Raw genomic sequence first — 57,671 nt, forward strand, 5'->3', positions numbered from 1 at the left:
TAGAAAACGACCCCCGGTTTTTTAGGGTGACGGTTTTTAATTTCGGTTATGTATCCCTTTCGTTTGCCCAAACACAAGATGCTCCCGTCGGCCAAGGACTCGTAAACGGCAGGGTTTCTGCCACTACTCTCACCATTCCATGCTTGGTATTTAACATAAGCATCAATCCCCAGTTTTTTACAGTATTCGTAGTTATCTAGATTGCCATAGCCTGAGTCTGCCCCCACTTCCTTTGGATAGTATCCGTACATCCTTTTGAAGGTATTGAGTATCGGTTGAAAAGATTTCAAATCACTTCGTTCTTGCGAGACTAAATACGAAACGATGAATCCGGTACTGACAAGAGCCTGTACAGAGTAAGCCGCATGCATGTTACTTCCCAAGCCACTGTAGTAATCCTGTTTTAGGCACATTGCCGTGGCATCATGGTCTGTTTTGTAGTATGAATTTCTGTTTGGACCACAAATCGCTTCTTTCTCTTCATACTCAACCGTTTTCAAAAGGTACGAGGCCAGATTGTTTCGCATGGCATTTAACGCTTTAAGACCTCCGGGCACATTCTCTGGAGGTATCTGCTTGGCCTCGTCAAGCTTGTCCATAATGATTTTCGAAGAAAGAATTCTCTCGGCTGGGACGTTAGCACTTAAGGCAAGTGTATTAAGAAGAGCTCGAACTTTATCGCTGAGTTTTTGATGGTAATGGATCGGTTTCCAGACGAATTTGTACTTGTTAGCATTAGCTTCTTGTTTGGTTCCGTCGAGAAAAACAGTCTGCATATTGAGCTGCGTTTCACTAAAGATTCGCTTGACAATGCAAGCAAAAATTTGCTCGATATTCGGTGTGATGACGTTTTGAATAAAGCGAGAAATCGTTACATAACTGGGATAAGAGCCTCCTGTTATGTAAATAAAACGCAGATCGTTTCTACAGGACGATTCGATTTCTCTTAGTGACGCTTTTCCGAGAGCAAAGCCCAAAAGTATCACGGCAAAAAGACGGTATTGATCATAGGCCGGTCGCCCAGTTTCATCTTTGGAATTAAGGTATTTCCATACCTGGGAAGACTCTAAAACTTGAAGAAAAGCATCCAATTTTTCACGCTCCTCCACCTGGATAGGGAAGGAGTTGAACAATTGGGGCCCAATTGCTCTAAAATGGTCCATGGTAAAAGTTCCTTGCAAGAACACTTTTACCATAGCACGTAGTGAGTTCGAGTCTCAATGCGTGCTTTTTCTTATGTTTTTCAATAAGTACAACAAATTAAATGAATAAAATGAGGGGGCGTACTTCTGTCCTCTTTCTACTAGACTTTTGTAACACCCCCTTTTTTGTTGTGAGAAGCAATTTTCTGTCTCTTTTTGTACTGTTGGCGTTATATTTAGACTGGTACGCATTGAAAAACGAATGCGTACACAATAACGAACAATGAGGTGCGAAATGGATCATCAGCAAAAAGCTCAAGCATTGGTTGAACGTTTTCTCAGTTATCTCGCCATCAGCAGTCAAAGTGATCCTAAAGTAAAAGAAGTACCCAGTACGCCGGGTCAATGGACGATGGCCCGTGTTTTGGAAGCCGGTTTAAAGGAATTAGGACTTCAAGAGGTACACGTTGACGAGCATGGGAATGTTACGGCGCTTCTGCCCGGTACTGTTAAAGGTGTGCCAACGATCGGTTTTGTAGCACACGTTGATACGGTTGACGTCGGTTTATCTCCGGATATTCACCCGCAGGTTATTCACTATCAAGGCGGTGATGTGTGCTTGAACGCTCAAAAAGACATCTGGATACGTCTGAAAGAACATCCGGAATTAAAGTCACATATCGGTCAAGACATTCTTTTTACCGACGGCACCAGTGTGTTGGGGGCCGATAATAAAGCCGGTGTAACCAACATTATGACGGCCTTGGAAATTTTGGTGACTGAGCAGGTTCCTCACGGTGATATCCGTGTCGCTTTTGTACCCGATGAGGAAACAGGCTTGCGCGGCTCCAAGTGCTTGGATCTGGAACGCTTTAAGGTTGATTTTGCCTACACGGTCGATGGCGGTGAAAAAGGTCAGATTGTTTACGAAACCTATAATGCGGCTGAAGTGCATGTAGAGATTGAAGGGGTCACGACGCATCCCTCGTCGGCCAAGGGTGTCTTAGTCAATCCGAATCTGATTGCTGTGGACTTAATCGGCAACTTCAGTCGTTTGGAAACGCCTGAAAATACTGATGTCCGAGAGGGCTACTATTGGATTAAGAATATGTCGGGCAATCCTGCTCGCGCACACGTACAAATCAATATTCGTGATTTTGACGATGCGACTTTTGAAGCTCGCAAACAGTACGTTCGAGAAGTGGTCGCTCTGATTGCCAAACGCTATCCCAGAGCCAAGATTGAGGCTGATATTGAGGATATTTATCGTAATATCTCAGGCGGTTTGGGTGAAGACCGTTATCCGATTGATATCATGTATGAAGCGTTGAAGAGTCTCGGGATTGAAGCCAAGACCGTCGCTATGCGAGGCGGTACGGATGGCTCGGCTTTGACAGCCAGAGGCTTGGTGACACCCAACTATTTCACCGGTTCCTACAACCACCACGGGTACGCAGAATTTATGCCGATCGATGATTTTGTGAGTTCATTGGATATGACACTCAAAGTCATTGAATTGATCGCTCGCGGTCGTCAATAACTGAGAGTGTGAAAAACCGCCGAAAATTTTAGGGATTTTCGGCGGCCTTTTCTTCAGCTCTTGGATTCAAGCGAATCTATTTTTCTTCCTTTATCTTATCTTTAGCAAAGTTAGGATTGACGTTGGCACGCGACAAAATAAGGGGATCGACGGTGCCGATTGCTTCCGGGTCCTTTTGATCGTAATCGATAATGGATAAAACATAGCGCATGGCATTAAGCCGCGCACGTTTTTTATCATCGCTTTTGATGACTATCCAAGGGCAGGAGGCCGTGTTGGTCGCAAAGAACATGGCCTGTTCGGCCCGGCTGTAATCATCCCACTTGGATAACGAGGCAATATCGATCGGAGAAAGCTTCCAGCGCTTGAGCGGATCAATCTCACGGGATTTAAAGCGTCTTTTTTGTTCTTCCTGTGTGACGGAGAGCCAGAACTTAATGAGGATCGTGTCAGAATTGACAAGATTTTCTTCAAATTGCGGACACTGACGCATGAATTCAGCATATTCCTGATCGGTACAAAAACCCATGACTCGGTCAACGCCCGCCCGGTTGTACCATGAGCGGTCAAAAAGAACCATCTCACCACGCGTGGGAAGATGCGCCACATAGCGTTGGAAAAACCATTGGCCTTTCTCTGCCTCAGTGGGTTTAGCCAAAGCCACCACACGAGCGCCGCGGGGATTGAGGTGTTCCATGAATGTACGGATGGTGCCACCCTTACCGGCTGCATCACGTCCTTCAAAAATGATGACAATTTTTTTGCCCGTTTCCTTTACCCATTTCTGAAGTTTGAGCAGCTCCACCTGAAGGGGCAGCTTTTCTTTCTCGTAGCGTTTGTTACCCATGCGGTGTTTATAGGGAAATTCCGCTTTTTCCCAATTTTTGACCAGTTCGTCTTCGTAGTTAGTCGCCTGGCTTGACGCACGAATTTTTGCTTTGGCATTTTTGACCAGAATTTTCAAAATTCTGATTTGTTCGTCAACAGGTTCCTGATCAAAGGCCTTTTTTAAAGCTTTGGTATAGGCGACAATTTTGCGTTGGGTGAGCGGATCGGAGTCTTTAATGAGTATTTCCTGATCGTTGTCTTTTTTCTTAGTCATACGAGACCTCTCAAGTACTTTGCCTGATCGTTTCAGGTTAGCACTTTCAGCGATCAATGACTGAAAAAATACGACCAATTTGTTTCAAAGTCTGTCGTTTGACAATACAAAAACACCGGTTGAGCGAACCGGTGCCTTTGGGAAGATTGGGTTTTAGTTGATCAATGAGTCGCTCGGAAAAACCAAACTGAAGGTTGATCCCTTACCGGGCTCGGATTCGATTCTTAGCTGGCAGTGGTTGCGAATTGCAACGTGTTTGACAATAGCCAGCCCCAAACCGGTACCGCCTTTTTCCCTTGAACGACTTTTATCGACTCGGTAGAAACGCTCCGTTAAGCGGGGAATGTCTTCGGCATCAATACCTATGCCATTGTCTTTAACGGCAAAGGTTGCCGTCTGATCATCGGGGTTAAAGTGCCAGCTGATCTGAATTTTTCCGCCGTCGGGCGTGTAGCGCACGGCGTTAGTGACCAGATTAAGGCACGCACTGCGAATTTCATCGACTTGTCCTAAAACGGCTTGGTTCGCAGTAATGTCAGTGTCAATCGTGTGTCTGCCTCTGGAAAGTGCCACACCGTCTTCAGCGAGGCCAGCCACCAATTTGGGCATGTTGACGACTTCCGGAGGATCCGACTGTTGTTCATCCTTACTTTCGAGGCGCGACAGCGACAGCAGGTCGTTGACGAGGTTTTGCATACGAACGGACTCTTGTTGCATCAGCAGGAGGTGTTCGTGCAACATTTTCTCATCGAGCTCTTTACCTCTGAGGATCATATCGAGAAAGCCTGTAATCACGGTCAGAGGCGTGCGCAATTCGTGGCTGACGTTGGCTACGAAATCTTTGCGCATAGAGTCGATGCGGCGTTGCTCGGTGATATCACGCGAGACAACAATAAAGTGAGTTTTATCGGCAACTACCGCTGATAGCAACAAAATGCGACCGATTTCGTGGGATTTCACTTCAATGGGCTTTGAGAAATCGCCGTTTTCAAGGTATTCGATGATTTTGGGATTGTCAAAAACCAAGTTGAATGCCATCCCCATGTGCTTGGTCAGTTTGAGCCCTAAATGTTTTTCAGCGGCCGGATTGCACCATTCAACCGTGTGCCCCTGCCGGAACAACACAACCCCTTCGGGTAAAGCTGAAAGTGAAAGACGGTAACGATCGATACGAGCGGTAAAGCGGGACTGGTCGCTTTTGATTTGTTCAGCTTCAACGGAATTCATCCAGCCGTCGCTCATTTTGAAAATGATGTAACCGATTAAAGCCAGTAAAGCGACGCATGCACCGATTAATGTATTTTGAAAATCGGTTGTCAAAAACAACAGGCCGACTATGACAAAAACACAGACCAGACCTAAGACGCAAAACATTCTGGGTGAAAGATTTTTTGCTGACATGAAACTCCCCTGAGGTGTAGCAATCCTTTCAATGCGTTTCTATTCAGTGACATGAGCTCGGTAACCCAAACCTCTGACCGTTTGAAGGAGGTTTTCAGCGCGTGTTCCCTGCAGCTGCTTGCGAAGTCTCAACATGTGTACGTCAACTGTACGTTCGTCCACATAGGCGTTGTCCCAAACAAGACTTAAAAGCATTTCACGGCTGTAGACTCGTTCCGGGTTTTTAGCAAAAACCAATAACAATTTAAATTCCTTGGCCGAAAGCGTGAGCGGCTGACCGTCAACTTTCGCCTCGAAACTGGCTTCGTTCATGGTGAGTGGACCGCAAACAACCTCGGTGTTTTTACTGTCTTCGCCTGTTTGTTTCTGGAATTGATAGCGACGCAACACCGCCTGAATACGAGCAATGAGTTCGCGAGGCATAAAAGGTTTGACGATATAGTCATCAGCGCCTGCGTTTAACCCTCGTACACGATCGGATTCGCTGCCGCGGGCGGTGAGCATAATGACGGGCAAATGTTTTGTTTTAGGATCGGCGTGAAGTTTTTCGAGCCAATCGACACCGGATAACTCCGGCAACATGTAATCCAAAAGAATCAGATCGGGAGGATTGGTATCAACAATGGTCTGTGCTTCAATAGCATTTTCGGCGCACACGACTTCATAGCCTGCCGCCGCACAAGCAAAAGAGATCAAGGTTCTGATTGCCGCTTCATCTTCAACAATCAGAATATTGGCGGAGTTGGTATTGATACTGGAACTGTCAGTCATAATGCCCCTTTTTAATTTTTTTCAGGTGACGCATTCTCATCCGATAATGATAGGCGAAATTAATGACCGAAAAAACAAACCTTCGTCTGTTTTTGACGAAGGTTAAGTCGGTTGATTAAGAAAGTTTTGCCAAACTTTCCGGTAAAGCATCCAACCGTAAATGTCGGATATCTTCGCCATCGAGGATGAAAATCACATGTTCAGCGATGTTGGTGGCGTGGTCACCCATGCGTTCATAAGCTTTCAGTAAGTCTAAACAAGACAGCACAGACTCAACCTGATCAGGGTGATTTTGCAAGAAAGCGGTAACCACTTTGATACCGGCCTTAAAGGCGTTGTCCACATCGCTGTCTGAGCGAAGGGTGTTTACAGCTGCCGTTTCAGACAAGTTTTTCAACGCGAGCATTGCTAAATTAACCGTTTTCATCGTGGATTCCACAATGCCTGTTTTGGCTAATTCTTCGGACAATTCCTCAGGAAAATCTGAACGGCTGGCTCGTGCAATATTGCGGGCCTGATCACCCATGCGTTCAAAGTCGGTGGCCATTTTGGCAATACCGAAAACCAAACGCAGGTCTTTAGCGGCCGGTTGGTGTTTGGCAATCAAAAGCGTAGCGCAACGGTCGGTAGAGACTTCAAGCGCATTGATGGCTGCATCGCGGTCTTTAACCGACTGGGCTAAATCAATGTCACCGGTTCTGAAGGCCTTGGTGGCATTGTTGATCTGTTCGGTGACGAGGTCACCCATGCTATAGACCAAATGTTTGAGTTCGTCTAAATCTTCATCAAATTGATGCACAAGGTGCGTTTGTGCGGACATAATCATTCGGATGTCTCCCTATTTTTTTAATCAGATTAACCGAAGCGACCCGTGATGTAGTCTTCCGTGGCTTTCTTGGTCGGATGCGTGAACATCATTTCTGTGGGACCGAATTCAATGAGTTCACCGAGATACATGTAAGCGGTGAAGTCCGAAATACGGGCTGCCTGCTGCATACTGTGGGTCACAATAACTACGGTGTAGTCCTTTTTGAGCTCATCAATCAAGTTTTCAATCTTGGCTGTTGAAATCGGGTCCAAAGCTGAACACGGTTCGTCGAGCAAAAGCACTTCGGGCTTAACGGCGATGGCACGTGCAATACAGAGGCGCTGTTGCTGACCGCCCGAGAGCGCAAAACCCGAAGCCTGCAGTTTATCTTTGACATCGCTCCAGAGAGCAGCTTGTTTCAAAGCCCACTCCACTCGTTCATCTAATTCGGCTTTGGAGAGATTTTCAAATAGACGCACACCGTAGGCGATGTTGTCATAAATTGACATCGGGAAGGGGGTCGGACGTTGAAACACCATACCGACTTTGGAGCGTAAACGATCGACTCCTTCCGTCTTGGTTACGATATTCTCACCGTCGAGCCAAATTTCACCCTCAGCACGTTGTTCGCCGTAGAGTTCATACATACGGTTGAACGTTCTCAACAGCGTAGATTTGCCGCAACCGGACGGGCCGATAAAGGCAGTCACTTTATTTTCAGCAATGGAAAGATTAATATTTTTGAGCGCATGGAAAGCGCCGTAGTAGAAATTAAAATTTTTGACCTCGATTTTAGGGGCCATGGTCGTGTCGGACATCCCGAAGACTCCTTAGTGAATTTACTTTTGGTATACGCGCGAAGTCTACGAGTCGGGTATGACCCTAAGATGACACTAATATGACATCTATATGACGAGTTCGCTTGAAAGAGCCTGTTTGCAATTTTTTTATGAAAAGGATGAGAAATGATTCGTTTGGCTTGTGATTACCAGGAAGGATGCCACCCGAAAATTCTCCAACGCTTAGTCCAAACTAATTTGGAGAGCACGCCCGGATACGGTACCGATCAATATTGCCAAAGTGCAAAACAAAAAATTAAAAAAGCCTGCGAGGCTCCTGATGCAGAGGTTTTTCTTTTAATAGGTGGCACGCAGACGAACTCCACGGTTATCCGTTCGATTCTGCGCCCGTGTGAAGGTGTCATCGCGGTTTCAAGCGGACATATCAACGGTCATGAAGGCGGTGCCATTGAAATGGGCGGACACAAAGTGCTCACCATTGAACCGCATGACGGAAAAATGCTTGCCGCGGATCTCGATCGCTATATAGTAGATACATTGACCGCACCTTCTTGGGATCATGGCGTAATTCCCGCTATGGTGTATATCTCGCAGGCCACTGAGACAGGCTCTGTCTACACGTTGGCTGAAATGCAGGCGATCAGCGACGTCTGTCATCGACACAATATGCCGCTTTTTGTTGACGGCGCCCGTTTGGGATACGCCTTAACAAGCGAAGGCTCGGATATGACTCTGGCTGATTTGGCACGTCTGGCCGATGTCTTTTATATCGGCGGCACCAAGGTCGGGGCACTTTTGGGTGAAGCGGTGGTCTTTACCAATACCAAACTTTGCAAAAATTTCTTTACCATCATGAAGCAAGGCGGTGCGGTCTTGGCAAAAGGGCGTTTGCTGGGGCTGCAGTTTGATACGCTTTTTACCGATGATCTTTACTTTGAAATCAGCCGTCACGCCATCGCCATGGCGATGAAATTGAAAGCGGCGCTCAAAGAAAAGGGTTATCGCTTCTATGCAGAAAGCCCCTCTAACCAACAGTTTGTGATCTTGGAAAACACCCAATTGGCAGAACTTGAAAAAGAAGTTCAGGTTTCTCATTGGTGCAAGGTCGATGAGCATCACACTGCCGTGCGTTTCTGTACGAGTTGGGCCACGACCGAAGAAAATATTGACAGAGTCATTTCTCTTCTTTAGTTAAAGCACGAGGCCGGTTTGAAACCGGCCTCTGTATTTCCTTAGTCTTGAATTTCAACGATTGCTGTGAGTTCGGTTGCAGCCCCTTCAGGTAGCTCATAAGCCCCTAGGGCAATTCGAGTGCCGACTCCTGCTGTGCCATAAAGCTCTCTGAAAAGTTCTGATGCGCCGTTAATCACCTGGGGATGATCTTCAAATCCCTTCGCACAACGCACAAATCCGGTCAGATGGACAAATTGCTTGATGCGGTCCAAGTCTCCGAGTTCACGTTTGAGAACAGACAAAATGTTCAAAGCGCTCAGTTTGGCGGCTTCTTTGCCTTCCTCAATTGTCAGATCCTCGCCGACAACGCCTTTAATTTGCAAAACACTGTTAATGTCAGGCGTTTGTCCTGAGACATAGACAAGGTTGCCGACGCGGCGGGTGTAAACGTAGAGCCCGGCGGGATCGGCAACCGGCGGTAATTCAAGACCTAACTCTTTGAGCTTTGATTCAATAATCATTAACAAACCCTTGTTTTGAGAAAGTGATTTAAAAATCGGTTGACCGACTGGTCAACCGATTCACAAATTAAGCGATATTTCTTAAAAGTTCTCGGGCCAGACGCTCCGCTTCGAACATATTTTCGACCATGTTTCGTCCTAACGTTTGGGCGATACCGGTTCGTTCAAGCTGGTGCAAGGTGTGGCCGCTTGCCCCGCAGATGATGAGTTCAAAGTTGCGGCGCTTTAGAGCACGCAGGTAGGTGGCAAGAATATCCATGGCCGAATTGTCGATATTCATCAAAGCCGTGCAATTGAGGATGACCACCTTATTGGCATCTCTGGCGGTGATGCGCTTGGGATCTGTCATGTGAGAAAGCTTAGAGACAGAACCGAAGAAAAGAGAACCTTGTAAACGCCAAGCTTCAATGCCTTCAGGGGTATCGGCAGGCAAAGTCATCTGCGTAACTTTTGTGAGCGTATTCATGCGGTAGATGAAGAACAGGCACGAGATCACCAGACCCACTTCCACCGCGACCGTAAGGTCAAAAATAACAGTGAGCAGGAAGGTTGCAATGAGGGTTGTCTTATAAGACATCGTCATGCGACGCAAGCGTTTAAATTCCGCCCAATTGCCCATATTCAAAGCGACATTGAGCAAAATAGCAGAAAGCGCTGCAAGAGGAATATTGGAAGCTAAAGGAGCTGCTGCCAAAATCACCACTAACAAAGTAATCGCATGTACGACACCGGAGACGGGGGAGACCGCACCGCTTTTAATGTTGGTGACCGTACGGGCAATGGTACCGGTTGCAGGGATCCCGCCGAAGAAGGGGACAACGAGATTAGCAATGCCTTGTCCCATCAGTTCCTGATTGGGATTGTGTCGATCATCGGTTAAGGTGTCGGCCACACGTGCACAAAGCAACGATTCAATGGAACCCAAAAGGGCAATGGTGACCATCGGTCCCACTAAATGGCGGATATTGTCCCAATCGAAAGTAGGAATTTGAAGAGAGGGAAGCGTTTGAGGAATGCCACCGAATTTACTGCCGATTGTTTCAACCGGAAGGTTAAAGCTCGTGACCGCAAGAGTCGAGACGATCAACACAATAACGGTGCCCGGGATTTTGGCAATCCATCGTTTCCATTGGGCTACGCGACTTGAGGTGTCATTGGGCCAGAAGCGCACGATGAGAAAGGACACGAGAGCAATCCCCAAGGCGTAAAAATTGACAGTGTTAATGTGTGCTGAAATCGCACTCATCTGACCGAAGAAATCCGCGGGCATCTTATCGATGCTGAGGCCAAAGAAATCTTTAATCTGAGACAGACCGATCAATACGGCGATGCCGTTTGTGAAGCCGATCACAATGGAAATCGGTATGAAACGGATAAAGCTGCCTATTTTGAATAGCCCCATCAGTATCAGCAATATGCCGCTGCCGATCGTGGCGATCATCAGGTTGGCCAAGCCGTAGTTGGCGATGATGCCGTAAATGATCACGATGAAGGCACCGGCCGGTCCTCCGATCTGAACCCGACAGCCGCCCAGAATGGCGATTAAGAAGCCTGCAATGATAGAGGTGTAGATACCTGCTTCCGGTGTCACACCGGAGGCAATAGCAAAGGCCATAGCCAGAGGGAGAGCAACCATGCCCACGGTCAAACCCGAGCTGATATCACGGGTGAGACTTCTGGCATTGTAGTGCCCGATCAGGTCAAAGCTCGCCGGATGAAACGGCTCTAAAGGAATATGTTCCTTAAAGTTCTTAAAAGCTTGAGCAAAGCTCATTTTATTTTAGAAAAGAGAGTAAGTTAGGTTGTTAAAACCGATTGGCAAAACAGTTGGCATTAGCCAACTGTTTTGATCGGGGTTATTGGTAAATCAAAAATCAGCGCAAACGCATACCGGGCTTGGCACCTTCTTGAGGTTCAAGGATAAAGAGTCCGTCTTTATCGTCAGCGCCGCTTGCCGACAAGAGCATCCCTTCGCTGACGCCAAAGCGCATCTTGCGCGGTGCAAGGTTGGCAATCACGACAGTGAGTTTGCCTTCCAAGTCTTCGGGCTTGTACCAGGCTTGGATACCGGAGAAAATATTGCGGGTCTTGCCTTCACCGATATCAACCGTTAAGCGCAACAGTTTGGAAGAGCCTTCAACTTTTTCGCACTTGACGATCTTAGCTACACGCATATCAAGCTTGGCAAAGTCATTAATGGTGACTTCAGGTGCAATTTCCTCACCGCAGGGAGCAACAGGTTTGACTTCTTCAACCACCGGCGGAATCAAAGCGTCAAGCTGCTTGATGTCGCAGCGCTGCATCAGGTGAGAGAAGGGCTTGATTTGATTGTCCGAAGTAAGCGGACGAAGAGCGCTTTCCCAATTGAGTTCGCCACAGTTTAAGAATTCTTCCACCTTGGCTGCCGTTGCAGGAAGCACAGGTTTGAGCATCAAAGTCATCAGGCGGAAAGCTTCCAAAGCCACCGAGCAGACTTCGTGCAATTTGTCACGGTTTTCTTCCGATTTGGCCAATTCCCACGGTTTTTCACGGTCGATGTATTCGTTGACGCTATCGGCCATAGACATGATGGAGCGCAGGGCACGGGAGTACTCTCTTAAGTTATAGAGGGCCGCAATGCCTTCAACGGCGTTGCGCATCACCTTAATAAGAGTATGGTCGGCCACATTGTCGCTGACACGTGCGTTAAAGCGCTTGACGATAAATCCTGCAGCACGGCTGGCAATATTAACGTACTTACCGATCAAGTCGGAGTTCACTCGAGCCATGAAGTCGCTCTTACTGAAGTCGACGTCATCGTTGGTCGGGCCCATCTTGGCAGCGAGATAGTAACGCAGCCATTCGGCGTTCATGCCGAGTTCCAAATACTTCAAGGGGCTGATGCCGGTGCCGCGGCTCTTACTCATTTTGCGGCCGTCAACCGTCATGAAACCGTGTACGAACACATTGTCGGGCGTACGGTAGGGTTGGCCGGAGAATTTAAGCATGGCAGGCCAAAAGAGCGTATGGAAGTACACGATGTCCTTACCGATGAAGTGGATTTGCTCGGTCTTTTCATCATCGAGGAACTTCCAGAAATCAAATCCTTGCTTTTTGGCGTAATTCATGAGGCTGGCGTAATAGCCGACCGGAGCATCCAACCAGACATAGAAATACTTACCCGGAGCGTCGGGGATCGGGATGCCGAAATAGGGTTCATCGCGCGAAATATCCCAGTCACCGAGTTTGCCTTCGGCTAGCCACTCTTCATCCTTGGCACGGATTTCGGGTTGAACACGGTCCACACCGCTTTTACCTTTACCGTTGACCCAGTCGCGAAGGAAAGCAACACAGGCAGGATCGGACAGACGGAAGAAATAGTGCGTGGATTTACGCAATTCGGGTTTGGCGCCTGACAAAGCCGAGAAGGGATTGATCAATTCTGTCGGAGAGTAAACGGCGCCGCACTTTTCACAGTTGTCACCGTATTGGTCTTCAGCTCCGCAGCGCGGGCAAGTGCCCTTGATGAAGCGGTCGGCAAGGAACATGCCCTTGACCGGGTCATAGAATTGTTCGATATCTTTCGTGTAGATCAAGCCGGCAGCTTTCAAGCGTTTGTAAATGTCTTGCGAGAGCATGACATTTTCTTCGCTGTCGGTGGAGTACCAATGGTCGAATTTGATATGGAAGCCATCGAGGTACTGTTTGCGGCCCGCAGCGATGCGTGCTACGAATTCCTGCGGCGTGATGCCCTCTTTTTGGGCAGCGATCATCATCGGGGCACCATGAGTGTCGTCCGCTCCGACGAAGTGAACGGTATGACCGTACATTCGCTGCGTCCGAACCCAGATGTCGGCCTGAATATATTCCATGATGTGGCCGATATGGAAATGCCCATTGGCATACGGCAGGGCGGTCGTAACGAATATTTGACGTTTTTGCATAATGAAATGTCCCGTAAAATGACCGGATAAAAAGACAAAGAGGTCAATATTTTAGCAAAGCGCCCTAAAATTCTCTCGCCTTAACGGCTTGAGTCGGGATGTAGAGTATTACTGTTAAAAGAGCTCAGGTTTAGGATTGAACCGACCGTATACCTCTTGAGGTTGAAACGAAAAAATCGGAAAATACGCAGTGTTGATTGAAAGGAGTCCGATTGTGAATAAAAAAGAAGCGATTCTGAAAGTGTTGGGAGAGGTCGTTGATCCCTGGATGAAAACCGATTACCTGACTGCCCGCATGGCTAAAGTCAGTGAAGATGGTGAATCCGTAACGATTGAATTGGGATACCCGGCCAAAAGTGTTAAAGAGGATATCCAGAATCAGGTTGTAAAGGCTCTTGAAGCAGCCGGTCTTCAAGCTAAGGTTGAAGTTGAGCAAAAAATCATTGCTCACGCCGTTCAGCGCACACTTAAAGTACTGCCTAATGTTAAAAATATCATTGCCGTCTCCAGCGGTAAGGGAGGTGTCGGTAAGAGTACGGTTGCAGCCAACGTTGCGTTGGCCTTAGCGGCCGAAGGAGCCAAAGTGGGGGTTCTTGATGCCGATATCTATGGTCCGAGTCAGCCCATGATGTTGGGAGCGTTGGGTCGACCCATGACCAATGACGGTCAAAATATGAATCCGATTGAGTCTCTTGGGCTTGAAATTAACTCCATCGGTTTTTTAATTGATCCTGACGAACCCATGATTTGGCGCGGTCCTTTGGTTGCACAGGCCCTGACTCAATTATTGACTCTGACCAACTGGCATGATCTTGACTATTTGGTCATTGATATGCCCCCGGGAACAGGTGATATCCAATTGACTCTGTCGCAAACTGTGCCCGTCACCGGCGCTATCGTTGTCACAACTCCGCAGGATATTGCGCTACTTGATGCCAAAAAAGGACTCAGGATGTTCCAAAAGGTTAATGTGCCGATTTTAGGACTGGTTGAGAACATGTCTGTTTTTGTCTGTCCTCAGTGCGGTCATGTGGAGCATATCTTCGGTGAGGGCGGTGCCAAACGCATGAGTGAAACCTATCATGTAGACGTACTCGGTCAATTGCCGCTTGATGCCGGTATCCGCAAGGAAGCCGATTCAGGAGCCCCGACGGTTGTTTCTTCGCCGGATTCCTTGGCCGGAAAAATTTATCGGGAAATTGCTCTTAAAGCAGCGGCAGCCATTGCGAAAACGGCAAAAGATATGTCTTTGAAGATGCCGAGCGTGCGGGTGGAGAATAACTGATGCCTTTGGTTACCCCTGATTACAGGGCGCCGAGATGGCTTGCGGGCGCTCAGATTCAAACGATTTTTGCAGCCAAAGTGTGTAAAAAGCCTGAGGTTGTCTATCGACGCGAGCGATGGGATACGCCCGACGGCGATTTCACCGATATTGATTGGGCGACTCCTGAACCGGCAGATCCGAAAACGCCTATCGTTGTGCATTTCCATGGCCTGGAGGGTAGCTCCAGAAGCCACTACGCTCTTGCTCTCATGCATGAAACAGTCAATCGCGGTTGGCGAGGTTGTGTATCACTTTTCAGAAGTTGCTCCGGTGAACTCAATCGCAGCATTAAAACGTATCACGCGGGCGACATTGATCAGGTGCAATGGGTGCTTGAAACGGTCCATTCGCGCTACCCCCAAGCTCCCATTTATGCCGTAGGCGTGTCGCTCGGGGGCAATCAATTGGCTCTTTTTTGTGGAAAGAGAGCAAAAACTGCCAAAAAACTTCTGACCGCAGCTGTTTCGGTTGCTGCTCCGGTTGATCTGGTAGCCGGCAGTAATCTGTTGCGTTTCGGTTTCAATCGCCTGTACTCCAAAATGTTTTTGGATACGCTCATTCCGAAAGTATTGAAAAAATGCGAACTGATGCCGCAAATGCGGGAATTGGTTGATGAGGAAGCAATCAGGAAGTGCAAAAACTTTTATGACTTTGATTCTCTCTATACCGCTCCGGTTCACGGTTTCAAAAGTGCAATGGACTACTGGACAAAAGCTTCAGCTAAACCGTGGCTGAAGTTTGTGGAAGTACCGCTTTTGCTTTTGAATGCTAAAAACGATCCCTTTATGCCTGAATGGGCTCTGCCGACATTAGAAGACGTCTCCGAAATGGTTTGGCTGGATCAACCGGCAGAAGGTGGTCACGTGGGATTTCCGACAGGTAATCCTCCCGGAAAAATCGATTATTTGCCTAAGCGCATTTATCGCTTCTTTCTTGAGCGCCAATAACAAAAGAGACTGATAGATTCGAAAATGAGTTGTCAGTCTCTTCTCTTTCAGAAGTAGTCTTTTTGCATCGCGACAACTTCGTCAAAACGCTTCTGAGTGGGTGTGCCACTTATTTTTTCTTTCGTCGGAAATTGCCGGTCAAACAAAGAGGCTTCCTGAGAGTCAAACTCATAGATCTCATTTTCAAAATATCGGCCGGCTAATTCTTTATCGTTAGGATTCCTCAACCACAATATCTGCAAGGCTGCTGCAAATTTGTTGTCTTTTGTACGGATGGAGTATTTTTCAGCTGGCTCAAAGCCGTTTTTGCTGTAGTAGGCCGGGTCGCCGCAAAGCAAAATAGCTTTGTAGCCCATCCGGACAGCCTGTTGACGCATCAGTTCAATAAGTCTGCGGCCCACACCCGTGCGCTGAAAGGCCGGTAAAACACCGATCGGACCGAGACTTAAAACGGTATGCTTTTGCCCGTCATCGCCTTCAATATAAGATTGAACACTGATGACATTACCGATAATGCGTCCGTCTTTGACTGCAACAAAATCCAACGATTCGATAAAAGCGCTGCTTTGCCGTATTTGATGCAGCATAAAATGTTCAAAGCATCCGGGACAGTACACGTTCCAGAATGCCTCTCGAATCATGTTTTCCGTTTCTCGATAATCATCAGGTGTTTCAAGTCTGTATTCAATAGTCATTTTTCTTTAAAAAAAGGAGCGCATTTTTGTCGAAAAATTGTAGCAAGTGTTCTGAAAATCTATACAATTTCGACTTCAATGATTTAATCGAAAACGTTGCCGCGTCGGTTTGTGCTACCGGGTCTGCGGTTCCGTAATTTAACGGAGGCTCTTATGTCGCATAAGTGGCTCAACAAGGAAACGCTTTGCGGCCTTGTTGCATTAACGCTTTTTATTCTGACGATTCCTTTAAGCAATTGGGTCGTTGTCAATGTCGGTTTGGTTTGTGAACCGAACGGCCCGTGTCTTATTCCGGTTTGGCCCGGATTGATGGCTCCCTCGGCGGTCATGATTGCCGGTGCGGCTTTGGTTTTAAGAAACGCCGTACAGGCTTTCTTGGGTGCGTATTTCTCTTTGGTCGCTATCGCTGTCGGTACCGCACTGTCGGCGCTTTTCGCTTCACCGTCTTTGGTTTTGGCTTCTGCTGCGGCGTTCTGTTTTTCTGAATTGGCAGACTTCGCAGTTTATACGCCGATGAGAAAACGCTTCCCTGCTTTTTCAGTTGTGATGGCGGGCTTAGCCGGTTCTGTGATTGACAGCGCTATCTTCCTGACACTGGCTTTCGGTAGCATCGAATTTATCTTCGGCCAGGTGTTGGGAAAATTTTGGATGTCTCTTTTAGCGGGCATCGTGATTCGTTATTTCAGATCTCGCCTGGCTACTACGCCCAAATTCTAAAATCTCGCCGAAAGCGACAGACCAAAAAATTCTGTCGCTTTTGACTTTCCGGCTGAACTTTTCAGTGCTCATTCTTCTTTGCTAAAAATTCTTCAAATCCTTTTTGGCGCAGAAGACAGGCTGGGCACTTGCCGCAGCCGTAGCCCCATTCATGGAAATGTTCGTGATCACCCTCGTAACAGGTGTGGGTATTTTTAACGAGAAAGTCAACGAGTTTTTCTCCGCCGATTTCCTGAGCTAATTCCCATGTTTGAGCCTTCGTTTTAAACATTAATGGCGTCAAAATTTCGATGTCCCAATCCATTCCGAGACTGAGAGCCTTTTGCATGGCGTCCATTGTGTCGCGGCGGCAATCCGGATAGCCTGAATAATCGGCTTGGCCGACTCCGGTAATAATGGTGTGAATTTGACTCAGATAAGCTCTTGCAGCGACATAAGTCATGAACATTAAATTGCGTGCCGGTACAAAAGAAGTCGGTAAACCTCGATCACCTTGGGCTGTAATTTCTTTTTGATCGGATGTTAAAGCACTTAAGGCCACTTGACCGAATGTATGCGCATCGATAACGAGATCGCTTGCCAAGTGCTTCGCCAAATGAGGAAACTCAATAGGAATTTTTTCCAGAATTTCACGACGGCATTGCAGTTCGATGCGATTGCGCTGCCCGTAATCGAAGCCGACGGTTTCCACATAATCAAAGTTTTTTAGCGCCCAGAATAAGCACGTCGTGGAATCCTGACCGCCCGAAAAACTGACAATGGCGCGAGTTTGCATGACCAATCCTTTCAATTTGGCAATTCGGTCGTTGAGTCTAACGCATTTTCTGTTCGCTTTCTGTGCTAATCTTCGGGAAAATTTTTGAAAGATTGAGTTTCAATGCAAGACAAGACTGCCGTCATTTTGATGAATACCGGATCGCCTGCGGCTCCTACGGCCGGGGCACTTCGTACTTATCTGAAGGATTTTCTATCCGATCCGCGCATCATTGAGTTGCCGGCCTGGATTTGGCAGCCGATTTTAAGAGGCATTATTTTGCGCACTCGTCCGGCAAAGAGCGCCGAGCGGTATAAAAAGATCTGGATGCCAGACGGATCACCTTTAATGGTTTACAGTCAAAAATTGGTTGAAGCACTCAATGAGCGACTCTCCGGTAATACTACCGTTGCCATGGCAATGAAGGTCGGTGCACCTTCGGTGAAAACGACGGTGCAACGTTTGAAGGGTGAGGGTTATAAACGGTTTATCTTCTTTCCGATGTTTGCTCAGTATTCGACCCAAACAACTGAATCCTGTTTGGATTCTGTCAGAGAAACTGAAAACCTCGATTCAGAAGGTTTCAGTTGGGATTGGATCAAACCGTATTATGATCGGCATGAATTTATTGACATTTTGGCTCAAAAGATAGCATTACAGCGCACGGCCGGAGCACATTTGGTGATGAGTTTTCATGGTATTCCGGTTAAAAGCATTAAAAAAGGCAGCCCTTATGAGCATCAATGTCGGCAAACGGCTTTTGAGATCGCTCGTAAATTGAATTTATCAGAGGGTGAGTACAGCATTGCTTATCAATCCAGATTCGGTAACGATCATTGGTTGCAACCTTATCTGACCGGGCACGTTGAAGAGCTTGTCCGCAAAGGAACTAAGGCAATTGATGTGGTGTGCCTGTCTTTCAGTGTGGATTGTTTGGAGACTCTTGAAGAAATCGGCATTGAATTGAAGGATCACTTCATCCGTGTAGGTGGCGAGAGGTTTAATTTGATTGCCTGTCTAAATGATGATCCTCAAGCCGTTGATTTTTATTTGACTTTGATTGAGGAAAAACTTAACAATCCGTCGTTCTGAAAAGGACTGAGATTTTCCTGTTCAGAAGGTATCAACTTTTTGTCAGAGCAAGACGAAGTATTTTTTAGCTCTCCAAGTCCTTTTTCAAGATATAGTCTGTTTGCCTGTCTTCACCCATGACAAAGGTGTGTGCCGATTTCGTAAAACCCCTTCTTTTTGTAGAAACGAAGGGCGTTTTCATTTTTTTCCCAAACGCCAAGCCAGATGTATTTTTTATGGCGTTCAACTGCGATGCTGACAGCCTTTTGCATTAAATAACCGCCCAAGCCTTGCCCCTGAAATTCGCCGGTTACATAGATTCTTTCCAGTTCCAGAGAATTTGGGTCATTTATATCTGTTTGCGAAGGAGCTTCGTTGACTTTGATATAACCAGCTAATTTTTCACCGCAGTATAGAAAGAAAAATTTTGAGTTCTTATCGGTTAATTCTTCAAGCAGCTTTTCTTTATTAAATGCTCGATGCAGGTATTCCTGCATATTTTCAGAAGTGTTCAGCGCGGCAAACGTTTCGTAGTAGGTTCGGATAGACAATTCACGAAGCGTGTCTAAATCTTCAACGCCGCATAATTTCAAAGAGATATCCATTTAGTTTCCTTCGATTTCGTCAATAGTTACTTCAAGGGATGTGCAATTTCCACTGTTTGTATCTGCTTCAGAAACACTGCATGCAGAGATGCCGATGATACAGTTCTCTAAAGCTCTTAAAGTGAGTTGATCACCGGCTTTAGAAAGAGGCTTGGCTATAACAATCTTCCCATTTTCCTCGACTCTTGTATTCATGAAAAAATTAATCGGCTGAATGATATTGCGGTTTGTTCCAAGTGCTCGGTTAATGTTATCCAGGCAGTTGGAGTGATCGGTGCCGTTTTGATAGAAGAAATCGTACATGGCCTTGCTGCAGGCCGGAAACAGTACGTCATGACATTGCACGTCGTCGTGAACAACTTTAAACATGGGCCGATACAAATTTGAATATAGAACTGTGCCTACACCGATATGCAAAGACTCGTTGCAGTCAATAGTTACTGAGGGAGAAAGGAATTCGTCGTGCGTTCCTTCGATTTCGGAAAAAAAACGGCTACTTGTCCGCCTTCCACATCTTTGATGGTGATAGTTTGTCCTTTTTTAATTTCGATTCGTAATCCACATTTAGGTTCGAGGGTATATCTCTTCAATTCTTAGCTCCGAAATACAATCGACATACTTCTACTCTACGGATGATAGAACAATTTCAGTTTTTGAAAATATGATAGGGAAAAGAAAAAATCCTTCGCTGCGTTTTGCAAGCGAAGGATTTTTTAGTAGCAGATGCTGCAATTAAGCATTCCGGCTCTTGATGAAGTTAGTAAATACTCCCCAACCGATCGGCAAGGATACTTCATCCTGAATGCAGAAATCGCCGCGGTGATGTCCGGGGTGATTGCAACCGTAATAGAAGAAGGCTGCCTTACCGCCATGCTCTTGGACCCGGCGAATCAACATGGTGCAGTCTTCGCTACCTACCTTAGCATTCATGTCCACAACGGATTCAACGCCCGGAACCGAGGCGGCTGACGTCTTAACAGCTTCGACCGCTTCCTCATCACCCTTATAGGTAACAGCTTCACCCATTCGGGTCAGACGATATTGAACTCCGTAAGCGGCGGCCATGCCCTTGACGGTCATTTCTACGTTGGCGGCCATGTAGTCATTGATTTCAGTACTTTCACCGCGAACTTCGAGCTGCATGTAAGCGTGTGGGGCAACAATGTTGCGGCCGACGCCCGAGATGAGTTTGCCGATCTGCACGCGGGTGATGCCTTGGCTGTGGCCTGGTAAAGAGCCTAACGACATGCAGGTAGCCGCGGCACACATCAGAGCGCTGCGGCCTTTTTCAGGTGAACCGGCAGCAGCCTGAATTCCTTCGTATTCCAAGTCAAACTTGGTGGTGGCGAGGTAACCGTGATGCGAGACGCCTACTTGTCCGAGATAGGCACCACAACCGATATGCGCCCCCGCAAACCAATCGACATCGTCGACAATACCCTTGGCAGCCATGGCTGCAGCGCCTCGAACACCTTCTTCGGCCGGTTGAAAGAGTACCTTTACCGTACCGTTGAGACTGTCTTTGTGATCGGCAAGCCAGGCGGCTACGCCGAGCCCCACGGCAGTGTGACCGTCGTGACCGCAGGCGTGTGAAAATCCGGGATATTCCGAACGGTAGTGGCCTTGATTGGCTTCGTGTTCCGGACTGGTCGTCTCTTCAATGGGTAGACAGTCGATATCTACGCGGATGGCGGTTACCGGACCGGGACGGCCGGTTTCCAACACAGCCATGGCACCCGTATAGCCGCCCAAGCGCTTTAAGAATTCTTCCGGCACACCGTGCTCACGAGCACGTTGTTGAGCAGCTTCGGCTGCTTCTTCATTTCTGCCCATGACCGCTTTCGGTTCAATGACTTCAATACCGGCAAGAGCTTTGAGCCCCAATTCTTCCAGACGTTTGACAATAAAGTAGGTGGTTTCAAATTCATTCCATCCGTCTTCTGGATGGGCGTGAAGCCAGCGGCGATCGGCCACCATTTGTTCTTTGTAATTACGTTCAGTCATTTTCTTTTTATCCGTTTAAAGTTCAAAGATGAAGCCGAGCAAAATCACGTTGACAATCATCGGAATTGCCATGCGTTTGGAAACTTCCAGGGGACTGGCCTTAATCATGCCGGCAATCACCAGCGTTGCACCGGCAATCGGAGAACACATACGGCCTAAAGCACCCGAGAGCGAGGCAACGACACCCAGGTTGGGAACTTTCATGCCGAATTCGGCGGCAAATGGAGTAACGGCCTGGTTAAAGGCGTGACCTGCGGCGTCGCCGGAACCGGTAAGAACACCCATGAGGAAGGGACCGAAATTAGCAGCCAAAGCAGCGATTTCTTTGGAGTCTTTCAATTGAACGATCAAAGCGTCGATGACACCGGCCGCTTGTAAACCGCCCGCAAAACAGCCAGCAGCAATGATGATGCCCAAAATGTTGGCATAACCCTTACCCATACCGTTGAAGAATTCCTTCGTGAGCTTTTCAGGATTGGCTCTCGTGACCAACAACGTGTAGATCGTACCGTAGATCATGGCTTCGGCCACGCCCATCTTCAAAAACGGAACACAGGTGGCGCCGAGCATTAAGATGACAATCGGAAGGATCGGAGCGATGGCATAGAAGACATTGACATGCTCGGGCAATTCACCGCGTGCATCGCTTGCCACTTCGAAAACTTCACCTTCTTCGTTATCTTTGCGCTTTTTGTAGTCGCGGAACACAAAGATCATGGCTGTGACCATGATGATATTGAGGGCGCAAAGTAAGAGGATTCGCGGTGCAAATTGCACGATCAAATCCATGACTTCCATGTTGGAAATCTTGGCCACCCAAACGTTGTGGCTCGATCCGGGGGATAAAGCAGAAGGAATGATGGAGCCGATAATGGCAGCACCGGCAATGGCCGGTTTAAAACCGGCACGCACCATGAGCGGAATCATGGTCGGACCCAAAGCGGCCGCGCAGCCTGCGGCAGAAGGTATGGCAATGGCTACGCAAGAGGCCACCAACATACAGAAGGGCAGAAGGAAAAAACCGAGCTTGCCCAAGGGTTTCACCAAAAGTCCGACAAAATGCACATCACAGCGCGTCATGGAGACGACGGCGGCAAAGCCCAGTGAGGAGCAAATGGCCATAATCATGGAAGCGTTGGTCATGTTTTTGAGCATGTTGCCCAAAGCAATATGCGGGGCAAAGCTGATGATGCCCATCGCCAGACCGGCGGTGATCAGCACCAGACGCGTTTCCAACCTTTTAAGCAGTGCCGCAATCGTCAGAATGACGATGACAACGGCAGCGATCATCTGAAATGTCATAAGAGTTCTCCAAATGTCTGGAAGTGTTTGAGAGAGCCGTAGCCCTTAAGCAAAAGATCATATTCCTTTTCATCATAAAAGAGACCCTGGTCAGGACCGTAAACTTTGGCTACTTCTATGACAAAACGCACACAGTCGTCAATATCATTGAGGTGAGAAGCACCAGTGGCGCATCCAGGTACCTGAGTCTGTGTGGTAATGGCAACGCCCACACAGGGTGCAGACGTGGCTACGCTTGGCTGAAGGATGGAATTGAGGTGGTACACACCGTTTCCGTAGGGCGTAATATCCTGTTGGGTAAGCGGCAAAACCACGGGCAAGCGCCCTGTGGCAATTTCCATCAAAGACAACAGCGCTTCGCTCGTTCTTAAGATATAGCCTTCTTTGACCGTCGGCGTGATGGCAAAGCCGTTTACGTTGACAATGCGGTTACCTTTTGTGGTGTCTATGCACAAAATGGCATCCATTGCCGGGTCAACCTCTGCACTGTTGCATTCTTGACTGCTGACCGGTGAATCCATGAAGGGAACCGGATCATGAGGACGGGTCGGTGCATGCGGACAGATGTGTGTGGTGACGATGACATCGCCCTTTAACACGTCGCCTCGAAGACGCATTTGTGACAGTTTAGCGGCGCAGGCAGTCGCAGCTAAAGCGCCGTCGCCGTCGCTCGTAAAACCGAGCCGTTCAGGTCTGGCTCCGAGTCCGCCTAAGCGTCCGATAATGCCAAGAGTAGGGTAAGGACCACCTACGGTCTTGCCGGCAGAGCCCGGAATCAAAACCCGGATGAAATCGGTAGAGCCTTTTTCTCCGCTGAGCGTCTGAACCTCAACGCTCAAAGCACCGTTGGCCCGAAGGTAAGTGGCTACTCGTTCACCGTCGACTGTCGGGTCATCGAGCAGGTCCTGTAATTCTATGAGATGTTTGAAAGTCATTCTTTACTCCTTTTTGTTAACAACCATTGTCTGAGTTAATTGTCGGCACCGCTAGTCGGATTCTTATTTGTATTATTATTTATTCCATGGTGGAATAAAGATCGAGCCAAACGGAAAAAATATATGCCATTAATCGCTGAAGATCTTGAAGTGTTTTTAGTTGTTTGTGAGACCAGAAGTTTTTCTTTGGCCGCCCGCAAACTCGCTCTTACCCAGTCGGCAGTGAGCAAAAAAGTTCTTCGTCTGGAAAATACCTTGGGAGTGGATCTTTTTAATCGAACCAAACGTCCGATTGAGCTCACGACAGAGGGTACAGTACTGATGAACGAAGCATTGGTAGCTCGGGAGTCGTTGGAAAGGGTGGCCGGAGAAATCCGGGAAGGAGCGTTTTTGAGACCGGAATTCCGAGTCGGAACCATTGAAAGTTTGGCCAAATGTTTTTTACCGTCCTTCATCACTGAAGTTCGCCAGAACGCCTCTCGCGTCTTGGCAATCACGGGAACCTCGCAATCGTTGATTGACGCGCTTTTGCGTCGAGAGATTGATTTTGCTTTTGTGAGCGACATTTTCTCAGAGATGCGGGGACTGACCCGTCTGAAGGTTTTTGAAGAACGTTCGGTACTTTTGATGCCTTCGGATCTGACAGCCGAGCATAGCGGATCCTGGACTTGGGAAACCATTCGTCTGTGTGGTCTGCCTTACTTGCAATATTTTCGGCAGGGGGGTGCGGGTCGACTCAATGACACCTATATCAGTTTATTGGATATGCAGATTCCTGCCCGAATAGAGGTGGACTCAAGCGCGACGATGATGGCCCTCGTAGCCCAGGGGATGGGATGGACGATTACACGTGCGCTTGCCATTATTCAAAATCCGGAGATTGCCTCGGCTGTCTCGGTTCAACCTTTACCGCCTCCTGAATTGTCACGTCCTTTGTACCTTGTTGCCCGCTCCGATGAGTCTCAACGTCTGATTGACCGTGTCGCAGCCGTCTCGGAAATGATATTTAAAAGAGAAATTGCCCCGGCGCTCAACAGCATTGCTCCGTGGTTGGTGTCTGATTAACTGTTTGATTCTTAATAAATTTTAAAAGGCTCTTGAATTTTTCTGAATCGTCCCCATATCTGAGAGTATCTATTTATTACCCGTAGCGGAGATTGATTCATGCAAGACGAAACGATCAAGGACACTGAAGTCAAGGATCAAAATCAGCAATGCGAATGCCAAAAGTCTGACTGTGAGGCTTGTTCTAAGGAAAGTGAGCCGACGCAGACCGCACAAGCTCAGGAAGAAAACGCTCAAAATACCGCTGAGAAAGAACCCTCCGTGGAAGAGTTGCTTGCAGCAGCTAAGGAAGAGAACGCTAAGTTGCAGGACCTTTATATGCGTGCGTTGGCTGAAGCTGAAAATGCTCGCCGCCGTGCGGAAGAATCTGTTGAAAAGGCCCACAAATTCGGTGTGGAAAAGTTCGCCAAGAACTTATTGCCTGTACTCGACAGTCTTGAAAAAGCTTTGGAATTAAATCAGAACGCCGATGATCCCATGATGCAGGGTGTTCAGGCAACTTATCGCCAGTTTGTCCAGGCAATGGAAAAAAGCGGCATGACAGAGATCAATCCCGTCGGGGAAAAATTTGATCCGACGCGCCACCAGGCTATTGCCATGGTACCTGCCCAGGAAGGTCAGTCAAGCGGCCAAGTGGCTCAGGTCTTTCAACGCGGTTGGTTAATCAGCGATCGCGTGCTTCGCGCCGCTATGGTGAGCGTGGTTCAATAATTAATTGAATATCAATGAAATTTTCAAAGTGTGCAATTATTTGTAAGCGTTACCCTTGAAAGTTTCAACCTCATCCCCATATGGGGGATAGAGCGTCGGGAAAGGTTGAGTAACCTCCCGCCGAAGTAAAGAATTTAAGAGTTTTAAAACGAAGGAATTAAAAATGGCAAAGATTATTGGTATTGACTTGGGTACGACGAACTCTGCCGTAGCCGTCATGGAAGGTGACAAGATTCACGTGATTGAAAACAGCGAAGGCGCTCGTACGACGCCGTCCATCGTTGCCTATATGGACAACGGCGAAGTGCTGGTCGGTGCTACCGCCAAGCGTCAGGCTGTGACCAACCCGAAAAACACGCTCTTTGCTGTGAAGCGTTTGATCGGTCGTCGTTTTGATGACGCAGAAGTACAACGTGACATTTCTTTGATGCCGTTCTCCATCTCCCGTGCTGAAAACGGTGACGCTTGGGTGAGCGTTTTGGACGGCAAGAAGCTTGCTCCGCAACAGGTCTCCGCTGAAGTGCTCCGTAAGATGAAGCAAACCGCTGAAGACTACCTCGGTGAAACGGTTACGGAAGCTGTCATTACGGTTCCAGCTTACTTTAACGACAGCCAACGTCAGGCCACGAAGGACGCCGGTCGTATTGCCGGTCTCGAAGTCAAACGTATTATCAACGAACCGACAGCTGCCGCTTTGGCTTTCGGTCTTGATAAGGCCGGTAAGGGTGATAAGAAGATCGCAGTCTATGACTTGGGCGGCGGCACGTTTGATATCTCCATTATCGATTTGGCTGATGTGGACGGTGACAAGCAATTTGAAGTGCTCTCCACCAACGGTGATACGTTCTTGGGCGGTGAAGACTTTGACCAACGCATCGTTGATTACCTCATCAGCGAATTCAAGAAGGATACCGGTGTTGATTTGAGCAAGGACATCATTGCTTTGCAACGCTTGAAGGACGCTGCAGAAAAGGCCAAGATCGAATTGTCGAGCCGTCAGGAAACTGAAGTGAACCTGCCGTACATTACGGCCGATGCAACGGGTCCGAAGCACTTGAACGTGAATTTGACCCGCGCTAAGTTCGAAAGCATGGTTGAAGATTTGATCAACCGCACGATTGAACCTTGCCGCAAGGCTTTGGCCGATGCCGGTTGCTCCAAGAGCGACATCACGGACGTGATCTTGGTGGGCGGTCAATCTCGTATGCCGAAGGTGCAGGAAACGGTTCGTGAATTCTTCGGTCAGGAACCGCGTAAAGACGTCAACCCTGATGAAGCCGTGGCCATCGGTGCTGCTATTCAAGGTTCCGTCTTGACCGGTGAACGTCATGACGTGCTCTTACTTGATGTGACGCCGTTGACGCTCGGTATCGAAACGTTGGGTGGTGTGATGACCGCTATGATCAAACGCAACACCACGATTCCGACCAAGCACACCCAGGTGTTCTCCACGGCTGAAGACAATCAACCTGCAGTGACCATTAAGGTGTACCAAGGTGAACGTGAAATGGCCGCCAGCAATAAGCTCTTGGGTGAATTTAACCTCGAAGGCATTGCTCCGGCTCCGCGCGGACTGCCGCAGATCGAAGTGACGTTCGATATCGATGCTAACGGCATCTTGCACGTCTCGGCTAAGGATAAGGCCACGGGTAAGGAAAACACTATCACGATTAAGGCTAGCTCCGGCTTGAGCGAAGAAGAAATTCAACGCATGGTCAATGATGCTGAAGCCAACAAGGCAGAAGACCACAAGCGTTTTGAATTGGCACAGTCTCGCAACATCGCCGATGCCTCCATCCATCAGGTTCAAAAGACCTTGAAGGATTTGGGCGATAAGGTTGAAGCTGCCGACCGCATGGCTTGCGAAGACGGTATCAAGAAGGTTGAAGAAGCCATCCGTGGCGAAGATAAGGCCGCGATCGATGCTGCAGTCGAACGTTTGATGAGCGCCGCTCAAAAGATTGGTGAAAAATTAAACGCTCAGGCTCAACAAGCTCAACCGCAACAACAGGAAGCCAAGAAGGCCGATGATGATGTGGTTGACGTGGATGCCAAAGAAAAATAATCCATGAGATTTTGGGGGCTTATGCCCCCAAGCTCGTACCGAACAGGGGTCTCTCGGCGAGGTTCAAGATCGGCGGTGTCGGTGACATCCTGGCTTGAACCTATCGCTTTATCAGAAGGATAAAAAACAACAATGAGCGATCGTGATTATTACGAAGTATTGGGTGTAGATAAAAACGCCAGTGCGGCCGATATTAAAAAAGCCTATCGCCGTTTGGCCATGAAGTATCACCCCGACCGCAATAACGGGGATAAAGAGGCTGAAGCGAAATTTAAAGAAATCGGCGAAGCCTATGAAGTGTTGGGCGACGAACAAAAGCGTGCAGCATACGACCGCTTTGGTAAAGACGCAGTCAATGGTGCGGCCGGTGGTCCTGGCGGATTCGGAGGTTTCGGTCCTGAGGGGTTTGCAGGCGGTTTTGCCAACATGAATGACTTGGGCGATATCTTCAGTGAATTTTTCGGCCAGGGTATGGGAGGCCGTCGTCGCCAACAAAGCGGTCCTCGCGCTCAACAAGGGGCAGACCTTCGTTACGATCTGGAAATTACTCTGGAGCAGGCTGCTAAGGGTTACACCGCTGAGATTCGCGTACCGGTTTGGGAAAAGTGTGATGTCTGTGACGGAACAGGCAGTCGTTCCAAGTCAAAACCGACGACCTGTCCGCACTGCAACGGCACCGGTATGGTGTATGCCAAACAGGGCTTTTTCTCTGTTCAGCAGACCTGTCCCTACTGTCACGGCACGGGCACGGTGATCAGCGATCCTTGCCCCAACTGCGATGGCACAGGCTTTAAGAAGGTCATGAAGACCTTGGAAGTGAAGATTCCTGCCGGTATTAACCAAGGACAGCGGGTACGCCTGCAAGGTAAAGGACAGCCCGGCAAGAACGGCGGTCCGGCAGGCGACCTCTACGTTGAAATCAGCATTAAGCCGCATGAGATTTTCCAACGTGACGGTGATGATCTTCATGTTGAGTTGCCGATTTCATTTGTCACGGCAGCTTTGGGTGGGGACGTGGATGTGCCCGTTTTGGACGGTGAGACGCGTATTACGATTCCCGAAGGGACTCAAAGCGGTAAGGTTTTGCGCCTGCGCGGCAAGGGCATTAAGAGCTTGCGTTCGGGTTACATGGGTGACCTTTATATCCACGTGTTTGTGGAAACACCGGTTAATCTGACCCAAAAGCAAAAAGACCTGCTTCGCGAGTTTGATGAAACCATTTCCAAGCATGGTGAGAAACATTCACCGAAGCATGAAAGCTTCATGGATAAGATGAAGGGTCTCTTCAGTTGATCGGATAGACTCTTTCTCAAAGCTCCTTTCCTAACGGATCGGAGCTTTTTTGTGTCGTTTGAATGCCAGGTGGTAGCCGACAAAGCCGAATACTATTCCTAACAAAGCACCGGCGATGACGTCACTCGGGTAGTGAACGAAAAGGTACAGTCTTGAAAAGCCCATGAGAAAAGCAAGGCAGAGTGCAAAAAGACCGGCTTTCTTATGGCATAAAAATAACGCCGTTGCCGCAGCAAAGGCTGCCGCCGTGTGTCCGGAAGGAAATGAATGGTCACTCAGACAAGCCAAAAGCATATCTTCAGGAACACTCAGATCGCACGGTCTGTCTCGTCCGACTAAGGGTTTGAGTATTAAATTGACGGTGACGAAATCAATCAACAGAGCAAAACTGACGGCAAGCCCCGATCGCCTGAAACCGGAAATAATCAAAAGTAACGCAGCCAGCGCAATCCATATCGCTCCGACGTTTCCAAGCGTCGAGATAAACAGCATGAGATGATCAAGTGTCTCGCTTCGGATTGATTGCAGAAAATGAAGAACAGCAAATTCCATTGATGCTAAAAATGAAAAACCACTCTTGAAGCATAACTCAAAAGTGGTTTTAACTGAGTCAAGACGAACAAAACGTTACGCTTTTTGGGGTTTCGGCAGGATCTTATCGAGATTTTTGATAAAGAGCACGGTCACGTAGGTGATGATACACGTGGCGACGATGAGCTCAAAGTTTGCCAACATTCTCAACTCCCACGCATAAAAGGCTCCGACTTCATATTGACCGACAAGATTACTCATCTTGTATAAAGCCGTGGCACCGATAGCCAACGGGAAAGTAAAGGCTGCGTAACCCGGAGAAAAGGGCAGTCGAAGCAATTTAAATAGGGCAAGGTAAATGGAAACGGTCATCAAAACGGCAATCCCCAGTAAAACCGCACAAAGCAGGGGCGAGGGGTTTTCGACGACTGTCAAGAGACCCGCTAAGGACAAGCTCGCCGGAGCAGCCAGAATGGCAATGGTGGGTTTGGCTGCATCGGGCACCTGTGCATAGAACATGAATCGGTAAATCATGGCGGGCAGCATCACGGCATAAGAGACGATTCCTATGGTTAAAAGGATATGGGCAAATCCGTACCATTCGGGGCCGGGACAGGCCACATCAGCCACGATAATACCCACGGGCGGAATAAACCAACTCGGGACCATATGTTCAATTTGTCGCTCGCGTAATCGGAAAACGATAAAGGCGCATAAAAAGAGCAGGTGAATGACGACGGCGGCAAGCCACAGATACTCACCGATGAGCGGGAAGTAGTTGCCGATGGCTTTGGAGACGACCATAGTGGCCATCGCAAAGGTCGGAACAATGCTGCCTAAAACCGGATGACGCAGATCAGTGATCAACGTATCAATGTGAAAAACGAAGCGGGTGAGTAACAGGCTCAGCAATACCACCGCAATAGCGGCACCGATCAGTTGCCCCCAACCGTTTAAGGCCAAGGCGTTTTCCATCGACCAGCCGAGGCTAGAAATACCCAGAGCAAGACCTGCGACCGGGGTCGGTAAGGCGCGTACACGTTTAATCATCAAAGGATCCTTGCAAAAAAGTTGAGCGATTATATCAGTCGCTTTTTTTCAGTCAAAGAGACGCATTTGCTGAGAGAGGGTATTTTCTCGAATTTCCTGTTCGGTTTTAGAAACAGACAGCCCTAATAGACGAATGCCTGTATCAGGGACGGTGACGTTGTCAAGTAACTTAGCGGCCGCTTGGGTGACGTTTTTGATATTGTCCAAATATTCTTGGCCGCTGCTGCTGCGCGTCAGGGTCGTAAAGTCAGGAAAACGAACTTTTAGAGTCAGTCGTTTACCTTTGAAATTTTGCTTATTGACTCTTCGCACAAGTTCTTCAATGACGCTTTCAAGCGCTTGTTCGATGGCTTTGCCTCGAATGTCTTGACTGAATGTTTCTTCGCACCCGACAGATTTTCTTTCTCTGTAAGTCGTGACTTCGCGATCATCGATGCCACGAACGAAGTTGTAATAGGTCAGTCCGGCTTTACCGAAGAGTTCCGTCAGTCGCGCCAGACTCATCTCACGAAGTTGAGGAGCGGTTTGAATACCTAAAGCGTGCAAACGTTTGGCAGTCGCCGGTCCTATGCCCCAAAAGCTCTCGATAGGGAGCCGGTCAATAAATTCAATGGCCTGATCGGGGTGAATCACACAAAGACCGTCGGGCTTGCGGTAGTCACTGGCAATTTTGGCCAGAAATTTGTTGTAACTGACACCGGCACTGGCGATGAGGCCAAGCTCCTCGCAGATATTTTGTTTGATAAGTTTTGCGATTTCCAGACCTGTAGAGGCACCGATTTTGTTGACGGTAACGTCCAAATAAGCTTCATCAATGGAGACAGGCTCAATAATGTCTGTGTAGCGCTCAAAAATTTCCCGCACCTGTCGCGAAACGGCTTGATAGTGTCGCATACGGGAATGAACAAAAATTAATTGAGGACACAATTCCCGAGCTTTCGATGAGGGCATTGCCGAATGTACCCCGAACTTTCGAGCCTCATAGCTTGCGGTCGCCACAACCCCACGGGCACCTGCGTGACCCACTGCAATGGGTTTACCGCGAAGCGCCGGATGATCACGCTGTTCAACAGAGGCAAAGAATGCATCCATGTCAACGTGAATGATTTTTCGGTAGGTTTTGGAGGTTGTCATCAAATCTGTTAAAGTGCGAACATTTTCAGTTCAATCAGATTGCAAATGTCGAACAATTTTACCTTTAAACAGCGACTCTTATTGGGGTTAACGCTTTTTTCAATGTTTTTCGGAGCAGGGAACCTTATTTTCCCTCCGTATTTGGGTTCTTTAGCCGGCGTGGATATGCCCTGGGCTATGGTCGGTTTTGCCATTACGGCCGTTTGTTTCCCGATTCTGGGGGTGATGACTGTCGCCCGATCGGGCGGCTTGATGATGTTGGCCACTCGCGTTCATCCACAATTTGCGTTTATCTTTACGCTCTTGATTTATCTTTCGATCGGACCTTGCGTGGCGATTCCCCGCACGGCGAGCACCTCATTTGAAATGGCCCTTGCTCCGCTTTTTTCGGCAGGAACCGGTTCATTTTTCGGATTTTCTCCTCTCGTCTGTGCGCAGTTTGTCTATTCGGTGTTCTTCTTTGCACTGGCCGGTCTCATGGCTCTTAAGCCTGAAAAACTTACCCAACGTTTGGGTAAGTTCACCTCTCCGACACTCATTGTCATGATTGCGTTGCTGTTTGTTGCGTGTCTTATCAAACCGATTGCCGGTTATGGTTTGGCCTTGCCTCCTTATGACATCAATGCTTTTGTGCGGGGATTTTTGGAAGGCTATCAGACAATGGATACGCTTGCAGCGCTCAATTTCGGTTTGATTATCGCTTTAAATATTCAGGCGTTGGGGGTGACCAATACCGAAGGAGTTGTTAAAGAGACGGTCAAGGCCGGTTTGATTGCGGGCTTTTTCCTGATCACGATCTACTTGGCGTTGGCCCATATCGGAGCGACAGTAGGGGGAGCTGGTCTGATTACGGAAAACGGTGCTCAGACATTGACCTCCGTAGCCGAAATCCAATTCGGTTCCTGGGGTATTATCCTGTTGGGAATGATCTTTTTTGTGGCATGCCTGAACACCTGTGTGGGGCTTTTGTCGTGTTGCAGCGATTACTTTACAAAGGTGTTTCCGAGCTTGTCCTATCGCGGTTGGCTCCTGGTGTTTGTTCTCTGCAGCATGGTTGTCTCCAATGCCGGTCTGACCCTGATTCTCAAGCTTTCGATTCCCGTTTTAATGGCGATTTATCCGGTCGCACTGATGTTGATTGTTCTGGGCCTGACTCACCAATTTAACCGTCATTACTCTAAAGTTTATCCGCTGACGATCACTTTTACAGCCGTTGTGAGTATCGCCGGAGCCTTAAAGGATGTCGGTTTGGAAATTCCGTTATTGGCTCATCTGCCTTTTTACTCCATCGGTTTGGAATGGATTACTCCTGCTTTGATCGGTTGGGTCATCGGTATTTTTTATTCCAGACGTCCGTCTGACAATTAGTCAGGACATGGAGCGTTTCAAAGAACGGCAGCAGTTTTTTGAGGATTTAAAGTGCAAATATTGGAAATTTTCGGTATAGCAGTTGCCTTATCAATCGATGCTATGGTTGTGGCACTTTGTTGGGGAGCTGTTCAGCCGACGATTAAAGCTTCGCACATATTGAAGTTTTCATTGGTTTTCGCCGCTTTTCAGGCGTTGATGCCGACTTTGGGTTGGTTTGCCGGTGGCGCCCTTTACAGCCTGATCAGCGCCTGGGACCATTGGGTCGCCTTCCTGCTTTTGTTTTTCGTGGCGGTGTCCATGATTCGTGAGGCATTTGAAAAAGGTGATGACAACGAAGAGTGTGAATGCCGCTCGATGGGTTCTGATATTGCGTGGGGAAAACTCTCGATGTTGGCCGTAGCGACCAGCCTGGATGCGTTGGCAGTCGGTTTTTCGTTTGCGATGGTCAAAACGCCTATTGCAATGCCTGCGATCGTGATCGGGGTGGTTTGCGCCATTTTGACAGCTTTGTCAATGTTGGCGGCAAGAGTATTGTCGGAAAAGGCCGCCCGACACAGCAAGAAGCTTTCTTTGTTGGGGGCGGCCGTTCTGCTTTTAATCGGCTTGCGAATTCTTTTTGAACACGGTGTGTTTGCTTAATAGCGCTCAAACATTTCTCTTAAGGCATCAATGTCATTGATGCCTTTTTTGAGAGCAAGCTGCAAAAGCACGCGTGACTTCACCGCTGACAGATTCCAGGCTGAAATCAAACCGGCATCCTCCCATTCACTCAAGCCGTTAAAAACCGGTCCGGTAAAGACGCGCGAGCTGCGAATCACGCGAACGCCCGCGGCACTGGCCCGAACTAAACCCGGGAAGACCTTATCGGGGATACAACCATTGCCGAGTCCGGCAAAAACAATACCCTTGGCACCGATGGCAACCGTCGCATCAACCAATTTATCGTCATCGTCGGCGTGGGAGATCAAAATATCAACTCTCGGGAACGATTCATCCTGTTCAAAATCCTTTACGCTGAAAGGAGTGGCCATGGTATGCGGACGAGTCGGTCGGTTGTAGTACATCACGGCATTATCAATGACAGCACCGAGTTCACCGGTGTTTAAACCGGAGAAAGTGGCAACATTGGTGGTGTTGGTTTTGGTGCTGAAGCGCGCACTGCCGATCGTGTTATTGAGCACCATCAGCACGCCCAAGCCCTTAGACTCTTCGCTTAAGGCGACCTGGAAGGCGTTATAAAGATTCAAAATGCCGTCAGCCGACAAAGCGGTTGCAGGGCGCATGGCACCGGTGATGACAACCGGTTTTTCGGTTTTTAAAATCAGATGAAGGAAATAGGCAGTTTCTTCCATGGTATCGGTTCCATGGGTAATCACCACGCCGTCAACATCATCACGGTCAACAGCCGCTTGAACGCTTCTGGCCAATTTAAGCCAAATTTCACTGGTCATGGAGCTGGAGTCAACGTGGCTGACCGCTTCTTGTTCAAGTTCAATTTTGTCTTTCAGATCAGGCAGTTGATCAAGCAGTGCATTAATGGAGAGTTCACCTAAACGGTAACCTGTTGTTTGTGTGGCAGATTCTCCGGAGCTGACAATCGTGCCGCCGGTAGACATTAAAACGATTTTCTTTTTAGCCATGGAATTCCCCTGTCAAATCAGTGACTCGTATTATGCCAAAGCTTTTTGTCGGTCTGCGTCTTTTGCATCGGGATGTCAGGCACAAATTCCGCAGATCGGTGTCTGGAAAAAAGTTTGCCAAAACGTGGATAACATTAAGAAAATGCGCTAAAATACCGCGAATTTTCGTGAAACCCTCCGAGGTTTCGTTTTTTATTGTGGCATTTGCCACGTTTACTTTATAGACACAAGAGGTAAATTAAATGGTCGTTATTCGTCTTGCTCGCGGCGGTTCTAAGAAGCGTCCTTTCTACAACATCGTTGTTACGGATTCCCGTAGCCGCCGTGACGGTCGTTTTATCGAACGCTTGGGCTACTACAACCCGATGGCTGCCGGTCAAGCCGTGAAGTTCCAAATTGCTGACGAACGTCTCACGCACTGGATCGGTCAAGGCGCTCAAATGAGTGACACGGTTGCTCGTTTGGTCAAGCAAGCCAAGAAGGCTGCTGCCTAATCGAAAATTCGGCAAACATCGTTTGCACGAAGGGCGATTCCGCTATTATTTCTCTGCGTTGCGGCAATAAAGGTCGTTCCTTTCGAGCTACTTTAAACAAACGGAATTGTGTCTACCGTTTGGGTTCGATAAGTTGAACACTTCAGCCGCGTGTATCTAAAACGCAAAGTAAAGATCGACGGAATGGCCCTTTTTCTTATCTGAAAAAAATATGTCAGCTCAACATTCTGATGATTTATTGGAAGTCGGCCGTACGGCAGGTGCCTACGGTGTGCGCGGCTGGGTCCGGGTTGTGCCTCATGGTCGGCAGGGAGACCTTCTTTTTGAAACCGACCGTTGGTGGTTTCTGCCCTATCCGAGAAAGCCCGGCGTGGCCGCTAAACAATTGACAGTTGCGGAAGTAAAGCCGCACGGTAAAGATTTTATTGCACGAATTAACGAAGTGACTACCCGTGAGGAAGCTATGGCGCTTAAGGGAAGCCTTTTGGTTGATCGTGAAGACTTGCCGCAACTTCAGGATGGCGATTTCTATGATGAAGATTTAGAAGGGTTTTGCGTCAAAAATCGATCAGGGGAAATCCTGGGTCATGTTGCGGGGATAACCGATAACGGTGCTCAGGACTTGTTGGCTGTGGAAACGGACAATGGGGACGTTTTCTACATCCCGATGGTAGACGCTTACATTGAGCTCATTGACTTGGAAGCTTCGGAAGTGATAGTCGACTGGTCCCTTGACTGGAATTAGTCGCCGGACTTCTTCGAGGTCAAATTCTTCTTTTTGAATTCACACAAGTCTTCAATGGGGCAGTGTTCACAATCGGGCTTTGCAGCTTTACAACAATATCGGCCGTGAAGCAAAAGCCAGTGGTGAGCATCCTTTTTGAATTCATCAGGAACAAATTTCACGAGCTTTTTTTCGACTTCTTCAACGGTTTTGCCCGGTGCAAAACCGGTTCGGTTGCTGACTCTGAATATGTGGGTGTCAACGGCAATTGTAGGGTGACCGAAGGCGACATTAAGCACAACATTGGCTGTCTTGCGCCCGACTCCGGGCAAACTCTCCAGTGACTCTCTGTCATCCGGAACAACACCGCCGAATTCATCCAACAGTTTCTGACTTAACGCTACGACGTGTTTGGCTTTATTTCTGTATAGACCGATGGTTTTAATGTAAGGAGTGAGTCCTTCGACTCCGAGTTTGACAATTGCCTCTGGGGTGTTGGCGACCGGGAAAAGTTCACGCGTGGCGAGGTTTACGCTTTTATCGGTTGCTTGAGCAGACAGCACCACCGCTACCAACAGTTCATAAGGATTGGTGTATTGCAATTCGCTTTGCGGATTGGGGCGAACAGCCGCCAGTCGCTTCATGATTTCATAGCGTTTGATTCGGTTCACTTTTTGACCCTCGCAAGAATATCAGCCAAGAGTGCTTTTTTCTTATCTTGGGCACTTTGCGCATTGAGCCTGGACTCACGTTCACTTTGTCGGCGCTTTTCTCTTTGGAGTTTGTCACGGTAACGTTGACGCGCCTGCATGGCACGCTCATGGCTCCAGTCAAAGGGTGCGGGCTGCATTTGTATGCAGTCAACCGGACACGTGATGACGCAAAGCGCACAACCGGTACACCACTCCGTGATCACGGCGTGAAGGCGCTTAGGAGCTCCGACGATTGCGTTGGTGGGGCAGACCGGCACGCACTTGCGGCATCCGATACACATATCCGGATTGATGTGAGAGACTTCAAGCGGTACTTCATGACCGTATTCGGGGTCAAGAGCCAAAACGGGTTTGCCTGTGACTTGTGCGAGCGCTTCAATACCTTTTTGTCCTCCCGGAGCACAACGGTTAATCGGCGCTTCGCCCATAGCGATGGCCCAGGCGTAGTTTCTGCATCCGTCGTAACCGCACTGCCGACATTGAGTCTGAGGCAGTACATCATCAATCGCGTCAATTAAGTGTTCTGACATATTCATTACCAAAAGTTTTCTGCAACGTATGTGCCGAGCTTTTCACCACGAGGAGCGGTAAAACCACGTGCTTTGAGAACTTTTTTCATTGAGTCGACAAAACCGGGATTGCCGCAAATCATTGCACGCACCCATTCAGGGGTAAAGGTAAAGCCCATTTTTTCGAATTCGCCCCTCTCGATTGCTTCAGGAATGCGTTGGGTGATTTCGCCGCATTTACACGGATCACTTTCACGTGTCGTTGCGGCAATAAAGCGAAAGTTCACCTCTCGATTTTGCTTGCGCACCGCTTCGGTGAAAGCTTCTGTGAGCGAGATATCATCACCACAGCGGGCGCAATGAACAACGACCACATTATCGAAACGTTTCCAAGGATTGTCTTTCACAACCGACAAAAAGGCAGACAGCCCCGTGCCCGAAGCAAAGCAAAAAAGCGTACCGCCTTTTTCCAGGCGTTCCGGCAGCATCAGTCCGTAAGCGGTGTCATCCAGGTAAAGGGCGTCACCGACTTTTTTCTCAAAGAGTTTCGGAGTCAGTGCTCCGTCCAAAACACGAGCGATATAGAAACTGATTTTGTCCTCATCGTGGTGGCTCGCGATGGAGTAGGGGCGCATCAGAAAGTCTTCTTCTTTTTGAGGATCAGGGGTGAGCGCAACGCCGCAGCGCACGAACTGTCCGGGCTTGAATGTGAAGCCCGCAGGCTTAGTAACGGAGAAAAACATCACGCGTTCATTGTGATGCGATATTTCCGTGATGGTGACAGTGTGTAAGGCCATATTTTGACTCTCTGATATGACAGAGCCCGCCCAGATTTGGACGGGCTCGCCGTTAATGGGTTTGTGTGTTTTATTCGGTCTTTAAATATTGACGCTTGTTGGGCACACCGTGCCACTTATCTGCATCGGCAGGACGAGGACGTTGACGGGTGATGGAAGGCCACTTCTTCGACAGCTCGGCGTTCAGGGCAATAAATTCTTCCTGTCCTTCCGGAACGTCATCTTCATGGAAAATGGCTTCTTCAGGGCATTCAGGCACGCAGACGGCACAGTCAATGCACTCGTCGGGGTCAATCACCAGAAAGTTGGGGCCGACACGGAAGCAGTCAACAGGGCACACAGCCACACAGGCCGTGTCGGTGCAGTTAATACAGGGGTCACATACTACATGAGCCACGTTTTTCTCCCTACTGAAATATATTTAATAATTTCCGAATTCTAACGCAGTTATTGTTGAAAAAGGCTAGACTAAGACCATCAGAAACCAGACGAAAGGGCGGTGCATCGTGATTATCGAGTCACTGTTGGATACCGATTTATATAAATTCACCATGATGCAGTGCGTGTTGCACCAGTTTCCCGGTGCTTCCGTTGAGTATCGATTCCGTTGTCGAAACGAAGGGATTGACCTGAGACCGTATATGGATGAAATCAAGGCAGAGGTTGATCATCTCTGCACCCTTCGCTTTAAGGATGAAGAGCTGGAGTATTTGCGTTCCCTTCGTTTTATTAAAGACGATTTTGTGGAGTTTTTGAGTCTTTTTCAGCTCAAACGCAAATACATCGACATTTCAGAAAAAGAGGGCCAACTGGCGATCACGATCAAAGGACCGTGGTTGCATACGATTTTGTTTGAAATCCCGGTGCTCGCTATTGTCAACGAAACCTATTTCCGACACGTTGCTCCGAATATTGATAAAACCGAGGGCAGGCGCAGACTCGATGCCAAGATTCAGATGATCGAAAATGAACCTGATCGGGAGTTGATTTCTATTTCCGACTTCGGCACTCGTAGACGTTTTTCGCGTGAGTGGCAAAAAGAAGTTCTCGAAACGCTCAAGGCCCGATTGCCTCACGAATTTGCGGGCACGAGCAATGTGCTTTACGCCAAAGAATTAGATCTCATTCCGATGGGAACGATGGCTCACGAGTACCTTCAGGCCTGTCAGGCATTGGGGCCCAGGCTTCGTGATTCTCAGACTTACGCCTTTGAGATGTGGGCAAAAGAGTATCGGGGTGATTTGGGGATTGCGCTTACCGATGTCTACGGGATTGAGCCTTTCTTAAAAGACTTCGATATGTATTTCTGCAAGCTTTTTGATGGCGTCAGACAGGATTCGGGTGACCCCGAAAGCTGGGGCGAGCGCATGATTGAGCACTATAAGGCTAATCGTTGTGATCCGAGAACTAAGACATTTATTTTTTCAGACAGTCTTACCTTTGATCGTCTCATCAGGCTGTTCAGACGCTTTAAAGGGCGCGTGAAATTAGGCTTTGGTGTCGGCACCAATCTCACCAATGATTTGGGACCTGAGCCGCTTAACATTGTTATCAAAATGGTTCGAGCCAATGGTCAGCCTGTGGCAAAAATTTCCGATACACCGGGCAAGAGCCTGTGTGATGATCCGAGTTATTTGGCCTACTTGAAACAAGTTTTCGGCATGACTGATAAGAAATAGCGGAAAAATTAAACCTAAAAGGGCAAAAGTCTTATACAATCGAATAAATTAACGTAGATCAATAAAAATAAGGAAATTAACAAATGATCCAAAAACTGCTGTTAGGGGCGTGTTTGGCTGTCTCTCCAGTGTTGGCCAATGCGGCCGGCCTCAATGGTGCGGAACTGTCCATGATCTGGGCGGTGCCTTTTGCCGGGATTTTGTTGAGTATCGCCCTTTGCCCGTTGCTGGTTCCTCATTTCTGGCATAACCATTTCGGTAAGGTGGCTGTTGCCTGGGGACTTTTGTGTGCCGTTCCGCTTTACATTGTCTATGGCACAACCACTGCAACAGGGGCTATCGCCCACGCCATCATCGGTGACTATATTCCGTTCATTATTTTCGTGGGTGCGCTCTTCGTTGTGGCAGGCGGGATTCATATCCGCTCTTCCTTTGAAGGCACGCCGCTCATGAATGCAGGGTTTCTCTTTGCCGGTGCGATGCTTGCCAATGTGATGGGCACAACGGGTGCGGCGATGCTCATTATTCGCCCGTTACTTGAGGCCAATAAAAACCGCAAGTACCGCATGCATACGTTTATTTTCTTTATTTTCCTCGTGGCCAATATCGGCGGCAGTCTGACTCCGCTCGGTGACCCGCCGCTCTTTTTGGGCTTTTTGCGCGGAGTGGATTTCTTCTGGACGACTCAGCATCTGTTCTTGCCGATGATCTCCACCGTGCTCTTTTTGCTGTTGATTTACGTGATTTTGGATACGATCGTCTATAAAAAAGAAGATCAGAAAACCATTCACTTTAAGGAAAAGGAACCCTTTAAGGTCGAAGGTGCGATCAATATCGTCTTCCTGGCCGGTATTGTCGGAAGCATGCTTTTGTCGGGCTTTTGGAAGTCGGGCATCTCGTTTGAAGTGCTTCACGTTCAATTGACGCTCGAATCCATCATTCGTGACGTTCTCTTTTTAACCTTTGCCGGGTTGAGTTTGGCCTTTACACCTAAAGTGGCGCGTGAAGGCAATCAATTCTCCTGGGATCCGATTTTGGAAGTCGGCAAACTCTTTTTCGGCATCTTCTGCTGTATCGTACCGGTGCTTGAAATGTTGCGTGCAGGCCACAACGGTGCTTTTGCTCCGCTGGTTGCCTTGGTGACCAATGCTGACGGCACGTTTAATAACCATATGTTCTTCTGGCTGGCCGGCTCGTTGTCATCTTTCCTGGATAATGCACCGACGTACCTCGCCTTCTTTAACTTGGCGGGCGGCGATCCCATGTTATTGATGAATGAAGACTCGCATACCTTGATGGCGATCTCCATGGGTTCTGTCTTCATGGGCGCCATGACCTATATCGGTAATGCGCCAAACTTTATGACGATCTCGATCGTTCAAGAACGCGGCGTGAAGATGCCGAGTTTCTTCGGTTACATGGTTTGGTCCGTCGGTATCCTTGTTCCGACCTTCTTCCTGATGAATATGTTCTTCATCTAAGACGACAGGATTGCTGTTATCCAAAAAGCCTCGGGTAGCCCCCGGGGCTTTTCATTGGTTTTTAGTGCAGAGAAAAATAGTTAGATGCAAAAGTATCTCAAAATGCTAAAATCTGCGCAATTTCAATGATCTAAACAATACCTGAAGGACAATGAGCCCTCAAAACGGACAATTTTTTCATGGCAGAAACTATCAATTTCGCTTCTTTCGGTTTGCATGAATCCATCATGCGGGCCATTTCAGAGATGGGTTACGAAACCCCGACACCGATTCAGGCACAGGCCGTTCCGTTGGTCCTGGCCGGTTTTGACGTGATGGGGGCGGCACAAACGGGTACCGGCAAAACAGCCAGTTTCGGTTTACCCCTTCTGGAGCGATTGATACCGACGGCCAATACCAGTATGTCGCCTGCTCGTCACCCCGTGCGGGCCTTGGTTCTGACTCCCACTCGAGAGCTCGCCGATCAGGTACACGATAACCTGCAAAGTTACGCCAAATACACGGGGCTGCGTACGGCCTGTGTTTTCGGCGGCGTGGATATTCATACTCAACAGGACGCTTTGCGTCGGGGCGTGGAAGTACTCGTGGCAACGCCCGGTCGATTACTAGATCATGTCGAGCAGCGCAACACGTCCCTGACTCAAGTGCAGATCGTGGTTCTCGATGAGGCCGACCGGATGCTTGACATGGGCTTTTTGCCCGATATTTCCAGAATTCTGAAACTGTTGCCAGTGAAGCGTCAGAGCCTGATGTTTTCGGCCACGTTTTCTCCGGACATTAAAAAACTTGCGGCTAACTTTTTAAATAATCCGAAATTGGTTGAAGTGGCCAGAGAAAATTCCGCAGCCAAGACCATCACACAACGCCTCTACGAAGTGCACGACTCTGAAAAGGTTGATGCACTTTTGGACTTGCTCGACGATGAAATCAGTGAAGACGCCAAAAATATTTTGGTTTTCGTCAATTCCAAAATCGGGTGCCGTCGATTGGCCCGCACACTGACTCAATACGGTATTGAAGCCGATGCCATTCATGGGGATAAGACCCAGGAAGAACGAATCAAGACGCTTGAGGCTTTCAAGAGCGGAAAACTGAAAGTTTTGGTTGCAACCGATGTTGCGGCTCGCGGGTTGGACATTGCAGATTTGCCCGTCGTGATTAATTACGATGTGCCCTTTAATGCAGAGGACTATGTGCACCGCATTGGACGAACGGGACGTGCGGGTATGAAGGGGCTTGCCTTGACATTGATGTGCCCGGGAGCTGATGAAAAAAATGTTTCGGCTATTGAGTCACTGATCAAAGAGCGTTTCAAGCGTGTGCGTCTGGATGTTTCGCCACATAAGAGACCCGGCAGAGGCCCCAGAAAAGTTTATACGCCGCCGCCCGTGTCGCCTGTCAATACCGATCCTTTCTTTGACGAGCCCTATGTGCCGAGCCAGCCTGCTTCAGAGCCTGCGGCAGAGTCGGCAAAAGTCGACACTCGTCCGGATACAAAGAAAAAACCTCGGGTTGCTGCCTTATTGGGCGGGTTGATGCGCCGTTAAGGTCTTTTTCCCAATCGGAGCGCACGATTTTTCGTGCGCTGTTTTAATTTTGTCAAATATCGTCACAATTGTCTTTTCCTTTTTTTACAATCGCCACCTACAATCAGGTATTGTTCAATAACTGCTGGCTCATTGAGTCTTTCTTCTGAATCAGGGAAAGGCTTGAGTTGATATAACGAATTGGCTGGGGTGCACTATGTCTGAAGAAAAACAAGCCGACAGTCTGCTTGCGCGGCAGATGGCGATCCCTCTGTACGGCGATAAAAAACTTTTCACTGGAGAGTCTCGTTTGGCGCACGCCGATGGCATGGCCAACATCGTGCGCGGAATCCGTGACGACGAGGAACTGATTTCTGCCTGTTATCTGTTTGCTGTTCATGACTGTCTGCCCAATCCTGAAGAATGGCTGAAAAATAATTTCGGCTCCGGTGTGGCTGAATTGGTCAATGAGTTGCATCGTCTCATTGAGTTAAACGGCAAAACACGTCTGATGCCGGCCGAAGACTCTGAAAAAGTTGCCGATAAACTCATGCTCAAAGCTCAGGATGCGCTTTTGAGAAAAATGGTCTTGGCGATGTGCCGGGATTTGCGTGTGGTGATTTTGAGATTATCGAGTCGACTGCAGACCTTGCGCTACTACGCCATGAAAAAGGATGATCCCCAGGGCGCAAAGACCTACGGTGCCGATACATTGGCTCTTTATGCGCCGCTTGCAAACCGTTTGGGTATTTGGCAGATTAAGTGGGAACTTGAAGACCTTTCCCTGCGATTTACTAAGCCCGATATCTACAACGAAATTGCCCGTCAATTGGATGAGAGCCGTGAGGCGCGTTTGGCTTTCATGCGTGATGCCGTCGATAAGATCAAATTGATGCTCGCGCAAAAAGGAATCGAGGCAGAAGTTTCCGGCCGTCCCAAACATATTTATTCCATCTACAAGAAGATGGAAAGAAAACATCTGCGCTTTGATCAGCTCTATGACGTGCGCGCCCTTCGTATCATTGTCCAAACGGTTGAGCAGTGCTACGAGGTACTGTCGATTGTGCAGGAAAATTTCCGAGGCGTGAGCTCCGAATACGACGACTACATTTCCAATCCTAAGCCCAACGGCTATCGCTCGTTGCATACGGTGATCCTGGACGGCAGAGATCGCCCGATCGAAATTCAGATCAGAACGCGTGCCATGCATGAATATAACGAGTTGGGCATGGCCGCTCACTGGCGCTATAAAGAAGCGGGCAATTCGGAAAAGAGTAATCAAAGCACGGAAGATCAGAAAGTCGCCTGGCTGCGCCAACTCTTGGCTTGGAGCAGTGACGTTAAACCTGAAAGTCCACAGGGAGTTGAAGACGATCACGTCTACGTCCTCACTCCTCAGGGACGAGTGGTTGAGATGCGAACGGGGGCCACGCCGATTGACTTTGCCTATCACTTGCACAGCGAACTCGGTCACCGTTGCCGGGGAGCCAAAGTTAACGGCCAGATGGTTCCGCTTAACTACAAACTCAAAACCGGTGAGACGGTTGAAATCGTTGCGGCCAAAGAAGGAGGCCCGAGCCGCGATTGGCTTAATCCGGAATTGGGCTTCGTTGTCACGAATCGCGCCCGAGGTAAAGTGCGGCAATGGTTTAATCAGAAAGCCGTTGAAGAGATGGTCAACGCCGGTCGCGACATCATCGAAAAAGACCTTGCACGCTTGGGTAAAAGCACCTTTAAGCTTGAGGAATTGGCCAAGCGCTTGGGCTACGACACGGTTGAAGATCTTTACGTCGGAGCCGCAAAAGAAGACTTTGGGTTTAAGAGTATCGAAAAGGCTTTAAAGCCCAAAGAGGAAGAGAAAAAAGAAATTTTCACTTCCAAATCCAAGGCCGAGTCCGCCAAGAGCCAAGTGTTGGTTGTCGGTGTGGATTCGCTTTTGACGCAGCTTGCGCGTTGTTGTCATCCGGCCCCTCCTGATAAGATTGTGGGCTTTGTGACACGCGGAAGAGGAGTGACCATTCACCGTGCGGATTGCCCCAATATTCGTCACTTGGATGAAAAGGGACAGGAAAGACTGATTGAGGTCAGTTGGGGTAATGCCGAAGGGGCTGTCTTCCCGGTGGAAGTGCTTGTAGTGGGTCAGAACCTTCCGGGGCTTTTGAAAGATATGAGCGAAATTTTCATGAAAGAAAAAATCGCCATCATCGGCATGAATTCCCAAGTCGTCAAAGGCGATATGCATTGGCGCTTTAATGTGGAAATTTCTCAAGCCGATTCTCTCAAGAGAACGCTCAAGGCGATCGGAGACCTGCCGGGTGTCTATATTGCTCGTCGAACCTAAAAAGGAAGTGTTATGAAGGTTTCTGAAAAGATGTATCGATTTCTTGAGCAGTTCCTGCGCTGTCTCATCTATGTGGGAATCGGTCATACGGCTTTTGAGGTGGTGACGATTTGGCGCACGCCTGAGGTGTCGGACTTTTGGTACTACGGATTAGCAGTGCCGGGGCTGTATTATCTCGTTGCGGTTGTCGTATTGACACTGTTTATCATGTTCGTTAAAAAGTAGTCATCCGAATTGGATTTCCGAACCAAACAAAAGCGGCCTTTCGGGCCGCTTTTGCGTGACAGAGTCAGTGATTAATTGACTTTCTTATCGGAGAGCTTAGGCAGGCAGTGCATCACCACCATCAAGGCCAAGGCGATCAAGGCGATGGCAAGGATGAGTTGCAAGCCGTCAACCATGAACACAAACGTGCCGTTGGCAAGCGTGCCGAAGATGCGCCACACCGACATACCCAAAGCGGTCATCGTGACACAGAACATGATGGTCATCGGGATGTAGAGCATGTAGCCCTTGCGACCCGTAGCCTTCAGGAATACGGCCAAGCTTGTGAGCACCAAAGCCGAGAGCAATTGGTTAGCAGAACCGAAGAGCGGCCAAATGCTCATGTAACCGGCCAAGCACAGGAGGTAACTCAACACAAGGGTGAGCGTCGTCGCAAAGACGGGGTTCGTAAAGAGTTTTTGCACGCCGTTCTTTTCAACGCCTTCGGGCGGCGTGAAGAGTTCCTGCAGGCTCATACGACCGATACGGGCTACGGCGTCAACACTCGTTAAAGCCAAAGCCGAAACGCACATCGTCATGATGCAGGCGCTCACTTCAGTGGGCAAACCGAAGATATCGGTGAGGAACGAGGCAATGGAGTTCGAGAACAGTTGGAAGGGCGTGCCTGAAGGCAACACACCGTCAGTAGCGGCTGCGCAGACCACAATCAAAGCCACTACACCCAAAACCGTTTCCACGCACATGGAGCCGTAACCGACCAGACGCATGTCTTTTTCATTGGCAATCATCTTAGAAGACGTGCCCGAAGAAACAAGGCTGTGGAAACCGGAAACAGCACCGCAGGCAATCGTGACAAACAACATCGGGAAGAGATCCAGTCCCTTGACTTCAAAGCCGACGAATGCGGGCATGTTGATGTCGGGGTTTTTGATAAAGACACCGATCACGCCACCCAAAATCATGCCGATTAACAGGAACATACTGAGGTAGTCACGCGGTTGCTTCAAAAGCCACATCGGCATGACGGCTGCGCAGAAAAGGTAGGCAAAAACCACATAGCGCCACGTCACGGCATCGGCATAGAGCGGATTGGCAATACCGATCCAGAGCATCAGAACCATCAGGATGATACCGACAATGAGTTGTTCGGTTCCGTTGGGTTTTCTGTACTTAAGGTACAGGCCGAAAGCAACAGCCACGAACATGTAAAGGATGGAAATGGAGGCGGCAGCAGCGTTAGGCATAATTTCGGCGCCTTGAGCGGTGTAGCCGTTAAAGGTGTTGGCGACGATGTCGCAGAAAGCCGAAATCACCAAAAGCGTGAAAAGCCAGCAAAAGAGCAGGAACAATTGACGACCCGTGCGGCCGATGTATTGTTCGATCATCATCCCCATCGATTTGCCGCCGTTTTTCACGGACGCATACAGGGCAGTAAAGTCTTGTACGGCGCCGAAGAAGATACAACCGAAAATCATCCAAAGGGTAGCGGGCAGCCAACCGAACATGGCGGCAATAATCGGACCGGTAACCGGGCCTGCCCCCGTGATGGAGGTAAATTGGTGAGAGAAGACAGTCCACTTGTTGGTGGGGACAAAGTCGTTGCCGTCATTTTTGAGCTGAGCCGGTGTCTTGGCATCGGCATCAGTACCCCAAGTGTTCTCCAGCCACCGTGCATAAAAACGGTAACCGACAAAAAGGGCAACGATTGTACAAGCCATTAAGATTAACCCATTCATCGTTTTAAGTCCTATTAGTTAAGAGAATCAAGAAAAAGTTATACATACAAAAAGGCCGCCTTTTCAGAGGCCCGATTTATCGGGCTTGAAACGGGCGGCCTGATAAATCGGGGAGTGTCAAATTCGCAATCGAATGACTTCAGCCAAATTTTTCACGCCTTCTCTAATTCGTTCCGGATCAACCGTCACGAACGAGAGTCGGAAGTGATTCTTTTCAACCGCAGAACCGGCATAGAAGGCTTCACCGGGTACGTAAGCGACCTTGTGTGCAAGGGCATCGCGAGCCATTTCAGTGGCGTCCATCTTTTCAGGCAAGGTTACCCAGATGAACATACCGGCAGTCGGATGCGTCCACGTGACGCCTTCGGGCATGAATTCTTCAAGTGCGTCAAGCATGGCCTTGGCATGGGTCTTATAGCGCTCACGAACGCTCGGCAGATGGTGAACAAGCAAATCTTCACTGAAGACCTGAGCCGAGATCAGTTGCGTGAAGGTAGCGGTATGCAAGTCCATTGCCTGCTTCATCTGAGCGATCTTATCGAGTACATCAGCAGGAGCGATGACATAGCCTAAGCGGAAGCCCGGGGCGAGGATCTTTGAGAGCGTGCCCAAGCGGATGACGCGCTCCGGCGCCCATTGACGAAGTGAGGCGGGCGGCTGTTGGTCGTACCAAAGTTCACCGTACGGATCATCTTCAACCAAAAGCATGTCGTACTCACGAGCCTTTTCACACAAAAGTTTGCGTCTTTCTTCAGAAATCGTGAGCCCCGTCGGATTGCTGGCCGTCGGCATGACGTAGGCAAATTTCGCACCGCGGCAAACCTCTTCGGTGAACGCGGCAGGATTGAGGCCTTCGGTGTCACACGGCAGGCTCACGTATTCGGGTTCACAAAGATCAAAGGCCTGCAGCGCTCCCATGTAGGTAGGCGATTCCACAAGAACCTTGTCGCCTTTGTCGATGAAAATACGGGCAATCAAATCCAGGGCCTGTTGGCTGCCCGAGACAATCTGAACTTGTTCAAATTCGGTGGGAATGCCTTTTTGCGTTTCACGGCGGGCGATTTCGCGACGAAGAGCAATTTCCCCTTCAACCATGGAATATTGCAAAGCGTGCTTGCCTTCTTTGGCGATTACTGTTTGACAGGCTTTGGCAATTTCATCAAGAGGAAAACCTTCAGGGGAAGGCAGACCGCCTGCAAAGGAAATGACGCCGGCGGGTAACTTCAATAAATCACGAATTACTGAACTGGACGGTTTGGAGGCGAGTGTTGACCAACGCGGAGTCGGTTCCTGCACTGTAGACATTTGTTATCTCCTTTTTATTGTTTTTTTTCATTTTCTCAAATTGTCTACAAATGTTTATAAGTCAAAAACCTTAGCTGAGCCACGAAGTTTGCTGAAAATAAGTGCCTCTGCTTAGTCGGAATCCCGGAATTGATTCATTTCTAAGTAAAAAGTCGTAGAAACAAAAAAAGCCGTCGATCACCAAGACAATCGACGGCTATCCGAGAGGTCGGGTGGTTAAATCAACAGATCAGCCAACCGTTTTTGTTTCGGTTCGGCGTGGCGTTTTTCGAAAATATCCGTCCAACGAGCCACTTGAATTCTGACCTGACGGGGTGCAGTGGCACCGACGTGGTCGCGGGCAGCAACGCTGGATTCAAGCTTCAAAGCTTTTTCATAGACGTCTTCTTCGATCAGGTCGCTGAAGCTCTTTAATTCTTCAAGGCTCAATTCGGCCAAATCGCAGCCTCGGTTACTGGCAAGTTTCACTACAGAACCGACAACGTCGTGAGCTTCACGGAAGGGCAGACCCTTCTTCGTGAGGTAGTCAGCAAGGTCGGTTGCTGTCGGGTAACCGGCCTGAGCGGCCTTTTTCATTTCTTCGCGGTTCGGTGTGACACCGGGCATCATTTCGATGAAGGCACGAAGCGTGTCTTTGACCGTATCGATGGCATCAAAGACCGGTTCCTTGTCTTCTTGCGTGTCTTTGGCGTATGCCAAGGGCAAGCCCTTCATCAAAACCGTCAGACTGATGAGGTCACCGGCCACACGACCGGCCTTGCCGCGAGCGGTTTCGGCTACGTCGGGATTTTTCTTTTGCGGCATGATGGAAGAACCCGTGGTGAAGCGATCAGGCAGCATCATGAAGCGGAAGCGTTGGCTCATCCAATAGATCAACTCTTCGGATAAGCGCGAAATGTGCATCATGATAAGGGATGCGGCAGCCGTGAATTCAATGCAGAAGTCACGATCGCTCACAGCATCCAACGAATTTTGCATGACGGCTTCAAAGCCCAACAATTCTGCCGAGTAGTTGCGGTCGATCGGATAGGTGGTACCGGCCAAGGCAGCAGCACCCAAGGGAGATTGATTGACGCGGCGGCGCAAGTCAATTAAGCGCGTTCTGTCGCGTTCAAACATTTCCACATAGGCCAAAAGATGATGGCCGAGCGTGACGGGCTGCGCAACCTGCATGTGCGTGAAGCCCGGCATGATCGTGTCGGTTTCATTGGCTGCAAGGTGAACGAGAACTTCCTGCAGCTCGCAGACCAAGTCGGTGATCGTGTCAATTTCTTCGCGCATGTAAAGGCGCATATCAGTGGCCACCTGGTCATTGCGGGAGCGGCCCGTGTGCAAACGTTTACCGGCATCGCCCACCAATTGAGTCAGTCTGGCTTCAACATTCAAATGGACGTCTTCAAGTTCGAGTTTCCATTCAAATTTGCCGGACTTGATTTCTTCAATAATCTGCTTCATGCCGCGTTTGATGTCGGCCAAGTCCTGATCGTGCAAAACACCGCACTTATTCATCATCGTGGCGTGAGCGATGGAGCCGGCGATGTCGGCCAAAGCCATGCGCTTGTCAAAATCAACGCTTGCCGTGTAACGGAGAACAAAATCGGCAACGGGTTCGGAGAAGCGGCCCGACCAGGCTTTTTTCTTTTGTGCTAACGGATCAAGATGTTCGGTGGCAACAGTAGTCATTTGTTTATGGACCTTCTTTTGATGAGATGATGCCGCCATTGTACGCAAAACAGAGCAAAACGAGCTTGAAGAATGATTAAAATTTGTTTTTTCTACGTAAAAATGCTAATAAAATCAATGTACTAGGCTTCATATTGTCGACAAAACCAAGAATTTTGTCATCATTTTTTGGGTATTTGGACAAAGAATATGACAGTACAATACTTTCTCAGCTCTTTTTAAGAAAAAGGTGAGAAAATCGCCCCTCATCTATAACGCATGGAAGAAAAATGTCGGACAAGATTATTATCGCCACCCGTGAAAGTCCTCTGGCCTTGTGGCAGGCCGAGCATGTGCAGGATTTGCTGAGCAAACGTTACCCTGCAAAAAATGTTGAACTTTTGGGTATTACTACTAAAGGCGATCGCATTTTGGATAAAACGCTCTCAAAAATCGGCGGTAAAGGGCTTTTTGTTAAAGAGCTCGAGACGGCGATGCAAGAGGGCGAAGCTCACTTGGCAGTTCACTCATTGAAAGACGTCCCGATGCAGTTGCCCGAAGGCTTTGTGTTGGCAGCCGTGAGCACTCGCGAGGACCCGAGAGATGCTTTTGTCAGCAGTCGCTACGAAACGCTTGAGAGCATGCCTGCCGGAGCGGTGGTCGGCACGGCAAGCCTGCGCCGCGAACTCATGCTTCGATCCAAATTTCCTCATCTGATTGTCAAACCCGTGCGCGGCAATGTCGGCACTCGTTTGAAGAAACTCGATAGCGGTGAGTTTGATGCACTGATCATGGCCAGTGCCGGTTTAAAGCGTTTGGGGCTGGAGAGCCGCATTCGTGAAATCATCAGCGATGAAATTTCACTGCCCAGTCCGGGCCAAGGGGCATTGGGTATCGAATGCCTTGAAACAGATACCGAAACCCGTCAAACGGTGGCTTTTATCAATGATGAAAAAACACGTGCCTGCTGCCTTGCTGAAAGAGCCGTCAGCCGTGCTTTAGGTGGCTCCTGTCAGGTTCCCTTGGCTGCTTATGCAACCATTGATGAAGAAGGGATGATGAGACTGCGTGCTCTGGTCGGAGACCATACCACAGGGGAAACCGCTTACACAGAACAAAAAGGACCGTGGAGTCAATCTCAGGAATTGGCACAAAAAGCGGTTCAGGCTCTTTTAGACCAGGGCGCTCAGCGTTATATTGAAAAATTATTGAGTATTCAATGAGGCTCAAATGATTCATTATCAAAAGCCGATTATCCTTATGCGCCCCGGGGCTGCTAACGAGCGTTTGGCCGAAAGGTTGGGCAAGCGGGGAATGAACATTTGGAAGTGGCCGGCCTTTACCATTTTGCCGCCTCAGGACCCGGAACGAGTCCAGGAAAGGTTGCTTAATCTCGACAACTTCGACATGGTGTTGTTAGCCAGCCCTGCAGCCGTTGCGGCCAGTGCAGTTTACGTCAAGCAGTGGCCCCAGCATATCACACTGGCGACCATCGGCTCCGGTACGGCTCGAGTCATTCGTGCTGCATGGGGAGAACACACGCCTGTGCTTTATCCGGAAGGGGAAACTTTTGAATCGGGTTCCGAGCGATTGTTTGAACTTTTAAAATCGCGAGGTTTTCCGAGTCGGGTTTTGATTGTCAGAGGTCAGGTGGGTCGGGAATGGTTGCGTGAGCAGCTCTTGGCTCACGGCACCGATGTTGAAGTACTGCCGGCTTACCAGCGAGCACCTCTGGAACTTTCAAGCGCTGAGCTTGAGAAGCTGCAGTTTTCCATTTCCGGTCCGGCACCGATTGTTTACCTGACCAGCACTGATTCGGTGGGGGTTTTGATGCATGCGGTCAAAACCGTCCCGGGAGCGCTTGAGTGGATTCAAAAAGGCTTTGTCCTCACTATCCATCCTCGTCCTAAAGCTCAGCTCGAAGAGGTCGGGTTCAGAAACGTGGCACTGGTATCGGCCAAAGACGAACGGGTACAGCAGGCCATCGAAAAGCTTCTTGAGATCGTGTAACTGCTCGTCTAAAATTAATCGAATTATCACGTGCGCTTTCATAGCGCACGTATTTTTGAAAAACATTTAAGCTGAGGAATCAATAATGTCCGCTTGGATCTTAGGTCATAAAAACCCTGACAGTGACAGTATCGTTTCAGCGATTGCCTGCACTGATCTTTATCGCCAACGGGGGCTCGATGTGGTAGCCGTTGCTCAAGGCAAGCCCGCTCCGGAAACCGCTTTTATTTTGGATCGCTTCGGTTTGACTGCTCCGGAAGTGATTTCGAGCGTAGCCGGCCGCGATGTGTACCTTGTCGATTTTTCCGATAAGGCTCAGGCTCCTGCCGATATCGATGAATGCCATTTGAAGGGGATTGTTGACCATCACAAGTTGGGTGATGTGACGAGTTCTTCTCCGATTGAAGCGGTGATTATGCCCGTGGGCTGCACCTGCACGATTCTTGCCCGCATGTACGATTATCTGGGCCTGACGATTCCTGCCTCGGTGGCCGGTGCCATGCTTTGTGCCATCCTCTCCGATACGGTGATCTTTAAGTCTCCGACCTGCACGCAGGCTGATAAAGAAGCGGCAGCTAAATTGGCACAAATCGCCGGTGTCGCTGATATCGAGGCGCTCGGTATGGAACTTTTCACCGCCAAGAGTGCGGTGAAGGGCGTTGCTCCTCGCGATCTTATTTTCCGCGACTTTAAGGACTTCAACATGAGCGGCACCAAGGTCGGTGTGGGTCAGCTCGAATTGGTCTCGCTTGATCTCGTGGCTGATATGAAGGCCGATATCGAAGCTGAATTGGCTCGCGTGAAGGCCGAAGAAGGCCGTCATACGGCGATGCTTTTGCTCACCGATATCATGAAGGAAGGTTCTGCACTTTTGATGGCCTCCGACGATCCGGCTAAGATTGCTGCCGCTTTCGGTAAAGATCCCGCTTTGCTCGCCAACGGTAATCTTTGGCTCGAAGGTGTGATGAGCCGCAAGAAGCAAGTGGTTCCTGCACTGGAAGCCGCTTTCCACTAATTCGGAAATCAAACTTGTTAAGGTCGGGTAAACTTAAAGCTTCCCGACCTTTTTTTGTTGGTACATAAATGATCTACGTTCATGCCTATCCTTTTCGACCGGATGATCCTGAAAGAAATGTGAGGTCAATCGTGACATCGGCCCGCGATAAAAATTTAAAGACCGGTGACGTACTGATTTTTCCTTTTCAGGCCTTAAACGGTTCTGTACAGGACTTTTGGCTCACCAGACCGGAAAATCGTGAGCGCAATCAAAAGTGGATCGGCAAGCTCACCGAATCGTTAAAAAATTCCGACGTACGTGTGATTTTGCCCGCAGTCATGCCGCAAGGTTTGGGTGTCTTCAGTATTGAAAAGGGAACGCTTCGCACGCTTGATTTTCAGTGGCAGAAGGGCGGCATATCGGTGATGTCGGAAGACAGCGGACTCGATTACGATCTCAACTTCAAAAGCGCTGCTGTCGGGGAAGTATTTACCGAGACGGATTCGCACAATCTGTTGGTCATTGACGGGCAGGGCTTTGTCGACGGAAAAGTTTGGTTGGGGCAGTGTAAGGTTGTAAAAAACGGCAGAACCCGAGCCAATTACATGGCCTATCCTTGGGCCTTTACGCCTGAAGAAGGTCAGGTTTGTTGGCTCGATGAGTACCACGAAAAATTTGCAGCCATGCAGATGGCCTTAAAGCTTTACATGAAGCGTTGCGGATTTGAGCAGATTTCTCTGGGGCTTTCAGGCGGTCTGGACAGTGCCGTGGTGGCATGCTTGGCAGCAAGTGTCGTGGGTGCTGAAAATGTTCATGCGTATGTCTTGCCCTCAAGCTATACCAGTGAGGAAAGTTTTACCGATGCAAGGGCTCTGGCTTCAAATCTTGGGTTAAAACTTCGGGAACTTCCCATCATGCCCGCAGTGGATTTATTGGAGCAGACGGCTTTGCAATATGTCCCCTATTGGGGAAATAAAGCACTGATGCGTGAAAATCTCCAGGCCCGTGTGAGAGGTATCCTCTTAATGGCTGTCAGTAACGCCGATCGGTCGCTCGTACTCAATACGGGTAACAAAAGTGAACTCGCCGTAGGTTACTGTACGCTCTACGGTGACATGATCGGAGGACTGGCACCTTTAGCCGACGTTTATAAGTCCGATCTTTACAAAATGTGCTCAACGGTTGAGTACCTGGCGCGAATGATTCCTGCCAATATTTTGAAAAAAGCTCCGACGGCCGAGCTTCGTGAAAATCAAAAAGACGAGGATTCGCTGCCGCCTTACCCGGTATTGGATGCCGTACTGAAAGACCTCTTTGAAGGGCATTCGGACGGTAAAAAACTTCGTAAAAAATACGGATCGGACTTGGCTGTCAAAGTCGTTAAACTGGTTAAGGGAGCACGTTTTAAACACAATCAGGCCCCATTGGGAGTGCAACTGTCGGTTTGCCCGGTCAAAGGCCTGCCACAGGCTTTTTACGAGGGACTGTTGCCTAAACAACTCTAGCAAGAGAAAAAGGAGAAATCGTGAAACAGGTTGTCGCAATCATTAAACCCTTTAAATTGGACGATGTCCGTGAGGCATTGTCGGATGTCGGCGTGCAGGGTTTGACCGTCACGGAAGTCAAGGGTTTCGGTCGTCAAAAAGGGCATTCGGAACTCTACCGTGGGGCAGAGTACATGGTGGATTTCTTACCTAAAGTAAAAATTGAAGCCGTGATGAGCGAGGATTTGGTGGATCAGGCGGTTGAAGCCATATTGAAAGCAGCCAGAACCGGTAAAGTCGGAGACGGAAAAATTTTTGTTTTTGATGTTGAACAGGTGATTCGCATTCGAACCGGTGAAACCGATGAGGCAGCAGTCTGAGCTTCAATAATTATCCGAGGAGGCTTTCGGCCTCCTCGTGTGTTCCGAGCAGACATTTTTTTCGTAAAACGTTCTTTTTTTGATTTTTGTCAGAGAATTCATCCCCGGCATTTCTGTAGACTGACAAGCACTGCCGAAAAGATTGATTTTGGGTTTATACGGTTTTTACGGGTTTGTAAGAAGACGATGGGTCAGGCGCAAAACGCGCGGGCGACGATGGGTTAAACGGCAGGCATCAGACGTGAAATATCGCGACAGAAGACTTTTTCAAACCGAAGTTTTAACCGTTTTGGGGTTTGAAAATGTTTTCTACAGTGTCTTTTCTTCAAGCAAGTTTTTATTCAACACCTGTTCTTTCCCGTTGTCTGATTCATCCGCTTGATCCGCAAATCACGTCTCCGGATCACAGAAGCTGGAAATCGGTCAATGATGAGATTTTTGCCCGTGTGGGTTCGCGCTCGCTTTTGGATTTGGTCAGTCGGGAGTTAGTACGTGATTTGCGTGAGCGATCGCTCGAGCACATTAACGGTTGGGTTTTTCACTCTTCAAAAGCGTTGGCAATTAAAGATAAACTGGAGTCGGCTGCACAACGTTACGCAGGTATTCGAGACGGGGTTTTTGCCCGGGAATTTCGCGCTGCCCTAGTTGATCTTTTTGATAAAGATCCGAGATTTCAAGCCCGATTGAGCCTTTGTGACGATCTTGATGACGCGCTCGATGATGTGTGTTCACGTGTGCTCAGTCAGTGTCGTTTCAATTGGAAAATGGGACTGTTTTCATTGAACGACACCCGCTCTTTCGGTTTAAGACTCATGGTGGTGATGCATGACATGATCTATGAGCAAACCGTCATCAAGCCGATGGAAGACAATATGCTCACCTCCCGTCACTTTCATTACTACGATGCTTTTGAAGATAAAATGAGTCAGTTCCGCGGTATCGATACCCGCTTTGATAAAGCGTTGGCCGATTACAAACATGCCTTATCCTGTCTGCCTGAAGACGGCTCCTCTCTTTATGGAGGCGGGTTAAAGGATTTTTGGCGCGAATTGACCGACTTGGGTCATTATCTGAATACGGAATTGGAAAACGTTTTTCATCAACAGCCCGGAATCAGTGATGATTTTGATCAAGAGTCGCTGATTCAACAGATTGACTCACAAGAAATCATTGATGATCTGATTATTTTGGATCAGTGTGACATCGACACAGGCGTCGATTTAGGCTGGAACGATTCCATAACAGGGATTCCAAATGTTAACAATGACTTTGATCTGAGCCTGGCGGCAATGTCGGAAGATTTCTGTCTGACACCCTCTCCTGCAGTGCCGGAGTGAGCCTATTGATTTTCCTGTTGAGAAAAGGCTCAAAAACAGATACCATATCAGACGTTATGTGTGTGAAGGATACGACAATGGATTTTAAAGTTCGTTTGATGACAATCGATCGCCTGATCAGTGAAAAAGGCGTAGTGACATTTGAAGAATTACAAAGAGCAACCGGGGCGGCGCCTGCGACGGTCAAGCGCGATATTCGCTATATGCGCGAAGAGTTGAAAGCGCCGATTACGTTCTCACGCCTTCGCGGCGGTTATCTTTTTGCAAAAAACCGAGCCGAGGCCAAACGAGAGGATTTTTACGACAGACGATCCATGTGGTTTACGCCCGATGAGCTTTATTGCATGGTTAAAACTCTGGACGACTTTTCCGATTTGGAAAAAAATCGTAAAGGTTACCTGGTTAAAGATTTACGACAAATGGCTGCCCGCATTCGCACGAGCATGTTCCAGGATCAGGCCGATGCCGACGAACTCTTAAAGCGAGTCGTGATTCATGAACAAAAGAGAAAGCCTATTGTCAGTGATACCTTCGAGGTGATCGGACAAGCGCTTGTTCACAGACAGCGTGTTCGTATTGTCTACTACTCGGACAATAAGAAAGAAGAGACGCGGCGCGTGGTGAGTCCCATGCGTTTGAACTACTATCGCAACCGTTGGTATTTGGATGCCTGGTGCCACGAAAAAGGGGCGCTGAGAAGTTTCAATATCGAAAACATTCGCTGTGCCGACATCATGCAAATGTCAGCTAAGGTGGTGCCGATGAAAACGGTTCAGGCCGAACTCGATCGCTTCTACGGTCTGTACAGATCGGGTGATCTGACCTGGGCTCGGATTCGATTTGCCGGTATTGCCTCCAAGATAGCCAGTCAAGTGGTCTGGCACCCCGATCAGATGGAGTTGTGGCTCAAAGATGATCTCTATGAACTTACGATTCCGTATTCCGGCAACAGTCCGGAGTTAGTGGGCGACATTCTGCGCTATGGGCCTGCCGCTAAAGTGGTTGAGCCTGAAAGCCTCAAAAATGAGGTTCGGGAGGCACTTGCCGCATCATTGAAAAATTACGATAAATAACGGGCAGGGGTAAAGTGACATTTCATCGTTCTTACCACTACCGTCACAAGCCTCGTGAAAGCCATTCACGGCCTCAGGCCGTGAAGGTTTCACCGGAGCAGGTAGCAGAAGAAATTTTCTTCTGCGGAGACCCTCACGGTTCATTTGATCATATCCTTCAGGCTGCCAAAGAACACCGTCCGAAGGCCATGGTGATTTTGGGGGATTTACAACCTCCGGCTCCGCTCCATGAGGTCCTTGCCGATATTTTGAGTTTTGTGGATGTCTGGTGGATACCGGGCAATCACGACACGGACAATGACCTTTTTTACGACAGACTTTGGCGAAGTGAATTGGCCGGCCATAACCTTCACGGTCGGGTGGCTTTGGTCAACGGCATCCGTATTGCCGGTCTCGGAGGCGTTTTCAGAGGGCAGATTTGGATGCCCCCTCAAGCCCCTAACTACATGTCTGCAGGCGCCTTTATCCGACGAATCGGCCGAGGCAATATGTGGCGTGGGGGCTTACCGAGACGTCACCGTACGTCGATCTTTCCGTCAACGTACGATAATTTGATGGAGCATCGGGCCGATGTGCTGGTCACGCATGAAGCGCCGGGGTGCCATCGCAAGGGGTTCCTCGCAATTGATCAACTGGCTAAAAAACTGCAGGTGAAATACCTCTTTCACGGTCATCAGCACGAAGATCGTCATTATCCGACCTACTACGGTTTTACTCCACGTGGGGTGGGCTACAGGGGAATTGTGAATCTGAAAGGGGATGACATCGTGCCGGCACAAATTGATCCGCGCGACGCCATGGAA

The 57,671-nt window shown here is 48.7% G+C and carries 54 protein-coding genes (1 of these 54 running past the window's edge); 27 read left to right on the forward strand and 27 right to left on the reverse strand.

All coding sequences use genetic code 11. The features are described 5' to 3' along the window. On the reverse strand, positions 1–1,163 hold a 1,163-nt coding region (locus H5985_RS06070), incomplete at its 3' end, for a transposase (protein ID WP_205050424.1). Between the two features lie 274 nt (positions 1,164–1,437). On the opposite strand from H5985_RS06070, the gene pepT reads away from it, so the two are divergent. Continuing rightward, positions 1,438–2,682, forward strand: a complete 1,245-nt coding sequence (gene pepT / locus H5985_RS06075) for a peptidase T (protein WP_205050425.1) — start codon at positions 1,438–1,440, stop codon at positions 2,680–2,682. 76 nt (positions 2,683–2,758) lie between these two features. On the opposite strand, the gene ppk2 is transcribed toward pepT, so the two are convergent. The 5 genes from ppk2 to pstB all read right to left on the reverse strand — a co-directional run bounded on the left by ppk2 (position 2,759) and on the right by pstB (position 7,582). Continuing rightward, entirely contained in the window at positions 2,759–3,784 is a 1,026-nt protein-coding gene (gene ppk2, locus H5985_RS06080; protein WP_205050426.1) for a polyphosphate kinase 2, read from the reverse strand. A 153-nt stretch (positions 3,785–3,937) separates the two neighbouring features. Further along, the gene (gene phoR, locus H5985_RS06085) at positions 3,938–5,185 is read right to left on the reverse strand and encodes a phosphate regulon sensor histidine kinase PhoR (protein WP_205050427.1); all 1,248 of its coding nucleotides are present in this window, start codon (positions 5,183–5,185) and stop codon (positions 3,938–3,940) included. A gap of 39 nt (positions 5,186–5,224) precedes the next feature. Beyond that, on the reverse strand, positions 5,225–5,956 hold the full coding sequence (locus tag H5985_RS06090; RefSeq protein ID WP_205050428.1) for a response regulator: 732 nt from the start codon (positions 5,954–5,956) through the stop codon (positions 5,225–5,227). Positions 5,957–6,071: 115 nt separating this feature from the next. Then, complete coding sequence (phoU, locus tag H5985_RS06095) at positions 6,072–6,782, reverse strand: phosphate signaling complex protein PhoU (RefSeq protein WP_205050429.1); 711 nt, start codon at positions 6,780–6,782, stop codon at positions 6,072–6,074. 29 nt (positions 6,783–6,811) lie between these two features. Next, positions 6,812–7,582, reverse strand: coding sequence for a phosphate ABC transporter ATP-binding protein PstB (gene pstB / locus H5985_RS06100; RefSeq protein WP_205050430.1), 771 nt, complete (start codon positions 7,580–7,582; stop codon positions 6,812–6,814). Between the two features lie 147 nt (positions 7,583–7,729). Between pstB and H5985_RS06105 the strand changes: the two genes are divergently transcribed. Beyond that, on the forward strand, positions 7,730–8,755 hold the full coding sequence (locus tag H5985_RS06105) for a threonine aldolase family protein (RefSeq protein WP_205050431.1): 1,026 nt from the start codon (positions 7,730–7,732) through the stop codon (positions 8,753–8,755). A gap of 41 nt (positions 8,756–8,796) precedes the next feature. Here the strand turns inward: H5985_RS06105 and H5985_RS06110 are convergent, their stop codons facing one another. The 3 genes from H5985_RS06110 to metG all read right to left on the reverse strand — a co-directional run bounded on the left by H5985_RS06110 (position 8,797) and on the right by metG (position 13,181). Next, a complete protein-coding gene (locus H5985_RS06110; protein WP_205050432.1) occupies positions 8,797–9,258 on the reverse strand; it encodes a RidA family protein in 462 nt (153 codons plus the stop codon). A gap of 67 nt (positions 9,259–9,325) precedes the next feature. Beyond that, the gene (locus H5985_RS06115; protein WP_205050433.1) at positions 9,326–11,032 is read right to left on the reverse strand and encodes a SulP family inorganic anion transporter; all 1,707 of its coding nucleotides are present in this window, start codon (positions 11,030–11,032) and stop codon (positions 9,326–9,328) included. Positions 11,033–11,132: 100 nt separating this feature from the next. Continuing rightward, positions 11,133–13,181 (reverse strand): methionine--tRNA ligase, encoded by a 2,049-nt coding sequence (metG, locus tag H5985_RS06120; protein ID WP_205050434.1) that lies wholly within the window; start codon positions 13,179–13,181, stop codon positions 11,133–11,135. A gap of 211 nt (positions 13,182–13,392) precedes the next feature. On the opposite strand from metG, the gene apbC reads away from it, so the two are divergent. Together apbC and H5985_RS06130 are read left to right on the forward strand one after the other, a co-directional pair. Continuing rightward, the gene (gene apbC / locus H5985_RS06125; RefSeq protein WP_205050490.1) at positions 13,393–14,466 is read left to right on the forward strand and encodes an iron-sulfur cluster carrier protein ApbC; all 1,074 of its coding nucleotides are present in this window, start codon (positions 13,393–13,395) and stop codon (positions 14,464–14,466) included. Continuing rightward, the gene (locus tag H5985_RS06130; RefSeq protein ID WP_205050435.1) at positions 14,466–15,452 is read left to right on the forward strand and encodes a YheT family hydrolase; all 987 of its coding nucleotides are present in this window, start codon (positions 14,466–14,468) and stop codon (positions 15,450–15,452) included. Before apbC ends, H5985_RS06130 begins: the two co-directional genes overlap by 1 nt. Before the next feature lie 47 nt (positions 15,453–15,499). Here the strand turns inward: H5985_RS06130 and H5985_RS06135 are convergent, their stop codons facing one another. Further along, positions 15,500–16,147, reverse strand: a complete 648-nt coding sequence (locus H5985_RS06135; RefSeq protein ID WP_205050436.1) for a GNAT family N-acetyltransferase — start codon at positions 16,145–16,147, stop codon at positions 15,500–15,502. 153 nt (positions 16,148–16,300) lie between these two features. On the opposite strand from H5985_RS06135, the gene H5985_RS06140 reads away from it, so the two are divergent. Beyond that, positions 16,301–16,864 (forward strand): VUT family protein, encoded by a 564-nt coding sequence (locus tag H5985_RS06140; protein ID WP_205050437.1) that lies wholly within the window; start codon positions 16,301–16,303, stop codon positions 16,862–16,864. 61 nt (positions 16,865–16,925) lie between these two features. On the opposite strand, the gene queC is transcribed toward H5985_RS06140, so the two are convergent. Further along, entirely contained in the window at positions 16,926–17,639 is a 714-nt protein-coding gene (gene queC / locus H5985_RS06145) for a 7-cyano-7-deazaguanine synthase QueC (RefSeq protein WP_205050438.1), read from the reverse strand. 102 nt (positions 17,640–17,741) lie between these two features. On the opposite strand from queC, the gene hemH reads away from it, so the two are divergent. Next, positions 17,742–18,710, forward strand: coding sequence for a ferrochelatase (gene hemH / locus H5985_RS06150; protein ID WP_205050439.1), 969 nt, complete (start codon positions 17,742–17,744; stop codon positions 18,708–18,710). Between the two features lie 110 nt (positions 18,711–18,820). Here hemH and H5985_RS06155 read toward each other — a convergent pair whose 3' ends face one another. The 5 genes from H5985_RS06155 to H5985_RS06175 form a co-directional block, all read right to left on the reverse strand. Next, on the reverse strand, positions 18,821–19,294 hold the full coding sequence (locus tag H5985_RS06155; protein ID WP_239481659.1) for a GNAT family N-acetyltransferase: 474 nt from the start codon (positions 19,292–19,294) through the stop codon (positions 18,821–18,823). Beyond that, complete coding sequence (locus tag H5985_RS06160) at positions 19,295–19,771, reverse strand: DUF1989 domain-containing protein (protein WP_205050491.1); 477 nt, start codon at positions 19,769–19,771, stop codon at positions 19,295–19,297. A gap of 255 nt (positions 19,772–20,026) precedes the next feature. Further along, positions 20,027–21,298 (reverse strand): amidohydrolase, encoded by a 1,272-nt coding sequence (locus tag H5985_RS06165; protein ID WP_205050440.1) that lies wholly within the window; start codon positions 21,296–21,298, stop codon positions 20,027–20,029. Positions 21,299–21,313: 15 nt separating this feature from the next. Then, positions 21,314–22,600, reverse strand: coding sequence for a C4-dicarboxylate transporter DcuC (gene dcuC / locus H5985_RS06170; RefSeq protein ID WP_205050441.1), 1,287 nt, complete (start codon positions 22,598–22,600; stop codon positions 21,314–21,316). Continuing rightward, complete coding sequence (locus H5985_RS06175; protein ID WP_205050442.1) at positions 22,597–23,535, reverse strand: DUF1177 domain-containing protein; 939 nt, start codon at positions 23,533–23,535, stop codon at positions 22,597–22,599. The genes dcuC and H5985_RS06175 overlap by 4 nt, the downstream gene beginning before the upstream one ends. A 123-nt stretch (positions 23,536–23,658) precedes the next feature. Here H5985_RS06175 and H5985_RS06180 point away from each other — a divergent pair, with 123 nt between their 5' ends. The 4 genes from H5985_RS06180 (at position 23,659) to dnaJ (ending at position 28,669) form a co-directional block, all read left to right on the forward strand. Continuing rightward, the gene (locus H5985_RS06180) at positions 23,659–24,600 is read left to right on the forward strand and encodes a LysR family transcriptional regulator (RefSeq protein ID WP_205050443.1); all 942 of its coding nucleotides are present in this window, start codon (positions 23,659–23,661) and stop codon (positions 24,598–24,600) included. Between the two features lie 99 nt (positions 24,601–24,699). Beyond that, the gene (gene grpE, locus H5985_RS06185; RefSeq protein WP_205050444.1) at positions 24,700–25,311 is read left to right on the forward strand and encodes a nucleotide exchange factor GrpE; all 612 of its coding nucleotides are present in this window, start codon (positions 24,700–24,702) and stop codon (positions 25,309–25,311) included. Between the two features lie 163 nt (positions 25,312–25,474). After that, complete coding sequence (gene dnaK / locus H5985_RS06190; protein WP_205050445.1) at positions 25,475–27,376, forward strand: molecular chaperone DnaK; 1,902 nt, start codon at positions 25,475–25,477, stop codon at positions 27,374–27,376. Between the two features lie 132 nt (positions 27,377–27,508). Next, positions 27,509–28,669, forward strand: coding sequence for a molecular chaperone DnaJ (gene dnaJ, locus H5985_RS06195; protein WP_205050446.1), 1,161 nt, complete (start codon positions 27,509–27,511; stop codon positions 28,667–28,669). 30 nt (positions 28,670–28,699) lie between these two features. On the opposite strand, the gene H5985_RS06200 is transcribed toward dnaJ, so the two are convergent. The 3 genes from H5985_RS06200 to dinB all read right to left on the reverse strand — a co-directional run bounded on the left by H5985_RS06200 (position 28,700) and on the right by dinB (position 31,384). Beyond that, positions 28,700–29,161 (reverse strand): phosphatase PAP2 family protein, encoded by a 462-nt coding sequence (locus H5985_RS06200; protein ID WP_205050447.1) that lies wholly within the window; start codon positions 29,159–29,161, stop codon positions 28,700–28,702. Positions 29,162–29,296: 135 nt separating this feature from the next. After that, positions 29,297–30,250, reverse strand: a complete 954-nt coding sequence (locus tag H5985_RS06205; protein ID WP_205050448.1) for a TDT family transporter — start codon at positions 30,248–30,250, stop codon at positions 29,297–29,299. Between the two features lie 48 nt (positions 30,251–30,298). Then, positions 30,299–31,384, reverse strand: coding sequence for a DNA polymerase IV (dinB, locus tag H5985_RS06210; RefSeq protein WP_205050449.1), 1,086 nt, complete (start codon positions 31,382–31,384; stop codon positions 30,299–30,301). Between the two features lie 45 nt (positions 31,385–31,429). Between dinB and brnQ the strand changes: the two genes are divergently transcribed. Then, on the forward strand, positions 31,430–32,752 hold the full coding sequence (gene brnQ / locus H5985_RS06215) for a branched-chain amino acid transport system II carrier protein (protein WP_205050450.1): 1,323 nt from the start codon (positions 31,430–31,432) through the stop codon (positions 32,750–32,752). Between the two features lie 51 nt (positions 32,753–32,803). Then, positions 32,804–33,394, forward strand: coding sequence for a manganese efflux pump (locus tag H5985_RS06220; protein ID WP_205050451.1), 591 nt, complete (start codon positions 32,804–32,806; stop codon positions 33,392–33,394). Here the strand turns inward: H5985_RS06220 and H5985_RS06225 are convergent. Further along, positions 33,391–34,395, reverse strand: a complete 1,005-nt coding sequence (locus tag H5985_RS06225) for an asparaginase (RefSeq protein WP_205050452.1) — start codon at positions 34,393–34,395, stop codon at positions 33,391–33,393. The genes H5985_RS06220 and H5985_RS06225 overlap by 4 nt on opposite strands. Before the next feature lie 242 nt (positions 34,396–34,637). On the opposite strand from H5985_RS06225, the gene rpsP reads away from it, so the two are divergent. After that, positions 34,638–34,889, forward strand: coding sequence for a 30S ribosomal protein S16 (gene rpsP, locus H5985_RS06230; protein ID WP_205050453.1), 252 nt, complete (start codon positions 34,638–34,640; stop codon positions 34,887–34,889). A gap of 211 nt (positions 34,890–35,100) precedes the next feature. After that, on the forward strand, positions 35,101–35,634 hold the full coding sequence (gene rimM / locus H5985_RS06235) for a ribosome maturation factor RimM (protein ID WP_205050454.1): 534 nt from the start codon (positions 35,101–35,103) through the stop codon (positions 35,632–35,634). Here the strand turns inward: rimM and nth are convergent. The 4 genes from nth to fdxA form a co-directional block, all read right to left on the reverse strand. Next, positions 35,631–36,284: an endonuclease III gene (gene nth / locus H5985_RS06240; protein WP_205050455.1), complete on the reverse strand. Its 654-nt coding sequence runs from the start codon at positions 36,282–36,284 to the stop codon at positions 35,631–35,633. The two genes, rimM and nth, sit on opposite strands and share 4 nt — an antisense overlap. After that, on the reverse strand, positions 36,281–36,856 hold the full coding sequence (locus H5985_RS06245) for an RnfABCDGE type electron transport complex subunit B (protein WP_205050456.1): 576 nt from the start codon (positions 36,854–36,856) through the stop codon (positions 36,281–36,283). The genes nth and H5985_RS06245 overlap by 4 nt, the downstream gene beginning before the upstream one ends. A 5-nt stretch (positions 36,857–36,861) precedes the next feature. Then, the gene (locus H5985_RS06250) at positions 36,862–37,632 is read right to left on the reverse strand and encodes a ferredoxin--NADP reductase (protein WP_205050457.1); all 771 of its coding nucleotides are present in this window, start codon (positions 37,630–37,632) and stop codon (positions 36,862–36,864) included. A 70-nt stretch (positions 37,633–37,702) separates the two neighbouring features. Further along, positions 37,703–38,029, reverse strand: a complete 327-nt coding sequence (gene fdxA / locus H5985_RS06255; protein ID WP_022473264.1) for a ferredoxin FdxA — start codon at positions 38,027–38,029, stop codon at positions 37,703–37,705. Positions 38,030–38,138: 109 nt separating this feature from the next. Here fdxA and pncB point away from each other — a divergent pair, with 109 nt between their 5' ends. The 5 genes from pncB (at position 38,139) to H5985_RS06280 (ending at position 44,884) form a co-directional block, all read left to right on the forward strand. Beyond that, on the forward strand, positions 38,139–39,311 hold the full coding sequence (gene pncB, locus H5985_RS06260; protein WP_205050458.1) for a nicotinate phosphoribosyltransferase: 1,173 nt from the start codon (positions 38,139–38,141) through the stop codon (positions 39,309–39,311). Positions 39,312–39,394: 83 nt separating this feature from the next. Further along, positions 39,395–40,792 carry a sodium:proton antiporter gene (locus H5985_RS06265; RefSeq protein WP_205050459.1) on the forward strand — a complete coding sequence of 466 codons (1,398 nt, stop codon included), beginning with the start codon at positions 39,395–39,397 and terminating at the stop codon, positions 40,790–40,792. A gap of 179 nt (positions 40,793–40,971) precedes the next feature. Then, complete coding sequence (locus H5985_RS06270) at positions 40,972–42,339, forward strand: DEAD/DEAH box helicase (RefSeq protein WP_205050460.1); 1,368 nt, start codon at positions 40,972–40,974, stop codon at positions 42,337–42,339. Positions 42,340–42,535: 196 nt separating this feature from the next. Continuing rightward, positions 42,536–44,659 (forward strand): RelA/SpoT family protein, encoded by a 2,124-nt coding sequence (locus tag H5985_RS06275; protein WP_205050461.1) that lies wholly within the window; start codon positions 42,536–42,538, stop codon positions 44,657–44,659. Positions 44,660–44,671: 12 nt separating this feature from the next. Continuing rightward, on the forward strand, positions 44,672–44,884 hold the full coding sequence (locus H5985_RS06280) for a hypothetical protein (protein ID WP_205050462.1): 213 nt from the start codon (positions 44,672–44,674) through the stop codon (positions 44,882–44,884). 71 nt (positions 44,885–44,955) lie between these two features. Here the strand turns inward: H5985_RS06280 and H5985_RS06285 are convergent, their stop codons facing one another. From H5985_RS06285 to argH, 3 genes are all read right to left on the reverse strand, one after another. Then, entirely contained in the window at positions 44,956–46,620 is a 1,665-nt protein-coding gene (locus H5985_RS06285; RefSeq protein WP_205050463.1) for a carbon starvation CstA family protein, read from the reverse strand. Positions 46,621–46,737: 117 nt separating this feature from the next. Next, positions 46,738–47,925, reverse strand: a complete 1,188-nt coding sequence (locus tag H5985_RS06290) for an aminotransferase-like domain-containing protein (protein WP_205050464.1) — start codon at positions 47,923–47,925, stop codon at positions 46,738–46,740. Between the two features lie 216 nt (positions 47,926–48,141). Beyond that, positions 48,142–49,608, reverse strand: a complete 1,467-nt coding sequence (gene argH / locus H5985_RS06295; RefSeq protein WP_205050465.1) for an argininosuccinate lyase — start codon at positions 49,606–49,608, stop codon at positions 48,142–48,144. A 269-nt stretch (positions 49,609–49,877) separates the two neighbouring features. Between argH and hemC the strand changes: the two genes are divergently transcribed. The 8 genes from hemC to H5985_RS06335 form a co-directional block, all read left to right on the forward strand. Next, entirely contained in the window at positions 49,878–50,810 is a 933-nt protein-coding gene (gene hemC, locus H5985_RS06300) for a hydroxymethylbilane synthase (RefSeq protein WP_205050466.1), read from the forward strand. A gap of 7 nt (positions 50,811–50,817) precedes the next feature. Further along, positions 50,818–51,597, forward strand: a complete 780-nt coding sequence (locus H5985_RS06305; RefSeq protein WP_205050467.1) for a uroporphyrinogen-III synthase — start codon at positions 50,818–50,820, stop codon at positions 51,595–51,597. 85 nt (positions 51,598–51,682) lie between these two features. Beyond that, positions 51,683–52,612 (forward strand): manganese-dependent inorganic pyrophosphatase, encoded by a 930-nt coding sequence (locus H5985_RS06310; RefSeq protein ID WP_205050468.1) that lies wholly within the window; start codon positions 51,683–51,685, stop codon positions 52,610–52,612. 68 nt (positions 52,613–52,680) lie between these two features. Next, entirely contained in the window at positions 52,681–54,099 is a 1,419-nt protein-coding gene (gene nadE, locus H5985_RS06315; RefSeq protein WP_205050469.1) for an NAD(+) synthase, read from the forward strand. Positions 54,100–54,119: 20 nt separating this feature from the next. Further along, positions 54,120–54,458: a P-II family nitrogen regulator gene (gene glnK, locus H5985_RS06320; protein WP_022473278.1), complete on the forward strand. Its 339-nt coding sequence runs from the start codon at positions 54,120–54,122 to the stop codon at positions 54,456–54,458. Between the two features lie 302 nt (positions 54,459–54,760). Further along, positions 54,761–55,795 carry a hypothetical protein gene (locus H5985_RS06325; protein WP_205050470.1) on the forward strand — a complete coding sequence of 345 codons (1,035 nt, stop codon included), beginning with the start codon at positions 54,761–54,763 and terminating at the stop codon, positions 55,793–55,795. Between the two features lie 77 nt (positions 55,796–55,872). After that, complete coding sequence (locus H5985_RS06330; protein ID WP_205050471.1) at positions 55,873–56,868, forward strand: helix-turn-helix transcriptional regulator; 996 nt, start codon at positions 55,873–55,875, stop codon at positions 56,866–56,868. A 14-nt stretch (positions 56,869–56,882) separates the two neighbouring features. Then, positions 56,883–57,671: the 5' portion of a metallophosphoesterase gene (locus H5985_RS06335; protein WP_205050472.1), read on the forward strand. The gene runs 63 nt beyond the window's last position; only the first 789 of its 852 coding nucleotides appear in the window; the start codon lies at positions 56,883–56,885; the stop codon falls past the right edge of the window.

The sequence above is a fragment of the Parasutterella secunda genome, assembly GCF_016901835.1.
In the GTDB taxonomy this organism is placed as follows: domain Bacteria; phylum Pseudomonadota; class Gammaproteobacteria; order Burkholderiales; family Burkholderiaceae_F; genus Aphodousia; species Aphodousia faecavium.

Coding starts and splice junctions, on each gene's coding strand:
- pepT (WP_205050425.1), top strand. CDS start 1,438: ATGGATCATCAGCAAAAAGCTCAAGCATTGGTTGAACGTTTTCTCAGT.
- hemH (WP_205050439.1), top strand. CDS start 17,742: ATGCAAGACAAGACTGCCGTCATTTTGATGAATACCGGATCGCCTGCG.
- nadE (WP_205050469.1), top strand. CDS start 52,681: ATGATCTACGTTCATGCCTATCCTTTTCGACCGGATGATCCTGAAAGA.
- H5985_RS06180 (WP_205050443.1), top strand. CDS start 23,659: ATGCCATTAATCGCTGAAGATCTTGAAGTGTTTTTAGTTGTTTGTGAG.
- H5985_RS06130 (WP_205050435.1), top strand. CDS start 14,466: ATGCCTTTGGTTACCCCTGATTACAGGGCGCCGAGATGGCTTGCGGGC.
- H5985_RS06165 (WP_205050440.1), bottom strand. CDS start 21,298: ATGACTGAACGTAATTACAAAGAACAAATGGTGGCCGATCGCCGCTGG.
- pstB (WP_205050430.1), bottom strand. CDS start 7,582: ATGTCCGACACGACCATGGCCCCTAAAATCGAGGTCAAAAATTTTAAT.
- H5985_RS06135 (WP_205050436.1), bottom strand. CDS start 16,147: ATGACTATTGAATACAGACTTGAAACACCTGATGATTATCGAGAAACG.
- queC (WP_205050438.1), bottom strand. CDS start 17,639: ATGCAAACTCGCGCCATTGTCAGTTTTTCGGGCGGTCAGGATTCCACG.
- H5985_RS06105 (WP_205050431.1), top strand. CDS start 7,730: ATGATTCGTTTGGCTTGTGATTACCAGGAAGGATGCCACCCGAAAATT.
- metG (WP_205050434.1), bottom strand. CDS start 13,181: ATGCAAAAACGTCAAATATTCGTTACGACCGCCCTGCCGTATGCCAAT.
- phoU (WP_205050429.1), bottom strand. CDS start 6,782: ATGATTATGTCCGCACAAACGCACCTTGTGCATCAATTTGATGAAGAT.
- H5985_RS06270 (WP_205050460.1), top strand. CDS start 40,972: ATGGCAGAAACTATCAATTTCGCTTCTTTCGGTTTGCATGAATCCATC.
- hemC (WP_205050466.1), top strand. CDS start 49,878: ATGTCGGACAAGATTATTATCGCCACCCGTGAAAGTCCTCTGGCCTTG.
- H5985_RS06330 (WP_205050471.1), top strand. CDS start 55,873: ATGGATTTTAAAGTTCGTTTGATGACAATCGATCGCCTGATCAGTGAA.
- rpsP (WP_205050453.1), top strand. CDS start 34,638: ATGGTCGTTATTCGTCTTGCTCGCGGCGGTTCTAAGAAGCGTCCTTTC.
- rimM (WP_205050454.1), top strand. CDS start 35,101: ATGTCAGCTCAACATTCTGATGATTTATTGGAAGTCGGCCGTACGGCA.
- H5985_RS06275 (WP_205050461.1), top strand. CDS start 42,536: ATGTCTGAAGAAAAACAAGCCGACAGTCTGCTTGCGCGGCAGATGGCG.
- H5985_RS06280 (WP_205050462.1), top strand. CDS start 44,672: ATGAAGGTTTCTGAAAAGATGTATCGATTTCTTGAGCAGTTCCTGCGC.
- H5985_RS06310 (WP_205050468.1), top strand. CDS start 51,683: ATGTCCGCTTGGATCTTAGGTCATAAAAACCCTGACAGTGACAGTATC.
- H5985_RS06140 (WP_205050437.1), top strand. CDS start 16,301: ATGTCGCATAAGTGGCTCAACAAGGAAACGCTTTGCGGCCTTGTTGCA.
- H5985_RS06325 (WP_205050470.1), top strand. CDS start 54,761: ATGTTTTCTACAGTGTCTTTTCTTCAAGCAAGTTTTTATTCAACACCT.
- dnaJ (WP_205050446.1), top strand. CDS start 27,509: ATGAGCGATCGTGATTATTACGAAGTATTGGGTGTAGATAAAAACGCC.
- H5985_RS06290 (WP_205050464.1), bottom strand. CDS start 47,925: ATGTCTACAGTGCAGGAACCGACTCCGCGTTGGTCAACACTCGCCTCC.
- dcuC (WP_205050441.1), bottom strand. CDS start 22,600: ATGACATTTCAGATGATCGCTGCCGTTGTCATCGTCATTCTGACGATT.
- phoR (WP_205050427.1), bottom strand. CDS start 5,185: ATGTCAGCAAAAAATCTTTCACCCAGAATGTTTTGCGTCTTAGGTCTG.
- H5985_RS06250 (WP_205050457.1), bottom strand. CDS start 37,632: ATGGCCTTACACACTGTCACCATCACGGAAATATCGCATCACAATGAA.
- H5985_RS06115 (WP_205050433.1), bottom strand. CDS start 11,032: ATGAGCTTTGCTCAAGCTTTTAAGAACTTTAAGGAACATATTCCTTTA.
- brnQ (WP_205050450.1), top strand. CDS start 31,430: ATGTCGAACAATTTTACCTTTAAACAGCGACTCTTATTGGGGTTAACG.
- H5985_RS06175 (WP_205050442.1), bottom strand. CDS start 23,535: ATGACTTTCAAACATCTCATAGAATTACAGGACCTGCTCGATGACCCG.
- H5985_RS06155 (WP_239481659.1), bottom strand. CDS start 19,294: ATGGATATCTCTTTGAAATTATGCGGCGTTGAAGATTTAGACACGCTT.
- dnaK (WP_205050445.1), top strand. CDS start 25,475: ATGGCAAAGATTATTGGTATTGACTTGGGTACGACGAACTCTGCCGTA.
- H5985_RS06090 (WP_205050428.1), bottom strand. CDS start 5,956: ATGACTGACAGTTCCAGTATCAATACCAACTCCGCCAATATTCTGATT.
- grpE (WP_205050444.1), top strand. CDS start 24,700: ATGCAAGACGAAACGATCAAGGACACTGAAGTCAAGGATCAAAATCAG.
- argH (WP_205050465.1), bottom strand. CDS start 49,608: ATGACTACTGTTGCCACCGAACATCTTGATCCGTTAGCACAAAAGAAA.
- H5985_RS06225 (WP_205050452.1), bottom strand. CDS start 34,395: ATGGCTAAAAAGAAAATCGTTTTAATGTCTACCGGCGGCACGATTGTC.
- H5985_RS06305 (WP_205050467.1), top strand. CDS start 50,818: ATGATTCATTATCAAAAGCCGATTATCCTTATGCGCCCCGGGGCTGCT.
- ppk2 (WP_205050426.1), bottom strand. CDS start 3,784: ATGACTAAGAAAAAAGACAACGATCAGGAAATACTCATTAAAGACTCC.
- H5985_RS06245 (WP_205050456.1), bottom strand. CDS start 36,856: ATGTCAGAACACTTAATTGACGCGATTGATGATGTACTGCCTCAGACT.
- H5985_RS06200 (WP_205050447.1), bottom strand. CDS start 29,161: ATGCTGTTTATCTCGACGCTTGGAAACGTCGGAGCGATATGGATTGCG.
- dinB (WP_205050449.1), bottom strand. CDS start 31,384: ATGACAACCTCCAAAACCTACCGAAAAATCATTCACGTTGACATGGAT.
- H5985_RS06285 (WP_205050463.1), bottom strand. CDS start 46,620: ATGAATGGGTTAATCTTAATGGCTTGTACAATCGTTGCCCTTTTTGTC.
- H5985_RS06265 (WP_205050459.1), top strand. CDS start 39,395: ATGATCCAAAAACTGCTGTTAGGGGCGTGTTTGGCTGTCTCTCCAGTG.
- H5985_RS06205 (WP_205050448.1), bottom strand. CDS start 30,250: ATGATTAAACGTGTACGCGCCTTACCGACCCCGGTCGCAGGTCTTGCT.
- H5985_RS06110 (WP_205050432.1), bottom strand. CDS start 9,258: ATGATTATTGAATCAAAGCTCAAAGAGTTAGGTCTTGAATTACCGCCG.